This is a genomic window from Stenotrophomonas sp. NPDC077461 (assembly GCF_049545475.1).
Taxonomy (GTDB): Bacteria; Pseudomonadota; Gammaproteobacteria; order Xanthomonadales; family Xanthomonadaceae; genus Stenotrophomonas; species Stenotrophomonas nematodicola.
The window spans coordinates 1-57,310 of record NZ_JBMWDO010000010.1 but is presented as its reverse complement, the minus strand read 5'-3'; the positions used below and the strand labels follow the sequence as shown (position 1 = coordinate 57,310).

At 67.9% G+C, this 57,310-nt stretch carries 48 protein-coding genes; 18 read left to right on the top strand and 30 right to left on the bottom strand.

The window, feature by feature from the left end; all coding sequences use genetic code 11:
• The first annotated feature begins 52 nt into the window (after positions 1–52).
• Both ACPEH8_RS16200 and ACPEH8_RS16195 read left to right on the top strand, forming a co-directional pair.
• Complete coding sequence (locus tag ACPEH8_RS16200) at positions 53–634, top strand: FMN-dependent NADH-azoreductase (RefSeq protein ID WP_026071002.1); 582 nt, start codon at positions 53–55, stop codon at positions 632–634.
• A gap of 224 nt (positions 635–858) precedes the next feature.
• A complete protein-coding gene (locus ACPEH8_RS16195) occupies positions 859–1,212 on the top strand; it encodes an SH3 domain-containing protein (protein WP_136005458.1) in 354 nt (117 codons plus the stop codon).
• A gap of 34 nt (positions 1,213–1,246) precedes the next feature.
• On the opposite strand, the gene serS is transcribed toward ACPEH8_RS16195, so the two are convergent.
• Complete coding sequence (gene serS, locus ACPEH8_RS16190; RefSeq protein WP_287255722.1) at positions 1,247–2,527, bottom strand: serine--tRNA ligase; 1,281 nt, start codon at positions 2,525–2,527, stop codon at positions 1,247–1,249.
• 133 nt (positions 2,528–2,660) lie between these two features.
• Between serS and ACPEH8_RS16185 the strand changes: the two genes are divergently transcribed.
• Both ACPEH8_RS16185 and ACPEH8_RS16180 read left to right on the top strand, forming a co-directional pair.
• On the top strand, positions 2,661–3,296 hold the full coding sequence (locus ACPEH8_RS16185; protein ID WP_136005464.1) for an energy transducer TonB: 636 nt from the start codon (positions 2,661–2,663) through the stop codon (positions 3,294–3,296).
• A 136-nt stretch (positions 3,297–3,432) separates the two neighbouring features.
• Positions 3,433–4,008: an energy transducer TonB gene (locus ACPEH8_RS16180; protein ID WP_423667466.1), complete on the top strand. Its 576-nt coding sequence runs from the start codon at positions 3,433–3,435 to the stop codon at positions 4,006–4,008.
• An 84-nt stretch (positions 4,009–4,092) separates the two neighbouring features.
• On the opposite strand, the gene aroA is transcribed toward ACPEH8_RS16180, so the two are convergent.
• The 4 genes from aroA to ACPEH8_RS16160 form a co-directional block, all read right to left on the bottom strand.
• Positions 4,093–5,406: a 3-phosphoshikimate 1-carboxyvinyltransferase gene (aroA, locus tag ACPEH8_RS16175; RefSeq protein ID WP_017357345.1), complete on the bottom strand. Its 1,314-nt coding sequence runs from the start codon at positions 5,404–5,406 to the stop codon at positions 4,093–4,095.
• Positions 5,407–5,524: 118 nt separating this feature from the next.
• Positions 5,525–6,709 (bottom strand): prephenate dehydratase, encoded by a 1,185-nt coding sequence (pheA, locus tag ACPEH8_RS16170; RefSeq protein ID WP_153165317.1) that lies wholly within the window; start codon positions 6,707–6,709, stop codon positions 5,525–5,527.
• 53 nt (positions 6,710–6,762) lie between these two features.
• Positions 6,763–7,848, bottom strand: coding sequence for a 3-phosphoserine/phosphohydroxythreonine transaminase (serC, locus tag ACPEH8_RS16165; RefSeq protein ID WP_017357343.1), 1,086 nt, complete (start codon positions 7,846–7,848; stop codon positions 6,763–6,765).
• 96 nt (positions 7,849–7,944) lie between these two features.
• Complete coding sequence (locus tag ACPEH8_RS16160; protein ID WP_017357342.1) at positions 7,945–8,745, bottom strand: FHA domain-containing protein; 801 nt, start codon at positions 8,743–8,745, stop codon at positions 7,945–7,947.
• Positions 8,746–8,866: 121 nt separating this feature from the next.
• On the opposite strand from ACPEH8_RS16160, the gene ACPEH8_RS16155 reads away from it, so the two are divergent.
• The 3 genes from ACPEH8_RS16155 (at position 8,867) to ACPEH8_RS16145 (ending at position 10,915) form a co-directional block, all read left to right on the top strand.
• Positions 8,867–9,142, top strand: a complete 276-nt coding sequence (locus ACPEH8_RS16155; RefSeq protein WP_017357341.1) for a polyhydroxyalkanoic acid system family protein — start codon at positions 8,867–8,869, stop codon at positions 9,140–9,142.
• A 77-nt stretch (positions 9,143–9,219) separates the two neighbouring features.
• Positions 9,220–9,714, top strand: coding sequence for a phasin family protein (locus ACPEH8_RS16150; protein ID WP_423667463.1), 495 nt, complete (start codon positions 9,220–9,222; stop codon positions 9,712–9,714).
• Positions 9,715–9,913: 199 nt separating this feature from the next.
• On the top strand, positions 9,914–10,915 hold the full coding sequence (locus ACPEH8_RS16145) for a restriction endonuclease (protein WP_262072363.1): 1,002 nt from the start codon (positions 9,914–9,916) through the stop codon (positions 10,913–10,915).
• Positions 10,916–10,954: 39 nt separating this feature from the next.
• On the opposite strand, the gene hutC is transcribed toward ACPEH8_RS16145, so the two are convergent.
• Positions 10,955–11,683 (bottom strand): histidine utilization repressor, encoded by a 729-nt coding sequence (gene hutC / locus ACPEH8_RS16140; RefSeq protein WP_017357338.1) that lies wholly within the window; start codon positions 11,681–11,683, stop codon positions 10,955–10,957.
• 30 nt (positions 11,684–11,713) lie between these two features.
• Positions 11,714–13,093: a formimidoylglutamate deiminase gene (locus ACPEH8_RS16135; RefSeq protein WP_166473164.1), complete on the bottom strand. Its 1,380-nt coding sequence runs from the start codon at positions 13,091–13,093 to the stop codon at positions 11,714–11,716.
• A 63-nt stretch (positions 13,094–13,156) separates the two neighbouring features.
• Here ACPEH8_RS16135 and hutI point away from each other — a divergent pair, with 63 nt between their 5' ends.
• The 6 genes from hutI to ACPEH8_RS16105 all read left to right on the top strand — a co-directional run bounded on the left by hutI (position 13,157) and on the right by ACPEH8_RS16105 (position 21,606).
• Positions 13,157–14,356, top strand: a complete 1,200-nt coding sequence (hutI, locus tag ACPEH8_RS16130) for an imidazolonepropionase (protein WP_026070981.1) — start codon at positions 13,157–13,159, stop codon at positions 14,354–14,356.
• A gap of 23 nt (positions 14,357–14,379) precedes the next feature.
• The gene (gene hutH / locus ACPEH8_RS16125) at positions 14,380–15,921 is read left to right on the top strand and encodes a histidine ammonia-lyase (protein WP_017357336.1); all 1,542 of its coding nucleotides are present in this window, start codon (positions 14,380–14,382) and stop codon (positions 15,919–15,921) included.
• Complete coding sequence (hutG, locus tag ACPEH8_RS16120; RefSeq protein WP_423667460.1) at positions 15,918–16,772, top strand: N-formylglutamate deformylase; 855 nt, start codon at positions 15,918–15,920, stop codon at positions 16,770–16,772. The genes hutH and hutG overlap by 4 nt, the downstream gene beginning before the upstream one ends.
• Positions 16,769–18,433: a urocanate hydratase gene (hutU, locus tag ACPEH8_RS16115; RefSeq protein ID WP_423667457.1), complete on the top strand. Its 1,665-nt coding sequence runs from the start codon at positions 16,769–16,771 to the stop codon at positions 18,431–18,433. The genes hutG and hutU overlap by 4 nt, the downstream gene beginning before the upstream one ends.
• A 140-nt stretch (positions 18,434–18,573) precedes the next feature.
• Entirely contained in the window at positions 18,574–20,682 is a 2,109-nt protein-coding gene (locus tag ACPEH8_RS16110; protein WP_423667454.1) for a TonB-dependent receptor family protein, read from the top strand.
• Between the two features lie 87 nt (positions 20,683–20,769).
• On the top strand, positions 20,770–21,606 hold the full coding sequence (locus ACPEH8_RS16105; protein WP_423667451.1) for a DUF2971 domain-containing protein: 837 nt from the start codon (positions 20,770–20,772) through the stop codon (positions 21,604–21,606).
• 55 nt (positions 21,607–21,661) lie between these two features.
• Here ACPEH8_RS16105 and ACPEH8_RS16100 read toward each other — a convergent pair whose 3' ends face one another.
• The gene (locus tag ACPEH8_RS16100) at positions 21,662–22,045 is read right to left on the bottom strand and encodes a hypothetical protein (protein WP_153165324.1); all 384 of its coding nucleotides are present in this window, start codon (positions 22,043–22,045) and stop codon (positions 21,662–21,664) included.
• A 112-nt stretch (positions 22,046–22,157) separates the two neighbouring features.
• Between ACPEH8_RS16100 and ACPEH8_RS16095 the strand changes: the two genes are divergently transcribed.
• The gene (locus tag ACPEH8_RS16095; protein ID WP_017356593.1) at positions 22,158–23,159 is read left to right on the top strand and encodes a hypothetical protein; all 1,002 of its coding nucleotides are present in this window, start codon (positions 22,158–22,160) and stop codon (positions 23,157–23,159) included.
• A 252-nt stretch (positions 23,160–23,411) separates the two neighbouring features.
• On the opposite strand, the gene ACPEH8_RS16090 is transcribed toward ACPEH8_RS16095, so the two are convergent.
• Positions 23,412–24,215, bottom strand: a complete 804-nt coding sequence (locus ACPEH8_RS16090) for an SGNH/GDSL hydrolase family protein (RefSeq protein ID WP_423667448.1) — start codon at positions 24,213–24,215, stop codon at positions 23,412–23,414.
• Positions 24,216–24,332: 117 nt separating this feature from the next.
• Complete coding sequence (locus tag ACPEH8_RS16085) at positions 24,333–26,807, bottom strand: S9 family peptidase (RefSeq protein ID WP_166473167.1); 2,475 nt, start codon at positions 26,805–26,807, stop codon at positions 24,333–24,335.
• A gap of 177 nt (positions 26,808–26,984) precedes the next feature.
• Here ACPEH8_RS16085 and ACPEH8_RS16080 point away from each other — a divergent pair, with 177 nt between their 5' ends.
• Positions 26,985–27,761 carry a HipA family kinase gene (locus ACPEH8_RS16080; RefSeq protein ID WP_017356596.1) on the top strand — a complete coding sequence of 259 codons (777 nt, stop codon included), beginning with the start codon at positions 26,985–26,987 and terminating at the stop codon, positions 27,759–27,761.
• Entirely contained in the window at positions 27,739–28,131 is a 393-nt protein-coding gene (locus tag ACPEH8_RS16075; protein WP_017356597.1) for a DUF3037 domain-containing protein, read from the top strand. The genes ACPEH8_RS16080 and ACPEH8_RS16075 overlap by 23 nt, the downstream gene beginning before the upstream one ends.
• Positions 28,132–28,429: 298 nt before the next feature.
• On the opposite strand, the gene ACPEH8_RS16070 is transcribed toward ACPEH8_RS16075, so the two are convergent.
• From ACPEH8_RS16070 to ligA, 8 genes are all read right to left on the bottom strand, one after another.
• Positions 28,430–28,882, bottom strand: a complete 453-nt coding sequence (locus ACPEH8_RS16070; protein WP_423667445.1) for an REP-associated tyrosine transposase — start codon at positions 28,880–28,882, stop codon at positions 28,430–28,432.
• A 260-nt stretch (positions 28,883–29,142) separates the two neighbouring features.
• On the bottom strand, positions 29,143–31,638 hold the full coding sequence (locus tag ACPEH8_RS16065) for a membrane-bound PQQ-dependent dehydrogenase, glucose/quinate/shikimate family (protein ID WP_423667442.1): 2,496 nt from the start codon (positions 31,636–31,638) through the stop codon (positions 29,143–29,145).
• A gap of 170 nt (positions 31,639–31,808) precedes the next feature.
• Entirely contained in the window at positions 31,809–34,517 is a 2,709-nt protein-coding gene (gyrA, locus tag ACPEH8_RS16060; protein ID WP_017356951.1) for a DNA gyrase subunit A, read from the bottom strand.
• Positions 34,518–34,667: 150 nt separating this feature from the next.
• Positions 34,668–35,750 (bottom strand): S-methyl-5-thioribose-1-phosphate isomerase, encoded by a 1,083-nt coding sequence (gene mtnA / locus ACPEH8_RS16055; protein ID WP_423667439.1) that lies wholly within the window; start codon positions 35,748–35,750, stop codon positions 34,668–34,670.
• Positions 35,751–35,804: 54 nt separating this feature from the next.
• Positions 35,805–36,521 (bottom strand): DUF3011 domain-containing protein, encoded by a 717-nt coding sequence (locus tag ACPEH8_RS16050; protein ID WP_423667436.1) that lies wholly within the window; start codon positions 36,519–36,521, stop codon positions 35,805–35,807.
• 110 nt (positions 36,522–36,631) lie between these two features.
• Positions 36,632–37,576 carry an EF-P lysine aminoacylase EpmA gene (gene epmA / locus ACPEH8_RS16045; RefSeq protein ID WP_423667433.1) on the bottom strand — a complete coding sequence of 315 codons (945 nt, stop codon included), beginning with the start codon at positions 37,574–37,576 and terminating at the stop codon, positions 36,632–36,634.
• Positions 37,573–38,058: a GNAT family N-acetyltransferase gene (locus ACPEH8_RS16040; protein ID WP_017357436.1), complete on the bottom strand. Its 486-nt coding sequence runs from the start codon at positions 38,056–38,058 to the stop codon at positions 37,573–37,575. Before ACPEH8_RS16040 ends, epmA begins: the two co-directional genes overlap by 4 nt.
• A 17-nt stretch (positions 38,059–38,075) precedes the next feature.
• Positions 38,076–40,538: an NAD-dependent DNA ligase LigA gene (gene ligA, locus ACPEH8_RS16035; RefSeq protein WP_313243412.1), complete on the bottom strand. Its 2,463-nt coding sequence runs from the start codon at positions 40,536–40,538 to the stop codon at positions 38,076–38,078.
• A gap of 109 nt (positions 40,539–40,647) precedes the next feature.
• Between ligA and ACPEH8_RS16030 the strand changes: the two genes are divergently transcribed.
• The gene (locus ACPEH8_RS16030; RefSeq protein WP_423667430.1) at positions 40,648–41,775 is read left to right on the top strand and encodes a pyridoxal phosphate-dependent aminotransferase; all 1,128 of its coding nucleotides are present in this window, start codon (positions 40,648–40,650) and stop codon (positions 41,773–41,775) included.
• Positions 41,776–41,817: 42 nt separating this feature from the next.
• Here ACPEH8_RS16030 and zipA read toward each other — a convergent pair whose 3' ends face one another.
• The 5 genes from zipA to rpsF all read right to left on the bottom strand — a co-directional run bounded on the left by zipA (position 41,818) and on the right by rpsF (position 47,636).
• Positions 41,818–42,552, bottom strand: a complete 735-nt coding sequence (zipA, locus tag ACPEH8_RS16025; RefSeq protein WP_136007144.1) for a cell division protein ZipA — start codon at positions 42,550–42,552, stop codon at positions 41,818–41,820.
• Between the two features lie 47 nt (positions 42,553–42,599).
• The gene (gene smc / locus ACPEH8_RS16020; RefSeq protein WP_136007142.1) at positions 42,600–46,103 is read right to left on the bottom strand and encodes a chromosome segregation protein SMC; all 3,504 of its coding nucleotides are present in this window, start codon (positions 46,101–46,103) and stop codon (positions 42,600–42,602) included.
• A gap of 252 nt (positions 46,104–46,355) precedes the next feature.
• Positions 46,356–46,805, bottom strand: coding sequence for a 50S ribosomal protein L9 (gene rplI / locus ACPEH8_RS16015; protein WP_017355347.1), 450 nt, complete (start codon positions 46,803–46,805; stop codon positions 46,356–46,358).
• A gap of 151 nt (positions 46,806–46,956) precedes the next feature.
• On the bottom strand, positions 46,957–47,187 hold the full coding sequence (rpsR, locus tag ACPEH8_RS16010) for a 30S ribosomal protein S18 (protein ID WP_002804494.1): 231 nt from the start codon (positions 47,185–47,187) through the stop codon (positions 46,957–46,959).
• An 11-nt stretch (positions 47,188–47,198) separates the two neighbouring features.
• A complete protein-coding gene (gene rpsF, locus ACPEH8_RS16005) occupies positions 47,199–47,636 on the bottom strand; it encodes a 30S ribosomal protein S6 (RefSeq protein WP_017355346.1) in 438 nt (145 codons plus the stop codon).
• Positions 47,637–47,882: 246 nt separating this feature from the next.
• Here rpsF and ACPEH8_RS16000 point away from each other — a divergent pair, with 246 nt between their 5' ends.
• Positions 47,883–48,536: a 4'-phosphopantetheinyl transferase family protein gene (locus ACPEH8_RS16000; protein WP_313160727.1), complete on the top strand. Its 654-nt coding sequence runs from the start codon at positions 47,883–47,885 to the stop codon at positions 48,534–48,536.
• Between the two features lie 36 nt (positions 48,537–48,572).
• Here ACPEH8_RS16000 and ACPEH8_RS15995 read toward each other — a convergent pair whose 3' ends face one another.
• The 7 genes from ACPEH8_RS15995 to ACPEH8_RS15965 all read right to left on the bottom strand — a co-directional run.
• The gene (locus tag ACPEH8_RS15995; RefSeq protein ID WP_192813859.1) at positions 48,573–49,892 is read right to left on the bottom strand and encodes a S41 family peptidase; all 1,320 of its coding nucleotides are present in this window, start codon (positions 49,890–49,892) and stop codon (positions 48,573–48,575) included.
• A 155-nt stretch (positions 49,893–50,047) separates the two neighbouring features.
• A complete protein-coding gene (locus tag ACPEH8_RS15990) occupies positions 50,048–52,486 on the bottom strand; it encodes an ABC transporter permease (protein WP_017355343.1) in 2,439 nt (812 codons plus the stop codon).
• A gap of 1 nt (position 52,487) precedes the next feature.
• The gene (locus ACPEH8_RS15985; RefSeq protein ID WP_017355342.1) at positions 52,488–53,213 is read right to left on the bottom strand and encodes an ABC transporter ATP-binding protein; all 726 of its coding nucleotides are present in this window, start codon (positions 53,211–53,213) and stop codon (positions 52,488–52,490) included.
• Between the two features lie 10 nt (positions 53,214–53,223).
• Positions 53,224–54,480, bottom strand: coding sequence for an efflux RND transporter periplasmic adaptor subunit (locus ACPEH8_RS15980; RefSeq protein ID WP_017355341.1), 1,257 nt, complete (start codon positions 54,478–54,480; stop codon positions 53,224–53,226).
• Positions 54,481–54,507: 27 nt separating this feature from the next.
• On the bottom strand, positions 54,508–54,720 hold the full coding sequence (locus ACPEH8_RS15975) for an MbtH family protein (protein WP_017355340.1): 213 nt from the start codon (positions 54,718–54,720) through the stop codon (positions 54,508–54,510).
• 60 nt (positions 54,721–54,780) lie between these two features.
• Positions 54,781–56,130, bottom strand: a complete 1,350-nt coding sequence (locus tag ACPEH8_RS15970) for an MFS transporter (protein ID WP_136007135.1) — start codon at positions 56,128–56,130, stop codon at positions 54,781–54,783.
• A 76-nt stretch (positions 56,131–56,206) separates the two neighbouring features.
• Positions 56,207–57,310: thioesterase domain-containing protein (locus ACPEH8_RS15965; RefSeq protein ID WP_423667428.1), on the bottom strand; the 1,104-nt coding region annotated here is incomplete at its 5' end.

Sequence of the window (57,310 nt, the reverse complement as noted above, 5' to 3'; positions counted from 1 at the left end):
CGTGTTCTCCGTCGGCGGCGTCTACCGCCTCTCCCAGAACAAGGTACATGCCATGAAGCTTCTTCACATCGACGCCAGCGTCCTTGGCGACAACTCCGTCTCCCGCCAGCTGTCGGCCGCCGTGGTCCAGCAGTGGCGCGACCAGGTGCCGGATCTGGAGGTCAGCTACCGCGACCTCGACGCCCAGCCGGTTGCCCACCTGCGCAGCAGCTCGCTGGCCAAAACCGACGCGGCCGAAGCGGCCGATGCCGAACAGGTGCTGGAACAGTTCCTGGCCGCTGACGTGGTGGTCATCGGCTCCCCAATGTACAACTTCAGCGTGGCCTCCACCCTCAAGGCGTGGATCGACCGCCTGGCCGTGGCCGGCCGCACCTTCAAGTACACCGAGAACGGCCCGGTGGGCCTGGCCGGTGGCAAGCGGGTGATCGTGGCCAGCAGCCGCGGTGGCCTGCACACCGGTGCCCCGACCGATTTCCAGGACCCGTACCTGCGCCAGGTGTTCGCGTTCTTCGGCATCGACAACGTGGAGTTCGTGCGCGCCGAAGGCATCGCCTACTCGCCGCAGCACCGCACCGATGCGATCGCCGGTGCGCTGGCCGCGCTGCCGCAGCCGCAGGCGCTCGCCGCGGCCTGAGTCGTTCGACCCATCCCGTCCCCTCCCCCTCGTCGTGACGGTGTGGTGCGCGGCAACCGGTTCTCTCTCCCCTGCCGGTTGCCGCGCCTGATGGCCCCTTTTGGGGCCATCTTTTTTCTGGGAGGTTTTTTTGGTGGCGCGCGATGGTAGAGCAGCCGGGTGGGACCCGGCTCTACGGGTGATTGCGGGTAGGCTTTGTGTTCCTCCGCAATGGATTCCCGTACATGCGCTACACCGTTGTTGCCTCCCACCGCAGCGAGTTTCCCCAGCCGATCACCTTGAGCCGTGGCGACGCGCTGGTGGTTGGCGAACGCTACCAGGGGCCCGAAGGATGGGATGACTGGTATCTGTGCGAGGCAGCAGGCCAGCAACCGGGCTGGGTGCCGGCGCAGGTGATCGGGCGCGATACGCAGCAGCAGGCGTTCGCGCGGGAGGATTACTGCGCACGCGAGCTGGATGTGGATGTCGGCCAGGTGCTGGACGGGGGCCGCATCATGAATGGCTGGGTGTGGAGCGAGACGACCGACGGTCGCGGCTCGGGATGGGTTCCGTTGCGGGTGTTGCGCGAAGGCGCCTGACGAAAAACCCGCCGGTTGGCGGGTTTTTCGTGGATCAGCCGATGGTCTCGATGCCGCCCATGTACGGTTTGAGCGCGTCGGGGACAGTGATGCTGCCGTCGGCGTTCTGATAGTTCTCCATCACCGCGATCATCGCGCGGCCGATCGCCACGCCCGACCCGTTGAGGGTGTGCAGCAGCTCGGGCTTGCCGGTATCCGGATTGCGCCAGCGGGCCTGCATGCGGCGCGCCTGGAAGTCGCCGCAGTTGGAGCAGGACGAAATCTCGCGGTAGGTCTCCTGCGAAGGCAGCCACACTTCCAGGTCGTAGGTCTTCACCGCCGAGAAGCCCATGTCGCCGGTGCACAGCAGCACCTTGCGGTACGGCAGGCCCAGCGTCTCCAGCACCACTTCGGCGCAGCGGGTCATGCGCTGGTGTTCGTCTTCGCTCTGCTCGGGACGGCACGCGGTGACCAGTTCGACCTTCTCGAACTGGTGCTGGCGGATCATGCCGCGCACGTCGCGGCCGCCGCTGCCGGCTTCGGCGCGGAAGCACATCGACTGTGCAGTCATGCGCAGCGGCAACTGGTCGGCATCGACGATCTCGTCGCGGACGATGTTGGTCAGCGGCACTTCCGAGGTCGGGATCAGGTAGCGGGTCGACTCGCCAACGGCGGTCTTGAACAGATCGTCCTCGAATTTCGGCAGCTGGCCGGTGCCACGCAGCGACTCGGCGTTGACCAGCAGCGGCACGTTGGTCTCTTCATAGCCGTGCGTGCCGGTGTGCAGGTCGATCATAAACTGACCCAGGGCGCGGTGCAGACGCGCCAGCGGCCCGCGCAGCACGGTGAAGCGCGCGCCGGACAGCTTGGCGGCGGTTTCCGCGTCCAGCCCTTGATTGCGGGCGCCGAGCTCGACATGGTCGAGCACCGGGAAGTCGAAGCTGCGCGGGGTGCCCCAGCGCTTCTCCTCGACATTGTCCGATTCGTCCTTGCCGGGCGGCACATCGTCGGCAGGCAGGTTGGGCAGGCCCAGCGCGATCGCTTCGATCTTCTCGCGCAGCTCGTCCAGGGCCACTTCGGAGGCCTTCAGCTCATCGGCGAAGGCAGCCACTTCGGCCATGATCGCCGACACATCCTCGCCCCTTGCCTTGGCCTGGCCGATGGCCTTGGAACGGCTGTTGCGAAGGCTCTGCAGCTCCTGGGTGCGCACCTGGATGCGCTTGCGGTCAGCTTCCAGCGACTCCAGCGCGGAGACATCCAGCTCGAAACCGCGCGAGGTGCGCAGGCGTTCGGCAAGGTCGGCGGGCTGTTGGCGGAGCAGGGCTGGATCGAGCATGGCGTGGGAAAGGTCTGCGGGTCTGGAGGGGGATTATCGCCTGTTATGCGGATTTCTGCCGCCCTGCAGGCCCATGACACGCGCCAGTCAGCGGGTCCGTGGCAGAATCGGGGGGTTCACAACGGTATGGCTCATGTCCGCTTCCCGCTCTTCGTCTGGCAAGAACATCACCTTCCACCTGCCCCGTCGCAGTCTGATCATCGCGGGCATCGCCTTTGGCGTCGGCCTGCTGTTGTTCCTGGTGGTATGGCTGAGCAGCCGCAACAACGACTTCTACAAGGCCAGCCCCGCGCAGACCCCGCAGCAGGTGGCCGAGATCGAGCCGCTGCCCGAACCCCTGCCCGCAGCGGCCGGCTCCAGCGACATGCCCGACGCCAAGGCGCCGCCGGCCGGTGAGGATGTGCCGCAGCTGGTGGAAACCGCACCGCCTCCGCCGCCGGCCGCCGCCCCGGCAGCGCCGGCGCCGGAAACAGCCCCGGTGGCGATGGCCGCCGGCGACCGCCCGATGCCGATCGCCGACCAGTCGCCGCCGCCGAGCTATCCGCCGGGCGCGCTGCGCCGGGGCGAGAGTGGCAGCGTCGTGGTGCGCGTGGATGTGGATGCGACCGGCGCGCCGGTGGATGTGACCATCATCCAGCGCAGCGGTTCACGGGACCTTGACCGCGCGGCCACCGACGCCGTGCGCCGTTGGCGCTTCCAACCCGCGCAGAGCAATGGCCAGCCGGTGCCGGGCAGCATTGAAGTGCCGTTCGACTTCAAGCAGGAGTAACACGGCGGCGGTTGCATAACGGCTCAGCAAGCTGAACCCCGTCGGCAATGCAGTCGCCGCGTTGACGTTGCGCTGACACATCCGGAACCGGGCCCGGGCAAGACTGCGGGTGTCGCAACGACACCAGGAGTCCGATATGAGTGTTACCCATCCGGAAATGCATGCTTCGCCGCATCAGCAGCGCGACGTCATCGATGAACCTGGCCGCCGGCGTGCGTCGCCCTGGCTGTGGATGGCCTTGATCGTGGCGATGTTTGCCGCCGCGCTGGTCTGGCTGCGCTATGCCGCGCCGGGCGAACCTACCGCGCCGCCGGTCGGTGAGCGCATGTTGCCTGCCACCGAAACCCCGGTAGCCACGACCGCGCCGGCCCCGCGCCAGGCGGCCCCGGCCAACGCCGCGCAACAGCGCAAGGCCGCCCCGGCGGTACGCAACCGCGATGCGCGCCCGCTGGCCAGCAATGCCAAGCCGGCCTATCCGCGCAGCGCTCTGCGCAGCGGCGTGGAAGGCAGCGTGGTGGCCAGCCTCAACGTGGATACACGTGGCCAGGTGACCAATGCCAGCATCGTGCAGCGCAGCGGCACCCGCGACCGCGATCTGGACCGTGCGGTCCTGGGCACCGTCCGCGACTGGAAGTTCGAGCCGGCGATGCACAACGGCCGTGCTGTGGCCAGCGTGGTGCGTGTGCCGGTGGATTTCCGCACCGAGCGCTGATGCATGCGGTGGTGCGTAACGAAAAGGGAGGCCGTTGGCCTCCCTTTTTCGTGGGACGGATGCCACCGCGTGTACGCGGTCGTATCAGCCCTGGCGCAGCCCGAAACCTGCGCCGGCAGCCAGGCCGTCGAAGTCGGGGAAGGACGTGGCGACGTTGGCGATGTCGTTGACGCGCACTTCCCCAACGCTGAGCTGGCCGGCGATGGCGAAGGCCATCGCGATGCGGTGGTCACCGTGGCTTTCGATGGTGCCGCTGCCCAGCACGGCACCGCCGTGAATGGTGGCACCGTCGTCGGTTTCGTCCACCTGCACGCCCAACGTGCGCAGTCCGGTGGCCATCGCGGCCAGGCGATCGGACTCTTTCACCCGCAGTTCGGCGGCACCGCGCACGACGGTATTGCCCTGCGCGGCGGCCGCGGCCACGAACAGCGCCGGGAACTCGTCGATCATGTCCGGCACCAGCGCTTCGGGGATCTCCGCGCCATGCAGCGGGGCATGGCGCACGACCAGATCGGCCACCGCTTCCCCGCCATGCTCGGCATGGTTTTCCTCGACGATATCCGCGCCCATCAGGCGCAGCGCGGCCAGCAGGCCGGTGCGGCGTGGATTCAGGCCAACGGCGCGCAGGCGCAGCATGGAACCGGGAATGATGCTGGCGGCGACCAGGAAGAAGGCGGCCGAGGAGAAGTCGGCCGGCACGGCGATATCGGTCGCGCGCAGGCGCTGGCCGCCGCGCAGGCGGGCCTGGCCCGGCGAGAAGGCGATGTCCACGCCGAACGCGCGCAGCATGCGCTCGGTGTAATCACGGGTCGGGTGCGGTTCGCTGACCGAGGTCTCGCCCTGCGCGTACAGACCGGCCAGCAGCACGGCGGATTTGACCTGTGCGCTGGCCACCGGCGAGGCGAAGTCGATGCCGTGCAGCGTATGGCCGCCCTGCACGCGAAGGGGGGGCGTACCGTCGGCCTCGGTCGCGATCTGCGCGCCCATCTGCGCCAGCGGGCCGGTGACGCGGCGCATCGGGCGGCGTGACAGCGATGCATCGCCGACCATCACCGAGTCGAAGCGCTGCGCGGCCAGTACGCCGGCCAGCAGACGCATGCCGGTGCCGGCATTGCCGCAGTCCAGCGGCGCGGTGGGCGCCTGCAGCCCATCCACACCGACACCGTGCACGATGCGCTGCGACGGCGACGGGGTGTCGATGCGGACGCCCATCTGCGCAAAGATCGCGGCGGTCGCACGGGTGTCTTCGCCTTCCAGGAAACCATCGATGCGCGAGACGCCATCGGCCAGCGCGGCGAACATGACCGCGCGGTGGGACACCGACTTGTCGCCGGGAATGGTCAGGCTGCCCTGCAGGGGCTGGCCCTTGTAGGCGATCCAGTACGGAGAAACGGTCATCGTCGGTCCTGTGTGGCAGCCGCGCGCACGGCGCGCGGCGTGGTTCGGAGGGAGCAGCCACGGCGTCGCGCGACGCCGGGCCGGTGCGTCGCGCGCGGTACGCGGCGACGCGGATCAATCAGGGCACGGCCACCGGGTACGAGCCCAGCACTTTGATCTGCGCCGAGTGCGCTTCCAGCTCGGCCAGCGCGGCCTGCATCGCCGGGTCGTCGATATGGCCGGCCAGGTCGATGAAGAAGCCGTACTCCCACTTGGCATTGTGCGACGGGCGCGATTCGATGCGGTTCATGCTGATGCCGTGCCGCGCGAACGGGCTGAGCACGTCGAACAGGGCGCCAGGCTTGTCGTGGATGAACACCAGCACCGAGGTGCGGTCGTGGCCAGACGTGGGGAAGATGGTGCGGCCCACGACCAGGAAGCGCGTGGTGTTGTCGGCGTCGTTCTGGATCGGCTTGGTGACGACCTTCTTCAGGCCGTACACGTGCCCGGCACTCTCGCCGCCGATGGCGGCGGCATCGTCGGCATTGCGGGCACGGCGGGCGCCTTCGGCATTGCTCGACACCGGAATCCTCTCGGCCTTGGGCAGGTTGGCGCGCAGCCACGAGGAGGTCTGCATGAACGACTGGGGATGGCCGTACACGCGCTCGACATCATCCAGCCGGCCGCTGCGCGACATCAGGTACTGCTGCACGCGCAGTTCCACTTCGCCGCAGATCTTCAGGTTGGAGGTGAGGAACATGTCCAGGGTGATCTGGATGGTGCCCTGCCCCGAGTTCTCGACCGGCACCACGCCGAAATCGGCGTTGCCCGCCTCCACTTCCTGGAACACTTCCTCGATGCTCGCCAACGGCAGGCCCAGCGCCGAGCGGCCGAAATGCTTGAGCACGGCCTGCTGGCTGAACGTGCCTTCCGGACCGAGGTAGCCGATTTTCAGCGGCTCCTGCTGGGCCAGGCAGGCCGACATGATCTCGCGGAACACATGCACCAGCACTTCGTCGCTGAGCGGGCCTTCGTTGCGGTCCACCACCATGCGCAGCACCTGCGCTTCCCGCTCGGGGCGGTAGTAGTCCACCGCGGCGGCAAGCTTGCCCTTGGCCTTGCCGACCTGGTGGGCGAACTGCGCGCGTTCGGCAATCAACGCCTGGATGCTGCGGTCGATATGGTCGATCTTGGCTCGCACGTCCGAGAGCACCGGCGCCGGCAGTGCGCCATCAGGCTTGGACGCGGCCTTGGGCTTGGGCTTGGGCGTGGCCTTGGGCGTGGCGGCAGTCTTGGCGGTGGATTTGGCGGGTTGTTTGGCCATCAGGGATTCCAGGTGCAATGGGGCGGCAGGCGCCCCGGTCGAAACGTGAGAACTCAGCCGTGGCGCTGCTGGAAATCGCGCATGAACGCGGCCAGCGCGCGGGCGCCCTCCACCGGCATGGCGTTGTAGAGCGAGGCGCGGATACCGCCGACCGCCTTGTGCCCCTTCAGCGCCAGCAACCCGGCCGCCTTGGCGTCACTGACGAAACGCGCGTTGAGCGTGTCGTCGGGCAGGAAGAACGGAATGTTCATGCGCGAGCGTGCCGCCGGCACTACGTCGTTGCGGTAGAAACCGCCGGACGCATCAATGGCCCCGTACACCAGCGCCGCCTTGGCGGCATTGCGGCGGGCGAATTCCTCCACGCCACCTTCGGCCAGCATCCACTGGAACACCAGCCCGGCCAGGTACCAGTTCCAGGTCGGCGGCGTGTTGAGCATCGAATCGCGCGCCACGTGCGAGCGGTAGTCGAAGATGTCGGCGCGCGGCTGACCGGTGCGTTCGAGCAGATCGCGGCGCACGATCACCACCGACACACCGACCGGGCCGAGGTTCTTCTGCGCACCGGCGTAGATCAGGCCATAGCGGCTTACGTCCAGCGGCTCGCTGGCAATGGACGAGCTGAAATCAGCGAACAGCGGCACGTCGCCGACGTCCGGCGTATCGCGGAACTCGACGCCGTGGATGGTTTCGTTGGCGGTGATGTGGACGTAGGCCGCGTCATCGGACAAACGCCAGCTGTCGCGCGCCGGGATGTCGTGGAAGCCGTTGGCTTCGCTGCTGGCGGCGACGTTGACGTTGACGTAGGGGGCAACCTGCTTGATGGCGGTCTTGCCCCAGTGCCCGGTAACCACGTAGTCCACGGTTTGCCCGGGGCCGGCGAAATTGAGCGCGAGCAGGGCCTGCTGGGTGGTGGCGCCACCGGCCAGGAACAGCACGGCGTAGTCGTCGGGAATGCCGATCAGGCGGCGCAGATCCGCGTCGGCCTGCGCGGCCACGGCCATGAACTCCGGCCCGCGGTGGCTCATCTCGACGATGGAGGCGCCGGCGCCGTTCCATTCCAACATCTCCGCCTGCGCCTGGCGCAGGACCGATTCCGGCAGGGTTGCGGGGCCGGCACTGAAATTGAACGCGCGCGTCATGTCACACCTATGGGGCAAGACCCCTAGTATGCCGCAGCGCACCAGGCTTTAGGCCTTGCCGCACAAGGCGAATTTGGTTGCAAACGAATCTATCGGTCAGCGCGCGCCGAACCAGAGCAGCCCGCTGATCGCACCGGCCAGCAGCACCGCACTGGCCAGCAGCCACGGCCAGCGCTGCACGCGCGGCCGGGTAGTGGCGACATCGGCATCGGCCGGCGCGTCGAGGGGTTCGTCCTCCTCCGCCTCCACTGCGCGTCGGCGGCCGTCGTGCGGCACTTCCAGCACGAAACGGTGCTGGGCATCGAACACCAGCTGATCGCCGGGCTGCAGCCAGCAGTGCCGCACGGTGATGCCGTTGACCCGGGTGGATTCGCCCGCGCCGAGGTCGCGCAGCAACAGGCGCTCGCCGTGGCGTTCCAGGCGGGCGTGCTGCTCGGCGAAGGCCGGATCGTCAATGACGATGTCAGCCTCGACACTGCTGCCGATCACGCGCGGCCGGTCGAGGGTGAAACTGCGGCCGTGGTGCTGGCCGCCCACGCCACGCAGCAGGCGCGGGTCGTCGCCCCCCTCGTCGCTGCGCGCCGGTGCCTGGGCCAGCGCTTCGCACTCGCCCTGCACCACCATCTCCACGCCGTCGGCATACACCGCATCGCCGGGACGCAGCAATGCCATGCGCCGGACCGGGCGGCCGTTGACGTGGATGCCACGGATACCGGTGGCGACCTGCAGCCACAGGCCACGGTCGTCCAGACAGAACTGGGCCAGCAGCAGCGTGCCCGGGCTGTCGTCGGCCAGCCGGACGGTGCCCGAGGCGTGGCGCACGATGCGATGCACCCCGGGCCGCAGGGGCTGGTCGGGATGTTGGCGATGGGTGAAGTGGACTCGCAGGTTCTGCACGCGGCGAAAGCCTAGCAGGTTGACTGTCAGGGAAGAAGAAGTGTGACGCAGACCTTGGAGTTGGCGCGCAGGATGCGCACAATGCACCCCCTTTCCCTGCCACGGTCCGCCAGGAGCCCCCATGTCCAGCATCGATATCCGCCACGCACATTCCCTTCCCGCCGACGGCGCACGCCAGGCGATCGAGGATGTGGCGGCCAAGCTCTCCGAGCGCTTCGGGCTGCAGTCCAACTGGCTGGGCGATGTGCTGAACTTCTCCGGCTCCGGCGTGGATGGCGCCATCGCGCTGCTGCCCGGCCAGGTGCACGTCACCGCCAAGCTGGGCTTCCTGCTCTCGGCGATGAAGGGCATGGTGGAAAGCGAGATCCAGCGCGTGCTCAAGGAAAAGCTCGGCTGAACCGGCGGCACGCCATCACCCCGCCGCAACGGTCGGGGTGATTACGATCCCAAGGAGTCCACCAACGGGATCGCAGCATGAATGCACACGACGAATTCGACGAGCGCAACCCGGGCGAGAAGCCTTCGTTGCAGGACCAGGCCGAGCGCTTCTCGCGCCGGCTGACCGGGTCGGCCCACCAGGTCTGGCTGGCCGGGCTGGGCGCGTTCGGGCGTGCACAGGCCGAAGGCAGCCGCGTGTTCGACACGCTGGTCAAGGAGGGCAAAACCCTCGAAGCCCGCAACCGTGAACAGGCCGGCGACACGCCGCGCTGGCGCGACAGCGTGGAAGAACACCTGGGCGATGCGCGCGAAAAGGCGGCCGGCACTTGGGACAAGGTCGAGAAGGCCTTCGATGACCGTGTCCAAGGCGTCCTAAAGCGCCTCAACATTCCCACGGCCGAGGATGTGGCCGCGCTCAACGCCCGTATCGAGGCGCTGACCGCACGCGTCAACCGCGCCGAGAGCCGCAACGCCTCGCCCAATGCGGACCCGTCGCCGGGCAGCCACCAGTCGCCGGGATCGCCCCCCTGATCGCCCGCCACTGCGATTGTTGCAAAGCAGCAGGACTTTGTTGACAATCCGGATCGACCCGCCAATCGCTTCTTCGCCGTTTGTTCCCTCCCCTCACGGCTACGGATTGGCGGGTTTTTTGTGCCTTGCATCACACCGCACAGCCGGGTGGGCACATATAAACTGTTGATCGTTCTTCCCTGTTCACATCAAGCATCTAATGTTCTCCTGGATTCTGGCCCTGCTGCTGGCCCTCATTGTGTGGTTCCTGGCGACGGCCTACCTGTGGCTGGTCAAGCGGCGGCAGAAGGAGACCCAGCTCGGGCTGAACGCGCTGGCAGGGATGCATTGGCGGGATTTCTCCGAGATCGTGCGCCGGGCCATGCGCGAGCAGCGCGGCCTGAAGGATGTGCCGGGCGAGGCTGACGACAGCCGTGAGCCACGCAGCGACTTCATGATGGACGACGGCCAGCACCGCTGGCTGGTGTCCTGCAAGCACGGCCGCGCCTACCGGATCGGCACCGCCGCGGTGAACGAGCTGGGCGCCGCCGCGCGCCTGGCCGGTGCCCGTGGCGGCGTCCTGATCACCGAGGGCCGGGTCGAGCGTGATGGCCGCCTGGCCGCCGAGAAGCAGGGTGTGGAAGTGCTCGACGGCCACCTGCTGTGGCCGCTGCTCAAGCCCTACCTGCCCGGCGACATGGAAGCGCGGGTGCAGGCCGGCGCGCGTCGTGAGGCGATCCGCCGGATTTCGATCGCTGCGCTGGGCTCGCTGACCCTGGGCCTGTTGGTGGGCATGGGCTACCTGACCTCGCGCCTGGAGAATGGCGCAGCAGTGGCTCCGCCGGCCGTGGCCCCGGTGCCGGCCCCTGCCGCAATGCCTGCCCCGGCCCCCGCACCTGCGCCGGTCACCGCCGCACCGGCCCCGCCGGGGCCGGCCGCCCCGCCGGCGCCGGCAATGGAGGCCAACCCCGACACCGCCACCCTGGACCGCTACCAGCAGGAACTGTCGCGCGCGCTCGCCGGGCAGCCCGGCGTGGCCAGCGGCATCTGGCTGACGCGGCAGACGCTGGCCATCAACCGCACCGGCGAGATCGACCAGGTGTGGCCGCTGATCTGCGCCGAGGTGACCCGCTATCCGGCACTGCGCACCGTGCGCATCCAGCTCAACCCACGCCCCGGTGTGGACGAGCCGGTCCGCTGGCGCCAGTGCGCCACGCTCTGAAGCACCGCAGCAGGGTCGAGGGCCGCGCCGCGCGCAGCCTCAGCGCGCGCCCGGTGAGAAACGCGCCACCAGGTCCCAGGCATCGCCCAGGAACATCTGCCGCACACAGGTGATCGGCTGCTCACCGCGCCAGGTCAGGCGGTCGATCACCAGGCATGCCGTACCGGGTTTGACCTCGAGCAGCGCGGCAGCGGCGTCGTCGGCGCCCCACGCACTGATGCGGTGCTGGGCGCGCGTCCAGGACACGTTCTGCAGCAGCCAGCTGCCCGGCGCGGTGGTGGCGAAATCCACCTCCAGCACCTCGGGCACGCCGACCGGGCTGATCAGGCGGTGCTCCAACGCGAAGGGCCGCCCATCGGCACGGTGCAGGCAGCGGATCGCCAGCAGCTTCTCGCCGCCGGCCAGCGCCACCTCTTCGTCGGCCTCGGCGCGCGGGGCGCGATAGGCGCGCTCGAGCAGCTGATAGCCGTACGCGTGGCCACGCGCGCCGACCGCCATTGCGATATCGGGAATCTCCAGCGCCACCTGTTCCAGGTGCGGCGGTTGCCGCGCCACGAAGGAGCCGGCGCGGCGGCGGCGTTCGATCATGCCACTCTCGGCCAGCGCGGTGAGCACCTTGTTCACGGTCATCCGCGAACAGCCGTACTGCTCCATGAGCTCGTGCTCATAGGGAATACGGAATCCCGGCGGCCACGTCCCACTGAGGATGCGGCTCTCCAGATCGGCGCGGATGCGCTGGTTGAGGGTCGGTGCTTTCTTGCCCGTCACGCGGGATTCCTGGGAGGGCGCGGCCGGCGGTCAGCCGGCCTGCAGAACAGTACGAAGGGCGTTGGCGAAGCGGGCGGCCACAGCATCGCGCTGCAGATGGCGGCCCTCGCGGACCAGCTGGCGCCCCTGGCGCCACACCGAACGCACCGCGCCATTACGTGCGGCGAACACCCAGCTGTCAAGCAACGCATCGCCCTCGCGCGCGATCAACGCCGGGTGCGCGGCGTCCAGCTCGACCACATCGGCCGGTGCGCCCACCTGCAGCCCCGTGGCCACGCCCAGTGCCTGCCCGGCACCGCGCAGCGACTGCTCGAACAGCCAGCGCCCGCTGGACTGGCCGTCGCCCGGGGCAAGCACGTTGCGCCCGCGGACGTGCAGACGCTGACCGTATTCGAGCAGGCGCAGCTCTTCGGCCGCATCGATCAGCACGTTGGAATCCGAGCCAACGCCGAACCGGCCGCCGGCGCGCACGAAGGCCTGCATCGGGAACAGACCATCGCCCAGGTTGGCCTCGGTGATCGGGCACAGCCCGACGACGGCCTGGCTGGCCACCATCCGCTGCACTTCGTCGGCATCCACATGGGTGGCATGTACCAGGCACCAGCGCGCGTCCACCGGGGCATGCTCGTACAGCCAGCGCACCGGACGCAGGCCGCTCCACGCCACACACGCATCGACCTCGCGGGTCTGCTCGGCAATGTGGATGTGCACCGGGCCGGCGGTAAGCGGCAGCAGCGCGGCCAGTTCGTCGCCGGTGACCGCGCGCAGGCTGTGCGGGGCGATGCCGAGCACGGCATCGTCGCTGCCGCGCAGCGCGTGCGCGCAGCCCTGCAGCAGTTCGGCGAAGCCGTCCACATCGTGGATCAAGCGGCGCTGGGCCGGGTTGGGCGCGACGCCGCCGAAGTCGGCATGCGCGTAGAACACCGGCAGCAGGGTCAGCCCGATGCCGCTGCCCTGTGCGGCCGCCGCGATGCGCGCGGCCATCTCGGCACGGTCCGCGTACGGGGTGCCATCGGCGGCATGGTGCAGGTAGTGGAACTCGCCCACGCGGGTGAAGCCCGATTCGAGCATCTCCACATAGGCCTGTTCGGCGATGGCCTGCACCGCGTCCGGCTGCAGGTGCGCCAGGAAGCGGTACATCAGCTCGCGCCAGCTCCAGAAGCTGTCGCCGCTGTTGCCGCCGATCTCGGTCAGGCCGGCCATGCCGCGCTGGAAGGCGTGGCTGTGCAGGTTGCCCAGCCCCGGCACGGCGATCGCCAGTGCGGTATCACCAGGCTGCGCCGGCACCCCGGCGGTCACCTCGACCAGCGTGCCGCCCTGGCAGGCGATGCGCACATCACGGGCCCAGCCGCTGGGCAGCAGTGCGTGGGCGGCGTGGAAAACGAGCAGCGGAGCGGGGTTGGCTGGCATCACTGGACATCCCGGAAGAGGCGCCTATATTGTATAGACATATACACCGATGTGGTTGCTGCCATGCACTGTGACACCCTCTGGTACAACGCCCACCTCATCACCGTCGACGGCCCCGGCCTGGCGGTGATCGGCAACGGTGTGATCGCCGCCACCGACGGTCGCATCGTGCACGTCGGCCCGGCCGGCTCGGAGGCGCACCTGCAACCGGCCCGGCGCATCGACTGCGGCGGCCGCTGGATCAGCCCGGGGCTGATCGACTGCCATACCCACCTGGTCTACGCCGGCAACCGCGCCGGCGAGTTCGAGCAGCGTCTGCAGGGCGTGAGCTACGCCGACATCGCGCGCGCCGGCGGCGGCATCGTGTCCACCGTACGCGCCACCCGCGCCGCCACCGACGACGCGCTCATCGCCGCGAGTCTGCCCCGGCTGGACGCGATGCTCGCCGAAGGCATCACCACGCTGGAGATCAAATCCGGCTACGGCCTCACCCTCGCCGACGAAAGCAAGCAGCTGCGCGTGGCCCGCACCCTGGGGCAGCGGCGCGCGGTCGAGATCGTGCCGACCTTCCTCGGCGCCCACGCCATTCCGCCGGGAAGCACCGCGCAGGCCTACATCGACGAGGTGTGCGGGACGATGATTCCCGCCATCGCCGCCGAGGGCCTGGCCGAGGCGGTGGATGTGTTCTGCGAGACCATCGCCTTCAGCGCCGAACAGGCCGAACAGGTATTCCTGGCAGCCAAGCGCCACGGGATGGCGATCAAGATCCACGCCGAACAGCTCAGCAACCAGCACGGGGCTGCACTGGCCGCCCGTCATGGCGCGCTGTCGGCCGACCACATCGAACACCTCGACGCCGACGGCATCGCCGCGATGGCCGCCGCCGGCACCGTGGCGGTGCTGCTGCCGGGTGCGTTCTATTTCACCCGCGATACCACCCTGCCCCCGATCGCCGCCCTGCGTGCGGCCGGCGTGCCGCTGGCGCTGGCCACCGATTCCAACCCCGGCACGTCACCGCTCACCAGCCCGCTGCTGGCGATGAACATGGCCGCCACGCTGTTCCGCATGACCGTGGAGGAGTGCATCGTCGGCTTCACCCGGGAGGCCGCGCGCGCCCTTGGGCGCGCCGACCGCATCGGCCGCCTGGCGGTCGGCCTGGACTGCAATCTGGCCCTGTGGGACATCGATGCACCCGCCGACCTGGTGTACCGCATGGGCTTCAACCCGCTGCACGCGCGCGTGATGCGCGGCGTATCCGTCTGACTTCTGTGATGTCTGGAGATTTCATGAGCACTACCCTGACCCTGCACCCCGGCGCCGTGACGCTGGCGCAATGGCGCGCGATCCACGACGGGGCGCGGGTGCGCCTGGACCCGGCTTCGGCCGGGGCCGTGCTGCGCAGCGCCCAGACCGTGGCGGCGATCGTGGCCAAGGGCGAGCCGGTGTACGGCATCAACACCGGCTTCGGCAAGCTGGCCAGCGTGCGCATCGAGCGCGATGACCTGGAAACCCTCCAGCGCAACATCGTGCTCTCGCACGCGGCCGGCGTTGGCGAGCCGATGCCTGCGCCCGTGGTACGCCTGATGATGGCGCTGAAACTGACCAGCCTGGCGCAGGGCGCGTCGGGCATCCGCCCGCAGACCTTGGCCTTGCTGGAAGCGTTCCTCCAGCACGACATCGTGCCGGTGATTCCGTGCCAGGGCTCGGTGGGCGCGTCCGGCGACCTGGCACCGCTGTCGCACCTGGCCAGCGTGATGATCGGCGTCGGCGAAGCCTTTGTCGCCGGCGAGCGCCTGCCCGCCGCCGATGCGCTGGCCCGCTTCGGGCTGGCGCCACTGGTGCTGGGCGCCAAGGAAGGCCTGGCCCTGCTCAACGGCACCCAGTACTCCACGGCCTACGCGCTGGCCGGCCTGTTCGCGATCACCACCGTCTTCCAGGCCGCCCTGGTCACCGGAGCATTGTCGGTGGAAGCGGCCAAGGGCTCGGATACACCGTTCGATCCGCGGATCCATACCCTGCGCGGGCAGCATGGCCAGATTGCCACCGCCGCCGCGCTGCGCACCCTGATGCAGGGTTCGACGATCCGCGAATCGCACCGCGACAACGATGTGCGCGTGCAGGACCCGTACTGCCTGCGTTGCCAGCCGCAGGTGATGGGCGCGGCCTACGACGTAATGCGCCAGGCTGCCACCACCCTGGCGATCGAAGCCAACGGCGTGTCCGACAACCCGCTGGTGTTCACCGACACCGGCGAAGCGCTGTCCGGCGGCAATTTCCACGCCGAGCCGGTGGCCTTCGCCGCCGACATGCTGGCGATGGCGGTCTGCGAGATCGGCTCGATCAGCGAGCGCCGCACCGCGATGCTGGTTGATCCGGCATTGTCCGGCCTGCCCGCTTTCCTGACCCCCAAGCCCGGCCTCAACTCCGGCTTCATGATTCCGCAGGTCACCGCCGCCGCGCTGGTGTCGGAAAACAAGCAGCGTGCCTACCCGGCCAGCGTCGACTCGATTCCCACCTCGGCCAACCAGGAAGACCACGTGTCGATGGCCGCGCACGGCGCCCGGCGCCTGCTGGCGATGGCCGAGAACGCGGCCAACGTGGTGGGCATCGAGCTGCTGGCCGCCGCGCAGGGCTGCGACTTCCACGCCCCGCTGCGTTCCAGCACCGCGCTGGAAGGCGTGCGCGCGCGCCTGCGTGCGCAGGTGCCGACCCTGCAGGACGACCGCTACTTCCACCCGGACATGGTGGCCGCCACCACCCTGGTGCGCAGCGGCGCGCTGGCCGAAGGGCTGGCCGACGTGCTCCCGCAGGTGGAGCCGCTGGCATGAACACCCGGCCCGACTGGCTGCAGGTGCATGAAGGTGACGCACCGCTGATTGTCAGCTTCCCGCACACCGGCAGCGACCTGCCCGAGGACCTGGCCAGCCGCTTCGTCTCGCCGTGGCTGGCCCGCCGCGATGCCGACTGGTGGGTGCACGACCTGTACGAGTTCGCCCGCGGCATGGGCGCCACCACGGTGCGCTCGGCCATCTCGCGCTCGGTGATCGATCTCAACCGCGATCCCAGCGGCGTATCGCTGTACCCGGGGCAGAACACCACCGGACTGTGCCCGCTGACCACCTTCGACAACCAGCCGCTGTATCGCCCGGGCATGGCACCGGACGAGGCGGAGATCGCGCGCCGCTGCGACACCTACTTCGCGCCATACCACGACGCGCTCGCCGCGCAGATCGCACGCCTGCGCCAGCGCCACGGCACCGTCGTGGTGTACGACGCGCATTCGATCCGCTCGCGCATCCCGCACCTGTTCGATGGCGAGCTGCCGCAGTTCAACCTCGGCACCGCCGGCCCCTCCGGCGCACCGGATACGTCCTGCGACAACGCGCTCAGCGACGTCGTGGAGAACCTGTGCCGCATCAGCGGCATGCCGCAGGTGCGCAACGGCCGCTTCAAAGGCGGCTGGATCACCCGCCACTACAGCGACATCCCCGGCGGCGTGCACAGCCTGCAGATGGAACTGGCCTGCCGTGGCTACATGTCCGAGCCGGCCCCGGACCAGCTGGACGAGCACAGCTGGCCCACTCCGCTCGACCCCGACCACGCCGCACACCTGCGCCGCACTCTGGCGCAGGTGCTGACGGCCTGCCTTGACTTCGCGACCAACCGGAGCGCCGCATGACCCGCAACGACCCGTCCCGCACCATCACCGCGCCCACCGGCACCACCCTCACCGCGAAAAGCTGGCTGACCGAAGCGCCGCTGCGCATGCTCATGAACAACCTCCATCCGGACGTGGCCGAGCGCCCGCAGGAACTGGTGGTGTACGGCGGCATCGGCCGTGCCGCGCGCGACTGGGCGAGTTTCGACGCCATCGTCGACACGCTCACGCGCATGGACGACGACCAGACCCTGCTGGTGCAGTCCGGCAAGCCGGTGGGTGTGTTCCGCACCCATGCCGATGCGCCGCGTGTGCTGATCGCCAACTCCAACCTGGTGCCGCGCTGGGCCAACTGGGACCACTTCAACGAGCTCGACAGGAAGGGGCTGGCGATGTACGGCCAGATGACGGCCGGCAGCTGGATCTACATCGGCGCGCAGGGCATCGTGCAGGGCACCTACGAGACGTTCGTGGAAATGGGCCGCCAGCATTACAACGGCAGCCTGGCCGGCAAGTGGCTGTTCACCGGCGGGCTGGGCGGCATGGGCGGCGCGCAGCCCCTCGCCGCGGTAATGGCCGGCGCCTCGTGCCTGGCGGTGGAGTGCCGCAAGAGCAGCATCGACATGCGCCTGCGCACCGGCTACCTGGACACCTGGACCGACAACCTGGACGAAGCGCTGCGCCTGATCGAGGCATCGTGCACCGCGAAGAAGCCGCTGTCGGTCGGGCTGCTCGGCAATGTCGCCGACGTGCTGGACGAACTGCTGGTGCGCGGTGTCAAGCCGGACCTGCTCACTGACCAGACCTCCGCGCACGACCCGGTCAACGGCTACCTGCCGCAGGACTGGACCGTGGAGGAATGGGACGACAAGCGCGTGAGCGCGCCCAAGACCGTGGAAAAGGCCGCACGCGCCTCGATGGCCAACCATATCCGCGCCATGCTCGCGTTCCACGCGCTGGGCGTGCCGACCGTGGATTACGGCAACAACCTGCGCCAGATGGCGCTGGAAGAAGGCGTGGAGAACGCGTTCGACTTCCCCGGTTTCGTTCCCGCCTACATCCGCCCGCTGTTCTGCCGCGGCATCGGCCCGTTCCGCTGGGCCGCGCTGAGCGGCGACCCGGAGGACATCGCCAGGACCGATGCCAAGGTCAAGGAACTGATTCCGGACAATCCGCACCTGCACCGCTGGCTGGACATGGCCGCCGAGAAGATCAGATTCCAGGGCCTGCCGGCGCGCATCTGCTGGGTTGGCCTGGGCGACCGCGACCGGTTGGGCCTGGCCTTCAACGAGATGGTCGCCAACGGCGAGCTGAAGGCCCCGGTGGTGATCGGCCGCGATCATCTGGACAGCGGCAGCGTCGCCTCGCCGAACCGCGAAACCGAAGCGATGCGCGACGGCTCCGACGCGGTCTCCGACTGGCCGTTGCTCAATGCCCTGCTCAACACGGCCAGCGGTGCCACCTGGGTGTCACTGCACCACGGCGGCGGCGTCGGCATGGGCTTCTCGCAGCACGCCGGCATGGTGATCGTCTGCGATGGCAGCGAGGCGGCCGCCAAGCGCATCGCACGGGTGCTGTGGAACGACCCGGCCACGGGCGTGATGCGCCACGCCGATGCCGGGTATGAAATCGCGCTGGACTGCGCGAAGGAGAAGGGGCTGGATCTGCCCGGGATTCTCTGAAAGCGCGTGCGGACCAGCGGTCCGCACCGCCCCGGGGAGATGACGTTTTCCGCCCACCCTGTTAACTTGCGCACCCCATTCGCAGTTGACAGGGTTGCGCGCTCGCGCGCGGCCGGTCGCTACCATCCGATCCCGCACGCATGACTGTTTCCCCCCGCCCCACCCCGTCCCTGCTCGCCACCGCCCTGCTCGTCAGCTTTGCCGCCCACGCCGCCCACGCCGCCCCGCAGGCCACCACGCTGGACGCGGTCAACGTGACCGCCGCCAGCGAGACCGACCAGGCCCGCGCCGCGCTCAAGCGCGTTCCCGGCGCCGGCAACGTCATCGACGTGGCCAACGCCGACCGCCGCCTCGCAAGCAGCGCCGATGTACTGGCCTACCAGCCCGGCATCAGTGCCCAGTCGCCGGGCAACGAAGGCACCCGGGTGTCCATCCGTGGCTCGGGCATCAACCGCGGCCCCGGCGCGCATGCCTCCGGCATCGCCGTCTCGCTCGACGGCCTGCCGCTGACCGGCCCGGGCGGTACCCCGTACGAACTGCTGGAGCCGCTGTGGCTGAGCCGCGTCGACGTACTGCGCGGTGCCAACGGCATCGAACGCGGCGCGCTGGCGCTGGGCGGGGCGATCAACTACGTCAGCCGCAGCGGTCGCGATTCGGCCGGGCTGGACCTGCAGTACGACGCCGGCAGCTGCGGCTACCAGAAACGCAGCGTGGGGTACGGCGGCGTCAGCGGCGCAGTCGACTACTACCTCGCCTACACCGATACCGAATTCGACGGCTACCAGCGCCATGCCCGCGGCGACGGCAAGGGCGCGATGGCCAACCTCGGCTGGCAGATCACCCCAACTCTGGAAACGCGCTTCTTCGTGCGCTACCGCGAGACCAATCACGAAACGCCGGGGCGCCTCACCCGCGACCAGATCCGCAACGATCCGCGCGCGGCCAACCCGGCCAACCTGGCCATCGACGCGCACCGCCCGCAGCCGGGCAGCACCTGGATCGGCAACATGACCACCTGGCAGATCGATGACGCATCGTCGCTGCAGGCCGGGCTGGTGTACCACCACTACCCGATGGACCTGAACGAAAGCCTGTACCGCCAGCAGCTGGACTACACCAACCTCAATGCGACCGTGGACTACCGTCACCGGCATCGCCTGCTCGGCCGCGACAGCGTGACCACGGTGGGCCTGCGCATCGCCCACGATCTGGATGCCGATGTGCGCGAAACGCTGCGCTTTGCCAGCAACGGCTATCCCGCCGGCACCCACATGCGCGACTTCTTCCACCACGGCACCGACAGCACGCTGCACGTGGCCAACGATCTCGTCCTCACCGACACCCTGCGCCTGCAGACCGGGCTGGCCCTGATCCAGACCCGTCGCGACGTGCAGGTGACGTGGCCCTCCACCCCCGGGCGTCTCAACGAGCGCAGCTGGGATTACGCGCCACGCCTGGGCGTCACCTGGCAGCAGACGCCGGCGACGCAGTGGTTCGGCAACCTGAGCCGGTCGGTGGAGCCGGCGCATCCGTGGTCGATGATCTGGGGCTCCAACCAGTACTTCGCGCCGGGCAACGGCGCCTCCAGCGGGCGCCAGCGCGCACCGGTGCCGCTGGACAACCAGACCGCGACGACGCTGGAGCTGGGCGCGCGCGGCGAAAGCGCACTCGGCCGATGGGAGCTCACCGGCTACTACGCGCACGTACTGCACGAACTGCTGAGCGTGGAAGTGCAGCCGGTACCGAACCTGTTCGTGGCCGAGAACAACGCCAGCCCCACCGTGCACCGCGGCATCGAAGCTGCGCTGGACAGCGCGCTGTGGCACGGCAGCGACGGCACGCTGTCGCTGCGCCAGGCCTACACCTTCAGCGATTTCCGCTACCGCCACGACGCCCGCTTCGGCGACAACCGCCTGCCCGGCCTGCCGCGCCACTACTATGAGGCCGAACTGCGCTACGCACACCCCACCGGCTTCTATGCTGCGCTGAACACCGAGTACGCCTCGCGGATGTTCGTGGACTACGCCAACACCTTCAGCGCCGACAGCCATCTGATCTTCGGCAGCCGCGTGGGCTTCGATGCGCCTGGCGGCCGCTGGCAGGCGTGGGCCGAACTGCGCAACCTCACCGACCGCCACTACGCCGCTACCGTCACGCCCGGCTACAACGACGCCGGCAAGGACGTGGCGCGCTCCACGCCTGGCGAGGGGCGCGGCGTGTATGCCGGGCTGCGCTGGCGCTTTGATTGAGCAGCATCGGCCGGTCCGACCAGCGCTTGATCTTGCTCAACCAGGTTCAGCACACTCGCTGGTTTCAGCTGGCAAGGAGTGACTGTCGTGGATAGAGCCTGGGTACAGAAGGTGATTTCCGTGCTTTCGGTGGCGCGGCGTTCTGATCTCACGTTTTACGACGCTATTGAGGCCAGGGGCGCCAATCTACCCAGCAAGCTCTACAAGCTCAGGGGCTGCACCGACTTTTCGTTCGAGAACCTGGCCAACGCGACGATTCACCTGAGCCCGGCCAGCGAGTTCAATGACCCGTATGACACCGCATTCTGCGCGGACCCCGGCTTCCTGAGCCGCAACTCCTTCGTATTCGGCGCGCCTGACAACAACAACGCAGATGACCGTCTTCAGCAGGGTTCGGGGCCTCCGAACAGCCTGTCCGTCCTCGTCGATGAACTGCGGGATTCCTACAAGATCTGCAGCTTCACCGAGCGCCTTGATTCCATCCTCATGTGGAGCCACTACGCCGACAACCATCGCGGGTTCGCGATGGAGTACGACTTCACGACCTGCCACCGGAATGACTACCCGTCACTGTGTCTCTGGCCTGTTGCCTACACGGACTGCCTTCTGGACATCACCGAGGTCCTTGCCGCTGCGATGAACGACAAGGACGACGTCAATCATGCCTTCACGATGGCAGCGTCACTGTGCAAGGCCAGGGATTGGACGTACGAGCAGGAATGGAGAATCGTGTATCCCGACGACCGAACCCGCCGGTGCATGGCACTTCCCGCGCCGTTGAAGGCAGTTCATCTCGGCGCGAGGATATCGGCCGACAACGCATCGCGCATCCGAGATATCTGTGCTGCGAGTGGTATCCCGGTGCATACGATGGCCTTGTCACGGCAGGAGTACCGAATGGAATCCCACCTCCCGGCCGGGTAGAAGATGCCGTTCGCATGCCACAGCCGGTGCGCGGTGACGTGGCAGGGCGCCGGGATCAGATGGCCGCGTTGACCGCCATCATCGGCAGGTACAGGGCAAAGATGGTCACGGGCGCGGCGATGAACACGGTGCAGATGCCGATCAGGCCGATCAGGAGGTGCCAGCCCGGTTTGCGTGGACCGAAGGCCCACATCGCGCCCAGCACCAGCGGGGCGAGCCACACCAGCGGCGCGCCGCTGGCAAACGCCCGCGTGACCAAGGGCGGCACAACGCCGATCGACTGGAACGCGTCGGAAAACGCCGGGTATACCCAGGCGCGGATCACGGTCACAGCGACCGCCGTCACCGTTGCGCTGGCGGTTCCCAGCAGCGCCCAGACCCTGCCAGCCAGGGCGATCGAGGGACGGAAGCGGGGGATCTCGGGCGGTTCAGGGCGCATGCCAGCGGATCTTAGAAGAGCAGCCGCGTGCCAACAAGCACCGCGCCATCTGCGGCGCGCGCGTGGCATGCGACACTCGCCGCTCCGTTCGACATTGCCGGCAAGGACGCACGTGATCGTTCCCGACTACTGGGCCGAAGCCCGCCTGCAGCTCAAGCAGCAGCGCCGCAGCATCACCGTGACCCGCATGGGCTGGTCCGACGACAGCGAGGCCGCCGCGCAGGCGCATGCCGACGTGCGCGCCCGCGAGGCGCTCGCGGCGATCCTGGCCGGCAACGACCTCCCCCGGCAGGAGCGACGCACCCCTTATGGACTGGAAGGCGTACCGATCCGCGAGCAGATCGTGTCGCGCCACGGCGATGTGGTCGTCACGCGCAACAGCTATGGCGCGCTGTGCCTGAACACCCCGGACGTGCTGTTCGGGGATGTGGACTTTGAATCGCCCCCCGGCGGATTCGCACTGGACCTGAAAGGTGCCCTGCTGCTCTGGGCGGGCGTGGCGATGGTCGTGGGCGCCGCGTGGCAGGGCGTGCCCGGCCTCGGACGGGCCATCCCGGCAGTGGTGGTGGCCACGCTGGTGGTGATCGTCGCCAACGCCGTGGTGGCGGCCATCAAGCGCCGCGCGTTCGCCAACGCGGGCGGCGTGGAGGCCCGGGCGATGGCGCGGGTGGAGGCCTTCGCCCGGCAGCACCCGGACTGGCACCTGCGCGTGTATCGCACGCCAGCCGGGCTGCGCGTGCTGGCGATGCACGCCACGTTCCTGCCGGACGACCCGGCGGTTGCCGGGTTCTTCGGCGCGCTGCGCGGCGACCCGCTGTATGCGCGGATGTGTGCGCTGCAGCGCTGCTTCCGTGCACGCCTGACGCCCAAACCGTGGCGGATCGGCATCGCCCGCCATGTGCGTCCGGCGTCGGCGGCGTGGACGCCGGCACAGGCACAGTTGCCCGACCGGCTGGCCTGGATCGCCGAGTACGAACGCCGTGCGGCGGCATTCGCTGCCTGCCGTTACCTGCGCACGCTCGGCGAAGCCAACCGCACCGATGCCCGGGCCGAGGCGGTGCGCGACCTGCACGACCGCCTCACCCGCGCCGAGGCGACGCTGCCGCTGGCCTGAGCGGATACGTGGGGACGGCACCTGCGGCATGGCGCGCACAGACGTCTCCGCCGACCCGTGTGCTGGTCGGCAGCGTGGCATCCACTGCCTCGGCGAGCAGTCACCCGCAGATGTCCTTCGCCCCGGCGGTTGACGTTGAACGGGCCACGCCGGTGCTGGCGGGTGTCGCGGGACAGCGGGGCAGACACGCGGTGACCGGTTTCTGTACGTGGCCGCTGGAAACGCGGCCGCCTGCGGCAACCACGCGCGCCGTTATCGCCCCAGCGCCTCGGCGATGGCCTGCTCGGCCAGCGGCGCCATGCGCGCATACCCGGCAGGCGTGGGGTGCACGCCATCGGTGGCCAGGACAGGATCGAGCCCACCGTCGGCATTGGCCAGCGCGCGGTAGTAATCCAGATACACAACGCCCTGGTCGCGCGCATAGCGCTGCAGGGCGGCGTTGAGCGCCCGCACCTTCGGTGCCGGATGCACGCCGGGCTGCCACGGATACTCGCTGACCGGCAGCACCGAGGCCAGCACGACACCAATGCCATGCGCCTGCGCCAGCTCGCGCATGGCATGCAGGTTGTCTTCGATCATCGCCTGGGTGGCCGGGCCGGTATTGCCGGCGATGTCGTTGGTGCCGGCCAGGATCACCACGACCGCCGGTTGCAGGGCGATCACGTCCTGGCGGAACCGCAGCAGCATCTGCGCGGTGGTCTGCCCGGAAATGCCGCGGTTGACGTAGCCCTTGCCTGGGAAGAACGTGCCGCTGCCGGTGGGCCCCCAGCCCTCGGTGATGGAATCACCGAAGAACACCACACGCGGCTGCCCCGCCTGCGCCACCGGCAGCGCCGCGTTTTCCGCGCGATAACGCTCCAGTTGCGGCCAGTCGCGCAGTTGCTGCTGGAGGTAGCGGACCTGGTCCGGCGTGAGCGCTTCCGCAGGCGTCACGTACAGCGGATTGACCGCCGGCGGGCCGATCGGCGGCGCATCCGCGGCTGCACAGCCGGACAGCGGCGCCCCGAGCAGGGCGAAGGCGGCGGTCAGGGCCACGGTGTGTGCCGACTGCGGCATGGCGGTTGCTCCGGTTCGATGCGAACGGCAAGTCTACCGCCGGTTGCCCCTGCATCGCGCCCAGACGCAGACGGCCGCACCCCGCGGGATGCGGCCGTCGCGTGCGTCAGCGCGCCGTCAGTGCTTGCCGGCCGGTGCGTTTTTCACATAGGTGTCGAACCAGTTGAGCATTTCCGATACCAGTTGCTCGTTGGATTCCAGTGCGGTGTACCAGTGCGGCTCATGCGGCAGCATCACCAGGCGGGTGGTGCCGCCGTTGCCGCGGATCGCCTGGAACAGCTTGCGCGACTGGAACGGCTCGGTGCCCGGATTGGCATCATCCTCACCGTGGACCAGCAGCAGCGGCAGCTTGATCCTGTCCGCGTAGAAGAACGGCGACGCCTTCAGATACACGTCCTGCGCCTGCCACACCGACCGGCGCTCGTTCTGGAAGCCGAACGGCGTGAACGTCTTGTTGTACGAACCGCTGGTCGCCACGCCGGCCTTGAACAGGTCGGTGTGCGCGATCAGGTTGGCGGTCATCAGGCCGCCGTGGCTGTGCCCGGTGACGCCGATCCGGTTGCGGTCCACCACCCCCATGTCCACGGCCTTGTCCACCGCGGCCCTGGCATCGGCTTCCAGCTGTTCCAGGTAGGTGTCGTAGGCGGTCTTCGGATCGCCAACGATCGGGAACGATGCATTGTCGATGATCGCGTAGCCGGCCAGCAGCATCAGGCGGTACGGTGCCAGACGGGTGAAGGTCTGCTGCGAGCCGGACACCTGGCCGGCCTGCGCGGCGTTGGCGAAATCGGCCGGGTACGCGTACAGGATCGCCGGCACGCGCTGGCCTTCCTTGTAACCCGGCGGCGTGTACAGGGTGAACGACAGGTCCACGCCATCGGCGCGCTTGTAGGTCACCAGGCGCTTCTGGATCTTGCGCACCTCCGGCGTCGGATCGGTCAGCTGGGTCAGCGCGGCCGGGGTGGACGCGAACGCCGCCTCGCCCTTGGCAGCGGCTGCATCGCGCTCGCCCAGGGTGCGGATGAACGCGTTCGGCGCGTCGGTCACCGACTGGTGCCAGGTCAGGACGCGGCCGGTGGTGCCGGCAAAACCGAGGACCTGCTCGTAGGCATCGGCAGCGCTGCGGAACAGGCGCTCGCTCTTCAGCGAGCCCAGGTCCAGGCGGTCCAGGAACGGACGGTCGCCCTGCGGCGAGGCGCCCTGCCCGCGCAGGAACACGTGGTTGCCGTCCTGGCGCACCACGCTGGCCCCGTTGGGCAGACGCGTGAACACCAGGTTGCCCGGGTCGCCGTAAAGCTCATCGCTGGACAGATCCCAGAGCAGCCGCCCTTCCTGCCCGGGACGGTCCACATCGACAATGCGGGTCTGGCGCCAATGGCGATTCTCGTCGTTCTCGTACAGGAACGACACGGCCGGGTCCGCGCTCCAGGCGATGCCTTCGAAGCGCTGCGCGGTACGCGCGATCTCCACCGGCGTCCCGGTGAACGGCGCCTTGAGCATCAGTACGCGGTCACGATGGGGCACGCTGACCTTCCAGTCGCCCTTGTCCAGCGCTTCGGCATACACCAGTGTGGCCGGATCGGTGGAGCGCCAGTCGAAGTCGCGCGGGCCTTCCGGCACGCCGTGCACCGGCACGCGATCGGCCAGCGGCAGGCTGGCCACCGGCGTGCTGCGGCCGCTGCCCAGGTCCAGCACGGCCACGTCATTGGCGAAGCGCTGGTAGGTGACCGCGTGCGAGAACGGCGCCTTCAGCGTCTCGGTGAGCACGTGCACGCCATCCGGCGCAGCCGTGACATCGTTGTACAGCGCCGGCGCGCCAATCGGACGCACGCTGCCGGCCTTGGCATCCACCACTGCCAGCTGCGACTGGCCGTAGTAGGCGAACAGCTTTTCGTCATGCACGCTGGTCAGCGTGTCGCGCGATTCGTAAGTGCTGCTCTCACCCTTGGCGCCGAGCGATTCCTGGATGTCCGGGCCGGCCGCGCCATCCTCATTGGACGGCGCTGCCCCCTGGTTGGCCGGCACCAGCTTGACCAGCAGGTTCTGGCTGCCGCCGAGCCACTGCACGGTGTAGCCAAAGATCGGATTGAGCTGTACACCCGGGATCTGCTTGACCTGTCCGGTCGCGGCATCTCCCACCCACAGCTGCACCGAGGTATCCACCGCGTTCTGGAACACGAAGCGCTGGCCGTCGGCCGACCATTGCGCGTTGCCGGCACAGCCTTGTGGCAGCGCCACCGGCGTGTGCCTGCGGCTGTCGATATCCACCAGCGTGAAATCGGCCACGCAGGCCGGGATGCCATAACCGCCCTGGGTGTCGTGGCGGCTGCGGTTCTTCGGCTCCAGGCGCACACCCGCCAGCTTCAGGTACGGCTGCGCGACACGGCTGATCGACGGGTAGGTCTGCGCGGTGGTCAGCAGCAGACGCTGGCCGGTGGGGTCCACGCTGGGCATCGGCGGCGGCGGCGCCTTGAGCACCTTGAGCAGGTGTTCCGGCGGTTTGGCATAGTCGGCGAAGGCCGGGCCGGCGGCCAGCAGGCCGAACGCGGCCGTGGCGACGGCCGCGGCAAGAGCGGTACGACGGATCAGCATCCTTTACCCCTTGTGGTGTTCGGTGCCCGTGCAGGGGCGATATCCCGAATCTAGCACCGCCGCGCGGGCCGGGAATGGGCCGGAAGGGCTAGTCGCCCGATGCGGCAACGCGGTGCGCGTCCGGCCGGCCGCGCACCGTCACGGTAAGATGCGCGCACATTCCCTGCCGATGCCGCCGTGCGCACTGTTCACGCCCTCCGCTACATCACCCCGCTCCGCGAGGGTGGCTCGCTGCCCGCCGTGGTCGAAACCGACGACGACGGCATGGTGGTGCTCAAGTTCCGGGGTGCCGGCCAGGGGCCGAAAGCGTTGATCGCCGAGCTGATCGCCGGTGAGCTGGCCCGCACGTTGCGCCTGCCGATTCCGGAGATCGTGTTCGTCGAGCTGGATCGCGAGTTTGCCCGCACCGAGCCGGACCCGGAGATCCAGGACCTGATCCGAGCCAGCGAAGGCCTGAACCTGGGCAGCGACTATCTGCCCGGCGCGCTCAACTACGACCCGGCAGCGATGGCGGTGGATGCCGACCTCGCCTCGCGCATCGTGTGGTTCGACGCATTCACCAGCAACGTGGACCGCACCGCGCGCAACCCCAATCTGATGGTATGGCACCGGCAGCTGTACCTGATCGACCACGGCGCGGCGATGTACTTCCACCATGACTGGGCCACCGCCGGGGATGCCTGCGTGAAACCCTTCATGCTGATCCGGGACCACGTGCTGCTGCCGTTTGCCACGCAGATCGACGCGATCGACGCCGCGCTGGCCGCGCTGCTGCCCGACGCGGAAATCGAACGCATCGTCGGCCTGGTGCCGGACAGCTGGCTGGTCGACGAACCCGCGTTCGACAGCCCGGCGGCGTATCGCCAGGCGTATATCGATTACCTCACCCATCGCCTGCGCATGCGCGCCGCCTTCGTCCAGGAGGCCGTCCGTGCCCACACTGCACACGTATGACTACGCCGTCATCCGCGTGGTACCGCGGGTGGAGCGCGAGGAGTTCATCAACGTCGGCGTGATCGTGTCTTGCCCCGGTGCGAAGCACCTGGAAGCGGCGATCGAAATCGATGCGGCGCGGATGCAGGCGTTCGCGCCCGGCCTGGACAGGGACGCGCTGCAACCGTGGCTGGACGCCATCGTGGCGATCTGCCGTGGCGACGCCAACGCCGGTCCCATCGCCCGGCTTCCGGCACGCGCGCGCTTCCATTTCCTGACCGCCAAGCGCAGCTCGGTGGTCCAGATGTCCAGCACCCACGTGGGCCGGACCGCGCACCCGGAGAACGTGGTGGAGCACCTGATGACCCGGATGGTGCGGGTACCGCAGTAACGCAACGCGCAAACGCGCGCACCCCGTAGAGCCGGGTTCTACCCGGCTGCCCTGCGTCAGGCACATGCACACCTGACACCCGCCGGGCAGAGCCCGGCGTCACCAAGGCCACGCGCGCGCACCCGTAGAGCCGGGTTCTACCCGGCTGCTCTGCGTCAGGCACATGCACACCTGACACCCGCCGGGCAGAGCCCGGCGCTACCAAGCGCCACGCACGCGCACCCGTAGAGCCGGGTTCTACCCGGCTGCCCTGCGTCAGGCACATGCACACCTGACACCCGCCGGGCAGAGCCCGGCGCTACGGGAGGGGCCATCGGCACCAGGCAAAGGGGTAATCGTTCATGCCCTTGGCCAATCCGGCGCGCAGCGGGTTGGCGAGTATGTAGGTGGCCGCGGCCAACAGATGGCGATCGTCGCGCTGCAGCTGGTCGTAGTAGCCCGGTTGCCAAACGGTGCCCCGGGTGCTGTTGCTCTGGTTGAGGGCCTTGGCCGACCGCGACTTGAAGGTTCGCATCACGATCGACAGTGGTGTGTCGCGCAGGCGGAACATCCAGTGGATATGGTCGGGCATGACCACCCATGTCAGGGAGTCGGTGCGGCCCTGGGCATCCGAGGTGCGCAGCCAGTAGCAGACCTCCTGCGCATTGGCGGTATCGACGAACAGGCGGGTGCGCTGCGCCGTAACCGTGGTGACGACGTAGTAGCTGCCCTCGCAGGAGATGCGTCCGCGTTGTAGAGAAGGACTCGCCATGTCTGCATCGTGGGCGAGGCTGCGCGAACCTTGAAGCAGGGGGCGCTGCGGTGTCGTGTCAGGGGAATACCCGATCTGATGTGATCTTGTCATCGGGTGCGCAGGCACCTTGTAGAGCCGGGCGCTGCCCGGCTTGCATGATCGTGCGTGAGAGCAGCCGGGTAGAACCCGGCTCTACGGGCTTGCATCAGGTTGCTTGGCTTCGTTGAAGAGCAGCCGGGTAGAACCCGGCTCTACGGGGCGTGGGCCAGCGTGCGTCGTCACGTTTTCGGCAGCGCGTAGGCGATCACGTAATCGCCTGCGGGGGTTTCCATGAAATGGTGGCCGCCGGCCATGATGACCACGTACTGCCGCCCGTTCTGCTCGTAGATCATCGGGTTGGCCTGGCCGCCGGCGGGCAGCGGGGCGTGCCACAGCTCCTTGCCGGTCTTCAGGTCGATGGCGCGCAGCAGGTCGTCGGTGGCAGCAGCGATGAAGACCAGGCCGCTGGCGGTGACGACCGAACCGCCGTTGTTGGGCGTGCCGATCTCGATCGGCAGGCCCGAGCGGATGCCGAACGGACCGTTGCCGCGGGCGCTGCCGAACGGGCGGTCCCACAGCGTTTTGCCGCTGCGCAGATCGACGGCGCGGATGCCACCATACGGCGGCTGCTTGCACAGCAGACGGGTGAACGGCAGTCGCCAGCCGGCGTTGACGTCGACGGCGTACGGCGTCCCCACCTGCGGGTCCCCCGCCCCTTCGGCGCCGCCCTTGTCGGCGCGCACCTCCTCGCGCGGCAGCCAGCCCAGTCTGTCCGCCGTGGCGCGCGGCACCAGCCGGTTGTAGTTGGGCATGTCGTTGTAGTTGGCCACGATCACCCCGCGACGTGGATCCACCGCGACACTGCCCCAGTCCGAGCCACCGTTGTAGCCGGGGTACTCGATGGAATGGCGGTCGGGCGTCGGGGGAGTGTAAAAACCCTGGTAGCTCGCCCTGCGGAACTGGATGCGGCAGACGAGCTGGTCGATCGGGGTCATGCCCCACATGTCGCGCTCGGTCAGGTCGGGCTTGCGCAGCGTGTGGTACAGCGAGAACAGCTGCGTGGGCGAGCGCTGCTCCGGCTCCACCCCGCCACCCGGCACCGGGCGCTCCTCGGCGGGAGTGAGCAGCTGCCCGGTGCGGCGATCCAGCACATACATGTCGCCCTGCTTGGTCGGCAGCAGGATGGCCGGCACCTTGCCGGCCGGGGTGGGATAGTCGACAAGCGTCGCCTGCGAGCCCAGGTCGTAGTCCCACACGTCCTTGCGCACCGCCTGGAAGTGCCACGCCGGCTTGCCCGTGTTGACGTCGATGGCGACCAGCGAGGTCGCGTAGCGGTTCTGGGCCTCGGTGCGCGACCCGCTCCAGTAATCACCCGCCGCATTGCCCATCGGCAGGTAGACCAGCCCCAGCGCGTCGTCACCGGTGGCGGTGGTCCACATGTTCGGCGTGCCGCGGGTATAGGTATGGCCGCGCGGCGGTGCACCGCTGCGCTGCGGCTGGTCCATGTCCCAGGCCCAGCGCAGCGCGCCGGTGACTGCGTCGTACGCCTGGATCACGCCGGACGGCGCATCGCGACGCTGGCCGTCCAGCACCTGGTGGCCGGTCACCACCACGCCCTGCACGATGGCCGGCGGCGAGGTGATCGAGACATAGCCCGGCGGGGTCTCGCCCATGCCAAGGGTGATGTCGACCTGGCCGTTGTTGCCGAAACCGGCGCACGGTTTTCCCGTGGCGGCATCGACCGCGATCAGCCGGCCATCCAGCGTGCCCTCGATGATGCGCGCCGCGCAGGCGCCGCGCGGCACCTGGGTAAGCAGCGGTACGCCCACCTGCGGCACGGCCAGGTCGGCGGCAACGTCGGCCAGTGCAGCGTCCTGCGCGGTGGCCGGCACCTCGTAGTAGGCGACGCCCCGGCAGGCGGCGGTGTACGGAATCGAGGCATTCCTGACCTTGGGATCGAAGCGCCAGCGCTCGCGCCCGTCGGCGGCATCGAGGGCGATCAGCTGGTTGCGGGCGGTGCACAGGTATAGGCGGTCGCCGATCTTCAGCGGGGTGGTCTCCGCGCCCCAGCGTTTGTCCGGCAGATCGCCGGTGCGGAATACCCAGGCCTGCTGCAGGGTTCCCACGTTGTCCGGGGTGATCTGCTGCAACGGCGAGAACCGGGTGGCTGCGTTGCTGCGGCCGTACGCGGTCCAGTCACCATCGGCAGGCCGGTCGGCCGGTTGCAGCGCCGCCTCGGTTGTCGGCGCCAGCCCGGCGGCGACCATTGGCTCGGGGAAGGCACCCACGGCTGCGGTGACGCCATGCGGAACGAACGCCAGGCTGAAGGCCGCCACGAACACCAGCGCCAGGACACCGGCCAGACTGCGCGACACAGCGCGGGATACCGGCCGTCGCAGGCGCGGCAGCAACAGGCAGAGCATGAAGGCCAACGCCACCATCAGTCCGAGGCGCGGCACCCACCGCCAATAGTCGCTGCCCGACTCCCACCAGGTCCACAGCACGGTGCCCACCAATACCAGTGCGAAGCACGCCGCACCGCTGACCCGTCCGCGCCACAACTGCACGCCGGCCACCAGCAGGCCGACCCCGGCCAGCACGTAGTACCAGGAACCGCCGAGGCGGGCCAACCAGCCGCCGCCCAGCACCAGCACCGCGCCAAGCACCAGCAGGATCATCGCCAGGACACCCAGCAGCCAATGGCGGGTGTAGCGGGCCTGCGTCGTGGCGGACATCGCGCGCTCCTCCCTTCCCCTGCACCGCCGGCCAGCGTCTGCACCGGTCCTGTGGGTCCTTATCCCACCGGGGTCGTGAACGCGGCGCGTTCTTTCCAGCCGTGCCTGGACCCCCAACGGAAAACGCCGGCAGGCGCCGGCGTTTTCCGTGGTACCGCAACGCAACCGCGTTACGCGTCCGGCGGTGCCACCACCGGCGCGGCAGCGGTCGCGGCCGCCTCGTCGGCGCCCTCTTCGTCGGCGCCGTCATCCAGCGAGGCATCCATGCGCTCGACCGCCTGCAGCTTCTCGTCCTTGGACAGGCGGATCAGGGTGACGCCCTGGGTGTTACGGCCCACGCGCGAGATTTCCGAGCTGCGGGTGCGCACCAGGGTGCCGCCATCGGAGATCAGCAGCACCTCGTCGCGCGGCCCCATCAGCACCGCGCTGACCAGCTTGCCGTTGCGCTCGGTGGTCTGGATGCCGATCACGCCCTGGGTGCCACGCCCCTTGCGCGGGTAATCCGGCAGCGGGGTGCGCTTGCCGTAGCCGTTCTCGGTAGCGGTGAGGATGTACAACGCGTTGTCGTCATCCACCCCGTTCTCGATCACGGCATCGCCATTCTCGCCCACGGTCTCGTCGATGACGGTGTCATCATCGTTGTCGTCCTCGCTGCCGCCGGCACTCTCGGCCACGATCAGGCTGACCACTTCCTCGCCCTTGGCCATCTTGATGCCGCGCACGCCGGTGGCGGTACGGCCCATCGAGCGGACCTTGTCCTCAGCGAAGCGCACGGTCTTGCCGTTGGAGGCGAACAGCAGGATGTCACGCTCGCCATCGGTCAGGCCGACCCCCACCAGCGCATCGCCGTCATCGAGATTGATGGCGATCTTGCCGCGTGCGAGACGGAACGCAAACTCGCTGAGCGGCGTCTTCTTGACCGTGCCGTTGCGGGTGGCGAAGAACACGAACTGACCATCGGCGTATTCACGCACTGGCAGCACGGCCTGCACCTTCTCGCCGGATTCCAGCGGAATCCAGTTGATGATCGGGCGGCCACGGGCATTGGAACCGGCTTCGGGCAGCTGATGCACCGGCAGCCAGAACACCTTGCCCGAGCTGGTGAAGGTGAGCAGCGTGTCGTGTGTGTTGACCAGCCACAACTGCTCGATGAAATCCTCTTCCTTGGTCGACGCCGCGCTGCGGCCACGGCCACCGCGGCGCTGGGCGCGGTAGGCGCTGACCGGCTGGCGCTTGACGTAGCCGGCATGCGACAGGGTGACCACCACGTCTTCCGGCGCGATCAGGTCGAGGATGTCCAGGTCTTCTTCGCTGTGGCGGATCTCGGTGCGGCGCTCGTCGCCGAACTCGGTGCGCACGTTGATCAGCTCTTCGCGGATCACCTGCAGCAGGCGGTCCGGATCTTCCAGGATGTGGATCAGCCCGGCGATCGTTTCCAGCAGTTGCTTGTATTCCTCGGTCAGGCGGTCCTGCTCCAGCCCGGTCAGGCGGTGCAGGCGCATTTCCAGGATCTGGGTGGCCTGGATCTCGGTCAGCTGGTAGCCACCCTCGATCAGGCCCACGCCCTTGGGCAGGTCGTCCGGACGCGAGGTCTCGGCACCGGCGGCACCAAGCATCGACCCCACCAGGCCCGGCTCCCAGAGGCGGGCGAGCATGCGTTCGCGCGCTTCGTTGGGATTGGGCGAGGTCTTGATCAGTTCGATCATCTCGTCGATGTTGGCCAGCGCGACGGTCAGGCCTTCCAGCACGTGCGCACGGGCGCGCGCCTTGCGCAGCTCGAACACGGTGCGGCGGGTGACCACTTCGCGACGATGGCGCACGAAGGCCTCGAGCAGCTGCTTGAGGTTCATCAGCTGCGGGCGGCCATCGACCAGCGCCACCATGTTGATGCCGAACACCGACTCCATCTGGGTCTGCTGGTAGAGGTTGTTCAGGACAACTTCCGCCGACTCGCCGCGCTTGATTTCGATGTAGATGCGCATGCCGTCCTTGTCGGACTCATCGCGCAGCTCGCTGATGCCTTCGAGCTTCTTTTCCTTGACCAGCTCGGCGATCTTCTCGATCAACCGGGCCTTGTTCACCTGGTACGGAATCTCGGTGACGATGATCGATTCGCGGCCGTTGTCGGCCACTTCGATATCGGCCTTGGCGCGGATGCGCACACGGCCACGACCGGTCCGGTAACCGGCGACGATGCCGGCGGTGCCGTTGATGATGCCCGCGGTCGGGAAGTCAGGGCCCGGGATGTACTCCATCAGGCCGTCGACGTCGATCGCCGGATTGTCGATCAGCGCGATGCACGCATTGATCGACTCGGTCAGGTTGTGCGGCGGGATGTTGGTCGCCATGCCCACCGCGATACCGGCCGAACCATTGACCAGCAGGTTCGGGAACCGGGTCGGCATGACCGTCGGCTCCAGTTCCTTTTCGTCGTAGTTGGGCTGGAAATCGACGGTTTCCTTGTCGATGTCCGCCATCAGCTCATGGGTGAGCTTGGACATGCGCGCTTCGGTGTAACGCATCGCCGCGGCGGAGTCGCCGTCGACCGAACCGAAGTTGCCCTGGCCATCGACCAGCATGTAGCGCAGCGAGAACGGCTGCGCCAGACGCACCAGCGTGTCGTACACCGACTGGTCGCCATGCGGGTGGTACTTACCGATGACGTCACCGACGATACGCGCCGACTTGAAGTAAGGCTTGTTGCTGTGCGCGTTCAGCTCACTCATCGCGAACAGCACGCGGCGATGCACCGGCTTGAGGCCATCGCGCGCATCCGGGAGGGCGCGGCCCACGATCACGCTCATCGCGTAATCGAGGTAGCTCTTGCGCATCTCGTCTTCCAGGTTGACCTGGATGATTTCCTTGGCGGTTTCTGCCATTCGGGTTCCGTTGTCTGGTAGCGGTCCAGTCCGTCGCAGCCAGCCCTTTCGGGGCGGCCGCGCCGGAATCTCGATTAACCGTTGAAGTCTACCACAACGGGCCGTTTCCCGCCTCGTTTTACCGGGGTTTTACCGGCAAGAATCAGGAACTTACGGGGCCGTTGCGGGGGCTTCCCCGAAGGCGGCCCGCATATTGGCCGTGGTCGGGTTCAGGATCACCCCGCGCTCGGTCACGATGGCATCGATCAGGGCGCCCGGGGTGACATCGAACACCGGGTTCCAGGCGGCGATGCCCTCGGCCACCGTACGGACCCCGCCCAAGCCGTACAGCTCGCCGGGATCACGCTGCTCGATCTCGATCTGGTCGCCGTCGGCGGTGTCCATGTCCACCGTCGAGGACGGCGCCACCACCATGACCTTCACCCCGTGGTGGCGTGCGGCGATGGCGAGCTGATACGTCCCGATCTTGTTGGCGGTATCACCGTTGGCGCAGATGCGATCCGCACCGACGATCACCCACTGCACCGCGCCGGTCTTCATCAGGTGCGAGGCGGCCGAGTCGGCGATCAGGGTCGCGTCGATGCCATCCTGCTGCAGCTCCCACACGGTCAGGCGGGCGCCCTGCAGCCACGGGCGGGTCTCGCCGGCGAACACGCGGGCGATGCGGTGCTGGGCCATGCCGGCGCGGATCACGCCGAGCGCGGTGCCGAAGCCGGCGGTGGCCAGCGAGCCGGTATTGCAGTGGGTCAGCACGCCGCCGCCGGCCTCGATCAGCCCGGCACCCAGCGCGCCCATGTGGCGGTTGGCGGCCAGGTCTTCATCGGCGATGGCCTGGGCCTCGGCCGCCAGCACGTCGCGCCAGTCGCTGCCGGCCGGCGCCAGGGCGCGGCGCATGCGCGCCAGGGCCCACGCCAGGTTCACTGCGGTCGGCCGTGCGGCATTGAGCCGCTGGAGCGCCGGCTCCAGCTTCAGCAGCGCCTGCGCGCCATCGTCGGCCTGCACGTCGTTGGCGGCCAGCACCGCGCCCCACGCCGCAGCAATGCCGATGGCGGGTGCGCCGCGCACGGTCAGTGCGTGGATCGCCGCGGCGACGGCATCGCTGTCATGGCACGCCACGTGCTCGACCACGAACGGCAGCTTGCGCTGGTCCAGCAGTTGCAGGGCGTCGCCGGTCCACAGGATCGGGCGGATGTGGTCGTAGCGGGCGTAGTCGATGTCGGTGGATGCGTTCATCGCGCCATTGTAGCGGCGCGCCGGCGTCGGGTCAGGCCCGGACGCGCGGCCGTTTCAATTGACCGAGAACTCGGCGCGGCAGCCGTCGTCCACCCACACCCCGCGTGCGTCCCAGCCCCAGCTCCGCCCCTGCTCGCACGGGCTGCCGGACAGCTGCCTGGACAGCGTGGCGCCGTGGTTGATGCTGGCACCGCAGAAGCGACGCTGGCGCGACTTGGATTCGCAGGTCAGCAGTCGCGGCACCATCAGGAAGCCGGACCCGTCGGCGGCCCCCACTTCGAAATCACCCTGGCATCCACGCGTCACCCAGATCTCGTTGCGGCGTACGCCCCAACTGTGGTTCTCGCGGCATGGCAGCGCCGACAACTGGCGCAGCAGGCGCACCGGTGCACCCTGCAGCACCACCGGGCACTTCTGCGGGCGACCATTGGATTCGCAGCGCACCACGCGCCGCGTCAACCGCTCGCCTGCGCGCTTGGCCGTCACCGGCGTGCGGGCGCGGAACTCGGCGCGGCAGCCCAGCGTCACCCAGACCCCCGAGCGATCAGTGCCCCACTCGGAGCCGCGCACACAGGTGTTCTCCGACAGCTGGCGGACCATATCCACGCCACCGTCCACGGGCATGTCGCAATGCACCCATTCCATGTCGCGCGATTCGCAGCGCACCACCTGCCCGGCATAGCCGGACGACTGCGCCACGGCCGGCGATGCCAGCCCTGCCCACAGCAACAACGAACATAGCGGCATGCCTGCGCTGGCCAACACCTTCATCGACACGGTCCCCGCCGCAACTGAACGATCACGCGTTACACCTTCTGACATCGGGTGTGATCAGAGCATCATCATCCACGGTGCGCAAGACGCAATTGGCCGGGAACGGTTCAGGCCCGGGCGAAATCGATGGCCAGGACATCGGCAATCGCCGGTGTACGGTTCATCGCCATCAGCAACCGGTCCACCCCCACCGCCACGCCCGCACAGTCGGGAAGCTGCGGCAATGCGGCCAGCAGCGCCTCGTCCAGGGGCGGCAGCACCGCGCCGCGCATGCGCCGCACCGCAAGATCGCGCTCGAAGCGCGCCCGCTGCTCGGCGGCATCGTTCAGCTCGTGATAGCCGTTGGCCAGCTCCACCGGCCCCAGATACAGCTCGAAGCGCTCGGCCAGTGCCGGCGTCCCGGGCCGTACGCGCGCCAGCGCGGCCTGGCTGGCCGGCCAATCGTGCACGACCGTCATCGTATCGTCACCGAACGCAGGCTGGATGCAGTGGGTCATCAGCAGGTCCAGCCAGTCGTCGCGGGTCAGCCCCTGCGGATCGATGTGGATCTCCGACAGCGGCGCGCGCAGTGCGTCGATGTCCGCTTCGAACGGGTCCACCCCGAGCTGGCGCTGGTACAGACTGCGGTAGTCGATGACCTCCAGGCGCGCCTCGCGCTGCACCAGCGACAGTGCCGCGCGTACCAGCGCCGCCGTTTCCCCGATCAGACGGTGATGGTCCCAGCCCACGCGGTACCACTCGAGCATGGTGAACTCGGGATTGTGGCGGCCGCCAGCTTCGCCGTTGCGGAACACCCTGCCCAGCTCGTAGCAGTCGCCCACACCGGCGGCAAGCAGGCGTTTGAGCGGATACTCCGGGGACGTGCGCAGCCAGCGCTGCGCCTCACCCGCATCGACGTGGCCACTGAAACGGGTGTGGAAGCTGTCAATGTTGGGTTCGGTATTGCCGGCCACCGACAGGATCGGCGTTTCCACTTCGAGCACACCACGTGTGGCGAAGAAGTCACGGATGCACGCATTGAGCGCGGCGCGCTGGCGCAGGGCCGCGATCATGCGCGCGCGTCGCGCAGGCGTTCGGCCAGCGGCAGGGTCAGCAGGTCGCGGGTGTCATCCACGTAGCCGGTGGCCAGGTACAGGCGGCGCGCCAGTTCGTTGTGATGGTTCACTTCCAGGCGCATCCGCGCGACGCCGCGCGCGTTGGCACGCTGCTCAAGGATCGCCAGCGCCTGCTTGCCACGCCCACGGCCGCGCGCGGCGTGCTGCAGGTAGAGCTCATCGAGCAGCGCGAAGTGTCCGCCCTGCTCCAGGCTGAAGCCCATCGCCAGGGCCGCATAGCCCACCACCTCGCCGGTCTCGGACAGCCACAGCAGCACCTCGCCGTTGCGCGGCTCTTCGAGCAGGGCCAACAGCGCGGGACGCACGCGCGCCGGGTCGAAATCGAGCTTGTCTTCGGCGTAGAAGTCGCGCATCAGGCCAATCAGCAGATCGGCGTCGGCCACGGTGGCCAGGCGGAAATCGAGGGGTACGGTATGCATGCGACGTCTCGTAGAAATCAGTGTGCGGCCAGGTAGGCCAGCAGGCGGTCTTCGTCCCAGACCTCCACGCCCAGCTCCTGCGCCTTGGTCAGTTTGGACCCCGCCTCGGTGCCGGCGACGACGAACGCGGTCTTCCTGGACACGCTGCCGGAGACTTTCGCGCCCAGCGCTTCCAGCCGCGCCTTGGCATCGTCGCGGGTCATCTGCGCCAATGTGCCCGTCAGCACCACGGTCTGCCCGTCCAGCGGCCCGGCAATCTGCTCCGCCTGGTCCGGGGCCAGGTCCAGGAGTTCCTGCCGGCAGGCCTCGGCCTTGAGCAGCATGTGGCCATGACCGTCGCGGTCGAGCCAGTCGGCCAGGCCCAGCGCGACATCATTGGGCAGCCCGGCGGCGACGAAACGCACCGGCTCGGCATCCAGCAGCGTGGCAGCGTCAGGCAACGCGGCTACCAGCTTCTCGGCGCGCAGACGGGTAATGCCCGGGATTTCGGCCTCCACCAGCACCTGGGCGAAGTCCAGGCCGTCGCGCAGCTTGGCCGACGGCCTGTGCGTGTCGGTGATGCGCACCTTGCCGATCGTGATCAGAGCATCGATGGCCTTCTGGTTGCCGTCCTGCTCGAAGAAGTGCCCGAGCGATCGCGCCACTTCGCCGCCAATGTCCGGCACACGCTTGAACAGCGGCCACGGCAGCCGGCGGATCAGCGCCAGGTCGCCGAACCAGGCAGCCAGCGCCTTGGCGGTGCTCTCACCCACATGCTCGATGCCCAGCGCGAACAGCAGCCGCTCCAGCGTGGTGTCGCGGCTGGCGTCGATGGCCGCGATCAGGTTGTCCGCCCAGCGGGTGGCAATTTTCTTCGTGTTCCAGACGAACGCTGCCGGCATCGCCAGCGCCTGGGCGCGCCAGGTCTCGTCGCGGCCATCCAGCTGCAGGATCGCGCGCAGGTAGTCGCCACTGGCCTCCGGCGGGAGGTGGGCACCGATCTGGCTGGCCAGTGCCTCGGGCGACCCGGCATCGAGCACCAGCTTCAACTGCAGCAGCTGATCGCGCTGCAGCCGGTACAGATCGGCCACGCCGCGCACGATGCCCGCATCGACCAGGGTGTCGATGTACTTGCCGCCCAAGCCATCAATGTCCATTGCGCGGCGCGAGGCGAAGTGCGCGATGGCCTCCTTGCGCTGCGCCGGGCAGCTCAGCTCACCCGAGCAGCGCCAGGCGGCAGCGCCTTCTTCGCGTACGATCTCCGCGCCGCATACCGGGCAGTGCGTCGGCATCTGCCACGGTGCGGTGCCGGCTGGCCGGCGCTCGGCGATCACGCTCACCACCTCCGGAATCACATCGCCGGCACGGCGTACGATCACGGTGTCGCCCACGCGAACGTCCAGCCGCGCGATCTGATCGGCGTTGTGCAGGGTGGCATTGGACACGATCACCCCGGCCACCGCCACCGGGTCCAGGCGCGCCACGGGCGTGGCCGCACCGGTGCGCCCGATCTGGATCTCGATGGCCTCCACGGTCGTGGTCTGTTCCTGCGCCGGGAACTTGTGCGCGATCGCCCAGCGCGGTGCGCGGGAGACGAAGCCCATCTGTTCCTGCCCGGCGCGGTCATCGAGCTTGTAGACCACGCCGTCGATGTCGAAGGCAAGCCCGTCGCGGCGCTCGCCGATGTCACGGTAGTACGCCAGCAGGCCCTCGCTCCCTTCCACCACCTGGCACAGGTCGCTGACCGGGAAGCCCCACGCGCGCAGCTGCGCCAGCGTGGCCGAGTGCGTGGCCGGCAGCTCGCCGCCCCGCACCTCACCGGTGCCGTAGGCGAAGAAACTCAGCTTGCGCCGCGCGCTCACCTTCGGATCGAGCTGACGCAGCGAACCGGCTGCGGCATTGCGCGGGTTGGCCAGCACCTTGCCGTCGTGCAGACGGGCGTCGGCGTTGTAGGCCTCGAAATCGGCCCGCGCCATGTAGACCTCGCCGCGCACCTCCAGCACGTCGGGCCAGCCCTCGCCCTGCAGGCGATGCGGAATCACACGGATCTGGCGCAGATTGGCAGTGACATCCTCGCCGGTGGCACCATCCCCACGGGTAGCGCCCTGGACGAACTGGCCGTCCTCGTAGCGCAGGCTGATCGCCAGGCCGTCCAGTTTCGGTTCGGCCGAAAAGTACAGCGCGTCGCGGCGCAGCCGCTCACCGATGCGGCGCACGAAATCCTGCACTTCTTCATCGCTGAACGCATTGCCGAGCGACAGCATCGGCACCACATGCCGGACTTCGGCAAAGCGTGAAGAGGCCTTGCCGCCCACGCGCCGGGTCGGCGAATCGGCACGGGCCAGCTCGGGATGTGCCTGCTCCAGCGCCTCCAGCTCACGCACCAGCGCGTCGTAGTCCGCGTCGGGAATCAGCAGCTCGTCGCGCTCGTGGTACGCCTTGCCGGCATCCTCGATCTGGCGGCGCAGGACGTCGGCACGTTCGGCGGGGCTGGGGCTCATGCGGTCGGCAATCCTGAAGGGGCTGCCGATTTTATCGCGGATGGTGAACGCTTGCCGCCTCACGCCAGCAGCGCTAGCGTGCCGGCTTGCCCTCTGCACACGGTGCCCCGTGACACATCCCAGCGCGCCCTCCCGCCGTTCCTTCCTGCACCTGGCCGGCACCGGCCTGGCACTGTCGACGCTGGGGCTGACGCCCGCGCAGGCCGCCCTGCCCCGCTCCGGGCCGGCAGCCCCTGCCGGCGGCCCGGTCCTGCTCAACTTCAACGAGTGCCCCTATGGTCCTGCCCCGGCTGCGCTGGCCGCAGCCCGTGACGTCGCAGGCCGGAGCGGGCGGTATCTGTTCGCGATGGCCGGCGAACTGCGCGACCTGTTCGCCGCACAGGAAGGTCTGGGCAAGGAACAGGTGCGGCTGTTCCCGGGCTCCAGCGAGCCGCTGAACCGGGCGGCCGTGCTGTGGACGGGGGCCGGTGCCGGGCTGGTGGTCGCCGATCCGACCTTCGAGGCGCTCGGCGATCTGGCTGCCGCACGCGGCGCGCCGGTGGTGCGGGTGCCGCTGCGCGCGGACGGCGCGCACGACGTGCGGGCGATGGTCGCGGCCGCCGCGCGCATCGACGCCGGGTTGCTGTATCTGTGCAATCCCAACAACCCGACCGGCTCGATCACACCGGCGGCCGACATCGCCTGGTTGCTGGCGCACAAACCGGCGCGTACCCGCGTACTGGTCGATGAGGCCTATCTGCAGTACAGCGAGCAGCGCTCGGTGATCGGCCAGGTGATGCAGCGCGACGACCTGATCGTGCTGCGCACGTTCTCCAAGCTGTATGGCATGGCCGGGTTGCGCCTGGGCGTGGCAGCCGCGCATCCGGACCGCCTGCGCGAGCTGGCCAGCCTCGGTGACAACCCGTTGCCGGTGACCGCGCTGGCGGCCGGCCTGGCCAGCCTGCGCGACCCGGACCTGATCGTGCGACGCCGGGCGGAGAACGCCCAGGTGCGCCAGGCCACGATCGCGTGGCTGGGCAAACGCGGCTTTTCCTGCGTGCCGTCCGAAGCGAACTGCTTCGTGGTGGATGTGCAGCGCGAGGGTGCCGCGTTCGCTGCGGCGATGGCCGAACGCGGCGTTGTGATCGGACGCAGCTGGGCGATCTGGCCGCAGCGGGTGCGGGTCACCGTGGGCACGGCAGCGGAGATGGAGAGGTTCCAGAGCGCCTTCGCCGCCGCAATCGACCCGCCCCGGTAGCGCCGGGCTCCGCCCGGCTGCTCCACCGCGCTACGCCCGCGGTTACCAGCGCGGCGGCTTGGTCAGCGGCGGGGCCTGGTGCTGGCGGTCGTAGGCGCGCAGTTCGTCACGGATGTGGGCAACGCGCTGGCGGCCGAGCGTGGCGCGGCTGTCGTCGAGCACCACGCCGTCCAGCAGCTCGCCCATGCGCTGCACCGTGGGCAGCATCTTTTCCCATGCATCCAGCGCAGTCAGCGGCGCCGGCAGGGTCAGGAAGAAGGCGATGGCAGGGGTTTCCATCTCGCGGATATTGGCCATGTCGAAGCTGCCCGGCTTCATGATGCTGGCCATCGAGAAGATCGGGCCGCGCTCGGGGTGGCCTTCGACCAGGCGGTGGAACACGTTCATGTGGCCGAAGACCAGACCGGTCTTCTCCGCTGCAACCACGATGTCCTCGCCACGCAGCTGCTCACCGGCACGCGCGGCCACGAACAGCGACACGATCTTGTCGAAGTCCTGGGTGGCACGCTTGCCCACGTCGCTGGCGGCCGGGGCATCGACCTCGGGCAGGCCCAGTTCCGGCTGGGTCACGCCGTCATCGGCGGGCACACCGGCGTCAGCGCCTGCAGGGTCACCTTCGCCCAGCACCGGCTCACGCCGCGCGCCGGCGGCCGTGTCGGTGCCTTCGATGCGGCGGCCCTGGACTTTCTTCTTCGGACGGCCAAACAGGAAGATCGCGGCGATCAACAGCAGGCCGGCGGCCAGGATGCCGATGCGGAGCATTGCCATGTCGGACATTCGAGGGGGTCTCCGGCTAAATCATTCAGGTACGCAAGGATGGCACGTCAGGCCGCGCCCGCCAATCGGGCCGCTTCCTCCAGGTCCACGCTGACCAGTCGGCTGACGCCCGGCTCGCGCATGGTGACACCGGACAACTGGTGCGCCGCCTCCATCGTGGCCTTGTTGTGGCTGACGAACAGGAACTGCACTTTTTCGCTCATCTCCTTGACCATGTTGGCCAGGCGACCGACGTTGGCTTCATCCAGCGGCGCGTCGACCTCGTCCAGCAGGCAGAACGGCGCCGGGTTGAGCTGGAAGATCGCAAATACCAGCGCCACCGCCGTCATCGCCTTCTCGCCGCCGGACAGCAGCGAGATGCTGGACACGCGCTTGCCCGGCGGGCGGGCCATGATCGTCACGCCCGTGTCGAGAAGGTCTTCACCGGTCAGTTCGAGGTAGGCATGCCCGCCACCGAACAGGCGCGGGTACAGCTGCTGCACACCGGCATTGACCCGGTCGAAGGTGTCCTTGAAGCGGCCGCGGGTTTCGCGGTCGATCTTGCGGATCGCCTCTTCCAGGGTTTCCAGTGCGGTGGTCAGATCGGTGTTCTGTGCGTCCAGGTACTCCGAGCGCTGCGATGCCTCGCCGTACTCCTGGATCGCGGCAAGATTGACCGGCTCCAAACGGCGCATGCGGCCATCGATCTGGTGCACGGCCTGCTCCCAGTCGCTGGTGCGCGCCTCCTCGGGCAGGCTGTTGATCACGTCCTGCAGCACGAAGCCGGCCTTCTCGACCGAAGCCGACAACTGCTCGGCGCTCAGCACCAGCGCCTGCTGGTCGAGCTTGCGCTGGGAGATGCGTTCGCGCTGCGCCAGCGCCTGCTCATCGCGCTGATGACGGGTCTGCTCGAAATTGCGCAGCTCCGCATCGATGCCTTCCAGCATCGTACGCGCCTCGCCCAGCACGCGATCGGCACGCACGCGCTCGCCCAGCGCATTCTGGTGCTCGGCCTCCAGCGCCTGCACCGGGGAGTCACCCTCGTCGAGCTGCGAATGCAGTTCACCCAGGCGTGTGTCCAGCTGGCCTCGCTGGCTGCTCATGCGCTCCAGCGCCTGGCTCAGCGAGGTGATCTGGGCGCGCTGGGATTCCAGCGTCAGCGCCAGCGAATGCGCGCTCTCACGGACGTTGCGCGCGGCTTCGCGGGCAAGGTCGCGGGCGTCGGTGAGCTGGCGGCGCTCGCCCTCCAGCGCCGCGCGTACCGATTCCAGATCGCCCATGCTGGTGACCGCGTCGTCGAGCCGGGCACGCGCTTCGCGCACCTGTTCGCGGCTGGCATCCAGGGTCTCAAGCAACTGCGACAGTTCGCCTTCGATGCGGTCGATACGGGTACGTGCCGCCTCCACCTTGCCCTGCTGGCTCTGCAGCTGGCCGCCCAGCTCGGACACGCTGCGATGCGCCTGATACAACTGGCGCTGCGCCTCTTCGCGGTGCTGCTCGCCGGCCAGCAGCTGGTCGCGGAACCCCGCCAGGCGCTGCTCCAGCTCGGCTTCGCGCGCCTGCAGGGTGTCGATCTGCTCGCGCAGGGTCACAATCTCGCGTTCGCGCAGCAGCGCGCCCTGCTTGGCGGCGCCGGAGCGCGAGACCCGCACCCAGCCGTCGCCGAGGCGCTCGCCACTGCGGGTGATCACCGAATCGCCCTCGCCCAGCGTGGCCTGCAGGGCACGTGCCGCCGACAGATCCTCGGCCGCGTGCAGGCGGGCGAGCAGGCGACGGATCGCGGTGGGCCCCTGGACCTTGGCAGCCAGCGAGGTCGGCGCGACCTGCAACGCCTCCTGCGAGGCCGACACCAGGGCAAGACGGCCATCGCCGAGTTCGCCCAGCGCGTCGACGAGCGCTTCGGGGTTCTCGACCAGGACGCCCTCGATCAGCTGGCCAAGCGCGCTCTCCACCGCGTTTTCCCAACCGCTCTCCACGGTGAGGCGTTCGCCCACGCGGGCCGCCGAATCCAGCCGCTGCGCGGTAAGCCACGCGACGGCCGCACCCTGCTCCTGGCCAAGCGCGGCCTGCTGCAGGGTTTCCAGCGATGACAGGCGACCGCGCGCGGCCTGCGCCTGCTTCCGGATCTCGGCCAGTTCGGTCTGCCCGCTGCGCTGGCGGTCCTGCAGGCCGTCAACGACCTGCTTGCGCGCTTCAACCTGCTCAGTGAGGCCGTCGAGCGCCGCCTTCTGGGTCTCGTGCCGGAGCTGCAGGTCCTCGAAGGCCGCGGTCAGCGCGTCCAGGTCGAGGCTGCCGCGTTCGCTGGTCAGGGCTTCGCGGCGGCGGTCGGCCTCAAGGACCTGACGGTCGAGGTAGTCCACCCGCGTGCGTTCCACTTCGCCGGCGCGCGACGCTTCGGAGGTGTTGCGGGTATGCGCTTCCCAGCGCTGCTGCCAGTCGGCCAGACGGGCCTCGGCCTCGCGCAGGGCTTCCTGCTTGATCTCGTTCTCTTCGCGCAGGTGCTCCAGGCGCGGCTCGGCCTCGTCCACGGCCTCGCGCAGCACGAGCAGCTTGGCTTCGTCGCCGCTGATGTGCTGGCCCAGTTCGGCCAGCGCCTGCTGCGCTTCATCGCGCGCCTTGTTCAGCCGCTGCGACAGTTCGCGCTGGTGCTGGATCTGCTGCTCGAGGCGGGCCAGTGTGCTGCCCACCTGGTAGACCTCGGCCTGCGCGGTGCTGAGGGCGTCAGCCGCCTCTTCCCGGCGCACGCGGCTGGTTTCGATGCGGGCCTCCGCATCGCGCTGCTCGGCAATGAACTGCTGCAGCCGCGTTTCTTCTTTGGACAGTGCATCGCGCAGGCTGCCGAGGCGACTCTCCAGGCCACGGTACTCCAGCGCCTTCCACTCGGCATCCTTGACCTTGCGCTCTTCCTGCAGCGCCTGGTACTGCTCGGCCTGGCGGGCCTGGCGTTTGAGGTGCTCGAGCTGCTTGCCGATTTCCTCGCGCAGATCGTTGAGGCGGTCAAGATTCTCGCGGGTGTGGCGGATGCGGGTTTCGGTTTCCTTGCGGCGCTCCTTGTACTTGGAGATGCCGGCGGCTTCTTCCAGGTACACGCGCAGATCTTCGGGCCGGGCTTCGATGATCTGGCTGATCATGCCCTGCTCGATGATCGAGTAGCTGCGCGGGCCCAGGCCGGTGCCGAGGAACAGGTCGGTGATGTCGCGACGGCGGCACTTGGTGCCGTTGAGGTAGTAGTTGCTGCTGCCATCGCGGCTGACGGTGCGCTTGACCGAGATCTCGTTGAACGACGCGTACTCACCGGAGATGGTGTGGTCGGTGTTGTCGAAGATCAGCTCGACGGTGGCCTGCGAGACGGGCTTGCGCGCCGAGGACCCGGAGAAGATCACGTCCGTCAGCGAATCGCCACGCAGGCGGCTGGCCGAGCTTTCGCCCATGACCCAGCGCACGGCGTCGATGATGTTGGATTTGCCACAGCCATTGGGGCCCACCACGCCGGTCATATTGGTCGGCAGGTGCAGCGTGGTCGGATCGACGAAGGACTTGAAGCCGGAGAGCTTGATCGTGGACAGACGCATGGCGTGGTTGGTTTCCGGGCAAGGGGCGGATGCGACCCGTGCCGTGGTGGATGTTGGAGCAGAATCCACCCTCAAGCCATTGATGTTGCAGGGATTCAATGGTCCCGAGGGCGACGCGATAGCCTGAGTATAACGGGGCGGCTGTTCCACGGGCGGGAGGGCCCCTTCTCCCCCGTGACGTGCAGACCCCAAAAACAAAAACGGGCGCCCTTGCGGGCACCCGTTTCAGCGACTCCAGCCTTGCGGCAGGGATCAGGCTTCGGCTTCCACCACCACCTTGACGGTGGTTTCGACGTCGGCGTGCAGGTGAATGGTCACCTCGTACTCGCCCACGTTGCGGAAGGCGCCTTCGCCCAGGATGACTTCGCTCTTTTCCAGCGCCAGGCCGTTCTTGGTGAAGGCTTCGGCGATGTCGCGCGGGCCGACCGAGCCGTACAGCTTGCCTTCGGTCGATGCGTTGGCGGCGATGGTGACGCTTGCGCCTTCCAGCTTGGCCTTGCGGGCTTCGGCGTCGGCGTGGATCGACTGGGCCTTGGCTTCGTAATCAGCGCGCTTGGCTTCGAACTCGGCCACGTTGGCCGGGGTCGCCGGAACGGCCTTGCCGGTCGGGACGAGGAAGTTGCGGCCGTAGCCCGGCTTCACGTCGACCAGATCGCCCAGACCGCCGAGGTTGGTGACCTTCTGGAGAAGAATCAGCTTCATGGTGTAGCTCCAAATATGTATTCGTTAGCGAGGCGTGGCCCCGCAGCGATGGCTGTCCGAATATCCGAACGGTGGACCGGAAACCGCCCGCGGCCTTGCGGCGCGGGCGGAAGGTCCACGAAAGCGGCGACCCGGGGGCCGCCCGCCTTCATCAGACGTCGTGGTTGTCGGTGTACGGGATCAGGGCCAGGAAACGGGCGCGCTTGACGGCCGTTGCCAGCTGGCGCTGGTACTTCGACTTGGTACCGGTGACGCGGCTCGGCACGATCTTGCCGTTCTCGGTCAGGTACTGGCGCAGGGTGTTGAGATCCTTGTAGTCGATCTCCTTGACACCTTCGGCCGTGAACTTGCAGAACTTGCGGCGACGGAAGAACTTGGACATGTCAGTGCTCCTTAAGCGGCCGAAGCGGCGTCTTCGCCGGCTTCGTTGTCAGCGGCGGGGGTGGTTTCACCTTCTTCGTCGTCACGACGACGACGCTCGCCACGCTCGGGCTTGTCGCCCTTCTCGTCCTTGCTCTTCATGATCAGCGACTGCTCGGTGTCAGCTTCGTCACGCTTGATGACGAGGTTGCGCAGCACGGCGTCGTTGAAGCGGAAGCTTTCCACCAGCTCGCTCAGCACGGCCTGGTCGGCTTCGATGTTGAGCATGACGTAGTGGGCCTTCACCAGGTTCTGGATCGGGTAGGCCAGCTGACGACGGCCCCAGTCTTCCAGACGGTGGATGGTGCCGTTGCCGTTCTCGACCAGCGACTTGTAGCGCTCGATCATGGCCGGGACCTGTTCGCTCTGGTCCGGATGGACCAGGAACACGATTTCGTAATGACGACTCATGTTTTTCTACCTTTCGGATGTGGCCCCCGAGGGGCCGGACAGCCCCCCGCGGATGAATGCGGTGGGGCAAGGGTTCCTACGCAGATCGCAGGAAGCCGCCGATTATGCCCGGATGCCCGTTCCCGGGCAAGTTCTACCCGGTTGCCGGGCGTAGTGTCCGGTCGCCCGTTCATGCGCCTGAATGGCCAGGATCGTCTAGAGTTGGGCTTCCGCCGGCCCGACCGGCCTGATGTGTACCGTGACCGGATGCTGCTTCGGCCCCTGCTGCCCGATGGCGTTCTGCTGGCCAGTATGCCGCCCGCGTTGGCCGATCCCGGCCAACTCCTGCCGCCGGAGCGGGCCCAGGTGGCCCATGCCGTGGAGAAGCGCCAGCGCGAGTACGCGGCGGGTCGCCAGCTGTTCCGGCACCTGCTTGCCGACCGTGCCGAAGCCGCCGCACCGCTGGTCAACGACGCGGACCGGGTACCGGTCTGGCCGGACGGCATCGTGGGTGCCATCACCCATTGCGACACCCTCTGCGCGGTCGCGCTGGCCCGCAGCGCCGATACCGTCGGGTTGGGCATCGATGTCGAACCGGCCCGCCCGCTACCTGCGGACATCCACCGTCTTGTGCTGCGTGAGGCCGAATACGCGGCACTGGGCAAGCTGCCGACCGCCTGGCACGCGCTCGGCGCCACCCTGACCTTCTGCGCCAAGGAAGCGCTGTACAAGGCGCTGTACCCGACCACCCGGGAGTTCCTGGATTTCCAGCAGGTGGAGCTGCGCTGGCAAGGGGACCGCTTCAGCGCCCAGGTCGTCCCGGCCACCCACCCTGCCTACACATCGCAGCCGCTGGAAGGCCGCGTCGCCTGCGACGGCAACCATGTCGCCGCCGCAGTGCTGCTGGCGCGGCTACCCTGAGCGGCGGCACGTCGCCCCAGCTCCGCGCCGGCCGCGTCAGCGCCTGGACACCGCCAGCGCCCGCGCCTGCTCCACCATCGCCTCCTGCCCGGCACCGGACGCCGTCAGCAGATGCTCGGGCTGCACGCCGCCCACGCGGCGGTCGCCACTGGGGCGGAACAGCAGCCGGGTCGGCGCGAAGGCCCGGATGCGGGTGTTGGGCAGATCGAAGAAGTAGATCTGGCCGGTCTGGTTGGCAAAACCGGCCGTCGGCTCACCGACCAGCGTACCGACCGCGCAGTCCTGCACTGCCGTCGCCATGACGATGCCGGCCGAGTAGGTGTACGGCCCGATCAGGAGGTAGACCTTGCCGGGGAACCGCTTCGTCTCCTTGGCCGGCGTCACCGTCGAATCGTAATCCACGTTGACCAGCTCGCCGGCCTTGCCCTTGGCGAACCAGCCACCGGCACTGGTGTCGTTGATCTTTTCGGTGATCCCGGACACCAGGCGGCACTCCTGCGCCGACAACCGCGACAGCAGCGTCTCGACGTTGTCGGTGGAGCCGCCCGGATTGTTGCGGATGTCCACCAGCAGATCTTTGACGCCGTCCTTGCGCGCGGTGGCAATGGCGTCATCGATGCTGCTGCGGAAGTCGCCCTGGTCGCCGCCGAAATAGGACACTTCGAGGTAGCCCACGTCCTGCTCGAGGGTCCGATAGGCCACGTTGCTGCCCCCGGCATCCTCCTGTTTCTCCACGCCCGCCTCGAACGCGGTGGCCGACAGTGCGGGGACCTGGGTCTCGACCTCACCGGTGGCCGACTGGTAACGCACGGTTGCCGGACCATCGACGTCGTAGTAGTGCCAGAGCAGCGTCGAGAACTCGCGCGCGGCGATCTGCTCGCGCAGCAGCTGGCTTTCACCGCGCGTATAGCGCGCCATCGTCGCGAGCATCTCCTGCGCCGGAACCCCGTTGATGGCCAGCAGGCGGGTGCCCGCCGCCAGCGGCGTGGTTGGCGAGAAATCGTGTTTGACGTACAGCGCCCCATCGCGGCTGGTCACCGTCATCGGAAATACGGTGCCACCGCCCGCGCTGAAACGGTTGAATTCCGGGTAGGGATAGAACACTCCGGCGTGGCCGTCACGGAAGGCCTCTGTCGCTGTGCCGACCAGCCGCTGGAACGCGCGACGGTCCATGCCCTCGCGCACCTGGCCACGCAACGCAAGGCGCAGCGTCTCGCGCTCGGCCGATGGCAGCCGTGCGTCCAGGTCGGGATGCAGTTCGGCCACGCGCTTGAAAAGGTAATCGACATCCTGCTGCAGCTGCGGTGCGGTGAAGGTCGCATCCATCAACGCGGGGTCGTCCAGATCGGCGTACACCTTCTGATGGTCTCCATGACAGGCCGTGGCAGACAGCATCATCGCGACACTGGCGCATCTCGCAAAACGTTTCAGCATTTCAACACCCCACGTTCGTTGCCGCCCCGGCAACCCGGGCCGGTGGCGGGGCGACCCTGTCGCCCCGCCCCTCTGCATCACTCGTAGCGCAGCGAGTTGACCGGCCGTGCCTTGGCCGCCGCATACGCCTGCGTGAACACGGTCAGCCAGGCCACCGTGAAGGTCACCAGCGCCGCGATGGCGAAGAACACCACATTCATGTCGATGCGGTATTCGAAGCCGTTGAGCCAGTCCCGCATGACCATGTAGGCGATCGGCCAGCCGATCACGTTGGCCAGCAGCACCAGCCAGCTGTACTCCTTGATGAACAGCATCACGATGCTGACATTGCTGGCGCCCAGCACCTTGCGGATACCGATTTCCTTGGTCCGCCGCTCGGTGGAATAGGACACCAGCCCGTACAGACCGAACACCGCGATCACGATGGTCAGGCCCGCCAGCCAGGTGAATACCTTGGCCTGGCGCTTCTCAAGGTGGTACATGGCGTCGAAGCGCACATCGAGGAACTGCGCCTCCATCGGCTCACCGGCAGCGAAGCGGTCCCACACCGTATTGATGTGCTTGAGCGCGCCATCGATGTTGGCTGCATCCACCTTGATGGACACCTTGCGGAAGGTGTCCGGCGAGACCACGAACACCGCCGGGCGGCTCTTCTGGCGCATCGAGGTGAAGTGCATCTCGTTGGCGACGCCGATCACGGTGGTCTTGATCAACGGCCGCTGCGGGTCCTCGCTGAGCTGGATGTCCACGGTCTTGCCGATCGCATCCTCCGGTGACCAGCCCTGCGCCTTGACGAAGGACTCGTTCACCACCAGCTTGGCCTGGGTCACCGGGTTTTCCTCGGTGGGGACGATGATGCGCTCGCCGGACCGCTCGCGGGCGAACGGCCGCCCTGCCGCGAAGGCCACCTCATACGTGGAGAAGAAGTCCTCCTCGACGGACAGGTAGTAGTACATCGCGTACTCGGCCCCGTCGATCTGCAGCGCCATCATGTCGCCGAGGTGCTCGGTCGGGATGCGGCTGGAACCGGCCACCGACCGCACCGACGGGTCGGACAGCAACTGCTGCCGGAACGCGTCGTACTGGCCCGCAACCCGCGCCGGCAGGGTCAGCGTGACCACCTGCTCCTTGTTGTAGCCAAGGCGTTCGGCTTCGGCAAAGCGCATCTGCGCGAGCACCACCACGGTAGCCACCACCAGCACCGCCGACACGCAGAACTGGAAGGTCACCAGCGACTTGCGGAACAGCGCGCCGGCGCGGCCGCGGGTGACATCGCCCTTGAGCACCTTGGCCGGCTCGAAGGCGGACAGGTACAACGCGGGGTAGCTGCCCGACAACAGCGCCACGATCACGGCCACCAGCAGCAGCCCGCCCAGCAGCAGCGGATCGCTGAACAGGGTGAAGTGCAGATCGCGCCCCAGCACACCGCCAAAGGACGGAATCAACACCATCGCCAGCAGCGCCGAGATCACGAAGGCGACCAGGGTCAAGGCCATCGCCTCGATCATGAACTGCGCCACCAGCTGGCCCCGCGTGGCGCCGAGCACCTTGCGGATGCCCACTTCCTTGGCACGGCGGCTGGAACGGGCGGTGGCCAGGTTCATGAAGTTGACCGCCGCCACCAACAGCATGACCAGCGCAATGGCGACATACACGTAGACCGTGTTGATGTCCCCGTTGATCTTCATCTCGTTGTCCGACGGCGGCGCACGCAGATGGATGTCATCCACGCGGACCAGCAGCGGGGTGAGCACCTCATGCACGTCCTGGAAGCGCTTGAACAGCACCTGCAGATCGGACATCACCTGTTCACGGCTGCGCCCTTCCTCGACCCGGATGTACGTGTAGGCCCGTGCATCGGCCAGCGTGTCCAGGATCTTGGCCGTGTACAGCGTCTTCAGCGTATCGATGGAGACCAGCAGGCGATAGTTGAGGTGGGTGGTGGCCGGCAGATTCTCGACGACGGCCGACACGACCACGTCCACCTTGTTGGTGCCTTCCAGGGTCAGGCGCTTGCCCACGGCGTCGGCCGTACCGAAGTACTTCTCGGCCGCTTCACGGGTCAGTACCACCTTGCCGGGCTGATCGAGTGCCGTGGTGGCGCTCCCTTCGATGAACTCGGCCGGGAACATCGAGAACACATTGGGATCGGCGAAGTACACATCGTCCTGGTTGAAGACCGCCTCGTCGCGGATCACCCGGAACTGATTGCCCTGCAGGGAGTACATGCGGACCACCGCCTCGATACCGGCGACGTTGTCCTTCACGTAGGGCGCGGCGGCAGGGGCCAGCTTGGCGGTGGTCACATGGACCCCGTTCTCCAGCACCTGGAAGCCGACGCGGTAGGTGCGCTCGTAGTGCGGAATGCTCCGGTCGTAGCTCAGCTCATGGCGGACGAACGTCGCCACCAGCATGGCGCAGGTCAGCCCCACCACCAGTCCGGCGAGGATGATGCCGGTGTACAGCTTGTTGTGCGTGATGTTGCGCCAGGCGATCAGCAGATAGTTCTTGAACATCTCATGCCTCGCTCGCTTCGGTCTGGCGGACGACCGGCGCTGCCGGGGCAGCTTCGATGCGATGGTCGCTGACCATAGTGCCGTCGACCATCTCGATCATGCGGTTGGCATAGGTGGCGTGCTCGCGCGAGTGGGTCACCATCAGGATGGTGGCGCCGTCGGCGTTGAGCGAACGCAGCAGGTTCATCACCTCTTCGCCGTTCTTGGAGTCCAGGTTGCCGGTCGGTTCGTCGGCCAGCAGCAGCTTGGGGCGGGTCACCACGGCTCGGGCAATGGCCACGCGCTGCTGCTGGCCGCCGGACAGCTGCTGCGGCATGTGGTCCTTGCGCGGCAGGATCGCCATGCGCGTCAGGGCTTCCTCGACACGCTGGCGACGCTCTGCGGCGGCCACCCCCTGGTAGACCAGCGGCAGCTCGACGTTGTCCCACACCGACAGTTCATCGATCAGGTTGAAGCTCTGGAAGATGAACCCGAGATTGGTCTTGCGCAGATTCGCCAGGCGCGCTTCGGTCATCGACATGATGTCCTCGCCCATGAACTCGAACCTGCCCGATGTGGGTCGGTCGAGCATGCCAACCGCGTTGAGCAGGGTCGACTTGCCGCAACCGGACGGCCCCATGACCGCAACGAAATCGCCCGGGGCGATGTTCAGGTCGATGCTGTTCAGCGCAGTGGTTTCGACTTCGCTGGCGATGTACTTCTTGGTTACCTGGTGAAGCTGCAACATCCTGACCCCCTCAATTGTCCGTATTGAATTCGAGCTTGGTTACGTTGACCAGGTGCCCGTAGCTGGACACCACCACCGATTCCTTCTCCTTGAGCCCCTCAAGCACTTCAAAGTGATTCACATTCTTGCGGCCCAGCTTGATCTCGCGACGCTGCGCGGTCTTTCCCGACGGATCCAGCACGAATGCCCAACTGCCGCCGGTGTCCTGGAAGAACCCCCCACGCGCCAGCATCAGGCGCTGGCTCGGCTCGCTCAGCTGCAGGTTGACCTGGAACGTCTGCCCGCGGGTCACATCCGCCGGTGGCGTTGCCTTGAAGCGGAAGTCGATCTTGACCTGCCCATCGACCACCTCGGAGTACACCTTGTCGATGATCAGATCGAACGGCTTTCCACCGATCTGGCAGCTGGCCAGCTGACCGGCCTGCAGGCGGCCGATATAGAACTCATCGACCAGCGCGGTGACCTTGATGGCCGTCAGCACATCGACCTGCCCCAGCCGCTGCCCCTTCGCCTTCGACTCGCCCACCTCGGCGGTCAGCATGGTCAGGTGGCCGGTGACCGGGGCGCGGACGGCAAGGTTCTCCAGGTTCTTGCGCGCCACCGCCAGATTGGCCTGGAGATGCTTGAGGTTGTCCTCAAGCTGGCTCATCTGCGCCTGGCGCATGCGCGTTTCCTGCTTCTGCGATTCCACAATGATTTCGCGCGACAGCGTCTGGTACTGGAACTCCTCCGCCATCCGGCGGTAGTCCTCTTCGGAGATCAGCTTCTGCAGCGACAGCTCGCGCCGTCGTTCCAGCATCGGCTTCATCTCCGCCAGCCGATAATCCGACTGTACGAGCTGCTGCTTGAGCAGCAGGCGATTCTGCTCGAATGCCAACTGGGTATTGCGCAGGTTGTTGAGCTGTTCGCTGATCTGCGCTTCGCGCGTGATCGCATCCAGCTGCAGCTGGTTGTTGGTCAGGGTCAGGATCAGATCCCCGGCCTTGACCGGGTTGCCCTCCTTGATGTGCACGGCATCCACCCGCCCGCCTTCCTCGGTATCGAGGTAGATGGTGTCCACCGGCATCACCTGGCCACGCAGTGGGAGGTACTCGGCGAACGCACCGGTCTTCACCTGGCTGATGGTCAGCTTGCCCCGGTCGACGTTGGCCGAACTGGTGCTGGCGGCCGACAGCACGCCATAGGCGATGGCGACAGCCGCCACGCCCGCCGCCGCGATGGCGATCCGGGTCTTCTTACGATTTGGCGCCTCGATCTTACGGTCCATGTCAACACACTTGTCCGAAGTACGACGTCAGGAAACGGCTTCCATTGCCTTGCGAAGCGAGAGCGGACGCATATCCGTCCAGACTTCCTTGATGTGCTCCAGGCACTCGGCCTTGGTGCCGTGCTTGCCGGCGTCGGTCCAGCCCAGCGGAATATCCTTGTGCTCGGGCCAGATGGAGTACTGCTCTTCGTGGTTCACGACCACGACGTAGGTCAGGCTGTCTTCATACTCTGTGTTCATTGCTTGCTCTCCTAGATCACAACGTCACTGTCACTTCCGGCCTATCCGTGCCGGGGGGGGTCAACCGCCTTCGTTCGCCACCACCTGCGGCTGGGCCGGGGCGGATGGCTGGCGGATGTTCGACTTGGTCAGGTGGCTGAGCTGCTGCACGCCACGATTGCGCATGGCGACCTGGGCGACCACGACGACCACCAGGCCCATCACGATGAACAGCAACGCCATGCCACGCGACGGGCCGGCACCAAGCAGCGGGGCGAGCGTGCGCGACAGTCCGCTGTCGGTGCGCATCAACGGCTCGAACACGTACTCGGCGAGGAACGGCGACAGCACCATGCCCAACGGCATGAAGAGCGTCGAAATCACCTGGCGGAAGGCGAACACCCGCCCCTGCATGTCCTCGGGAATGCTGCGCTGCCAGATCACCTGCGAGCAGGAGGTGATGATCGGCACGCAGAAGGAGAACAGGACTGCAGCCGCGCCGATCAGCCATACCGAGCCTGTCGCGCCGCAGAGGATGATCGCGCAGCCCGCCAGGAACATGAACCGGGTGACGCCGTCGATGTGCCGCTGCGGGCCGCCCCATGTCGCCATCACGATGGCGCCGGTCAATCCACCGATCCCGCCGGCGGTCATCAATAGTCCCAGCGTGGTGGCATCGGACAGGGTCAGCACCAGAGGCCGGAACAGAACCTGGACAAAGCCGATTGAGAAGCTGCTGATCGCGAAGAAGTACAGCAGTGACAGCAGTCCGGGCTGTGCGCGCAGGTAGCCCCACGCATCGACGATCTGGTTACGGATGCCCGCCAGACCCGGCCGCGCGCCAACGCCGGTGCTGGCCGGTATCGACGGGAAGCGCACCAGCAGCAGCGTGACCAGCGCGATGCCGAACGAGGCGAAGTCGATCAGCATGATGTTCTTCAGGCCGATCCACTGCATCAGCAGCGCCGCGCCCAGCGGGACCATCACCGCCGATCCGTGAATGCTCAGCTGCACCAGGCCGTTGGCCATGCCCAGCTTCTCGCGCGGCACGAACTGGACGACACAGGCCGCATACGCAAGCTGCTGGAAGGTGGTCAGCGCGCACGACAGCAGCACCGCGATGTAGATGTGCCACACCTGCAGCTGATCGTTGAGCAGCAGGGTGAACAGCACCAGCGCAACCACCATGTCGCACAGATCGGACACCAGCATCACGGTGCGCCGGTTGAACCGGTCGACGATCACGCCTGCCAGTGGCGACAGCAGCACGCCGGGAACGATCTGCAATGCGATCGAGAGGCCGAACAGCAGCGCCGATCCAGTGCGCTGGAATATCCATACACCCAGCGCGAAACTGCTCAACTGGGTACCAACGACGGAGATGGTCTGCCCCGACCATACGACCAGAAATCTTCTCAATCCTGCCGACATTCGATAGTGCCTCCTCCTGAAGCGCTACTGCGGTCAATACGGGAACTGATCTGAAGCGCTCGACGGGCCCCCAGCGTCATGCGGTTGCAGACGCCGCATCCGCACAGGCCTCTGCAACGGCGGGATGGTCGATGACCGAGAAATGATCGGCGCGGACCTGCATGACACGCGATCCCACGGGATCGACCAAACGCCCAGCCATCGTCGTCTGGAGATCCATGTCCATGGTCTCCGCCGTTCTTTCCGCGATGATGCGTAGATGGAAATCCGGTTGGATGCTTCCGTCCGTACGCTGATCCAGGACCGCCAGCAGATTGGCTGCGGCCAGTGCCCTGAATCTCCCCTTCATGGCGTCCAGAATGCCGTCGTGACTGAAGCCGATGGCTTCATCGAGTACGTCCATTACCCCCTTGTCATCAGTGATCGACTCTAGCACCCATTTCCAGGGCTGTCCATTGATCCAGTTGCTCACAAAATCACGTGTTTTCTGCCCGGCCCAGACCGTGTCGATGGTCACCAGAAGGGACGCTCTTTCCCCTTGTTTTTCCAGCTCCCGGATCATTTCGATGGCGATGAGTCCGCCTAGCGACCAGCCCATCAGACGGTAGGGTCCGTGCGGCTGGATCATGCGCATCTGCCGCACGTATTTCTGCGCCAGTACATCGATCGGAATCAGCTCGACGGGCGCGTCGCCGATATTCTCCGGGCGCTGGATCGCGTGCACGCTCAACCTGCCGTCCAGCGCGTCGGCCAATGTGCGGTAGCGCCCGATGTCGCCGGCCGCGGCGTGGATCGCGAACACCGCCGGAAGCGCCTGGGTGCGATTGAGGGGCACCACCATCGTGGACGACGCAGGGGTCTGCATCGCGCTGGCGAAGCCGCGGATCGTGGGCGCGCGATACACCAGCGACAACGGCAGGCTCACCCCAAACGCCTCGCGCACGCGCGACATCAGCTGCACCGCCAGCAGCGAGTGGCCGCCGCTGTGGAAGAAGTTGGCGGTCACCCCGATCTGCGGCTGCTCCAGCAGCTGTCCCCAGATCGCCTGCAACTGCTGCTCCAGCGGACCGTCGGCAGCGACCACTTCCTCGGCCACCGCCTCCAGCAGCGGCAGCGCCTTGCGGTCCACCTTGCCGTTGGGGGTCAGCGGCAGGGCGTCGAGCACGCACAGCCGGGCCGG

What these genes read in the sequence shown, in the direction of transcription:
- ACPEH8_RS16050 (WP_423667436.1), bottom strand. Translation starts at nt 36,521, where the DNA reads ATGAAGGTGTTGGCCAGCGCAGGCATGCCGCTATGTTCGTTGTTGCTG.
- rpsR (WP_002804494.1), bottom strand. Translation starts at nt 47,187, where the DNA reads ATGTCCAAGTTCTTCCGTCGCCGCAAGTTCTGCAAGTTCACGGCCGAA.
- ACPEH8_RS16100 (WP_153165324.1), bottom strand. Translation starts at nt 22,045, where the DNA reads ATGCGCCCTGAACCGCCCGAGATCCCCCGCTTCCGTCCCTCGATCGCC.
- ACPEH8_RS16070 (WP_423667445.1), bottom strand. Translation starts at nt 28,882, where the DNA reads ATGGCGAGTCCTTCTCTACAACGCGGACGCATCTCCTGCGAGGGCAGC.
- mtnA (WP_423667439.1), bottom strand. Translation starts at nt 35,750, where the DNA reads ATGAACGCATCCACCGACATCGACTACGCCCGCTACGACCACATCCGC.
- ACPEH8_RS16135 (WP_166473164.1), bottom strand. Translation starts at nt 13,093, where the DNA reads ATGCCAGCCAACCCCGCTCCGCTGCTCGTTTTCCACGCCGCCCACGCA.
- rpsF (WP_017355346.1), bottom strand. Translation starts at nt 47,636, where the DNA reads ATGAGTCGTCATTACGAAATCGTGTTCCTGGTCCATCCGGACCAGAGC.
- serC (WP_017357343.1), bottom strand. Translation starts at nt 7,848, where the DNA reads ATGACGCGCGCGTTCAATTTCAGTGCCGGCCCCGCAACCCTGCCGGAA.
- ACPEH8_RS16150 (WP_423667463.1), top strand. Translation starts at nt 9,220, where the DNA reads ATGAATGCACACGACGAATTCGACGAGCGCAACCCGGGCGAGAAGCCT.
- ACPEH8_RS16200 (WP_026071002.1), top strand. Translation starts at nt 53, where the DNA reads ATGAAGCTTCTTCACATCGACGCCAGCGTCCTTGGCGACAACTCCGTC.
- hutI (WP_026070981.1), top strand. Translation starts at nt 13,157, where the DNA reads ATGCACTGTGACACCCTCTGGTACAACGCCCACCTCATCACCGTCGAC.
- gyrA (WP_017356951.1), bottom strand. Translation starts at nt 34,517, where the DNA reads ATGGCAGAAACCGCCAAGGAAATCATCCAGGTCAACCTGGAAGACGAG.
- smc (WP_136007142.1), bottom strand. Translation starts at nt 46,103, where the DNA reads ATGCGTCTGTCCACGATCAAGCTCTCCGGCTTCAAGTCCTTCGTCGAT.
- ACPEH8_RS16000 (WP_313160727.1), top strand. Translation starts at nt 47,883, where the DNA reads ATGCTGCTTCGGCCCCTGCTGCCCGATGGCGTTCTGCTGGCCAGTATG.
- ACPEH8_RS15970 (WP_136007135.1), bottom strand. Translation starts at nt 56,130, where the DNA reads ATGTCGGCAGGATTGAGAAGATTTCTGGTCGTATGGTCGGGGCAGACC.
- ACPEH8_RS16145 (WP_262072363.1), top strand. Translation starts at nt 9,914, where the DNA reads ATGTTCTCCTGGATTCTGGCCCTGCTGCTGGCCCTCATTGTGTGGTTC.
- ACPEH8_RS16090 (WP_423667448.1), bottom strand. Translation starts at nt 24,215, where the DNA reads ATGCCGCAGTCGGCACACACCGTGGCCCTGACCGCCGCCTTCGCCCTG.
- pheA (WP_153165317.1), bottom strand. Translation starts at nt 6,709, where the DNA reads ATGGCCAAACAACCCGCCAAATCCACCGCCAAGACTGCCGCCACGCCC.
- zipA (WP_136007144.1), bottom strand. Translation starts at nt 42,552, where the DNA reads ATGTCCGACATGGCAATGCTCCGCATCGGCATCCTGGCCGCCGGCCTG.
- epmA (WP_423667433.1), bottom strand. Translation starts at nt 37,576, where the DNA reads ATGATCGCGGCCCTGCGCCAGCGCGCCGCGCTCAATGCGTGCATCCGT.
- hutH (WP_017357336.1), top strand. Translation starts at nt 14,380, where the DNA reads ATGAGCACTACCCTGACCCTGCACCCCGGCGCCGTGACGCTGGCGCAA.
- ACPEH8_RS15985 (WP_017355342.1), bottom strand. Translation starts at nt 53,213, where the DNA reads ATGTTGCAGCTTCACCAGGTAACCAAGAAGTACATCGCCAGCGAAGTC.
- ACPEH8_RS16085 (WP_166473167.1), bottom strand. Translation starts at nt 26,807, where the DNA reads ATGCTGATCCGTCGTACCGCTCTTGCCGCGGCCGTCGCCACGGCCGCG.
- hutU (WP_423667457.1), top strand. Translation starts at nt 16,769, where the DNA reads ATGACCCGCAACGACCCGTCCCGCACCATCACCGCGCCCACCGGCACC.
- ACPEH8_RS15980 (WP_017355341.1), bottom strand. Translation starts at nt 54,480, where the DNA reads ATGGACCGTAAGATCGAGGCGCCAAATCGTAAGAAGACCCGGATCGCC.
- ACPEH8_RS16155 (WP_017357341.1), top strand. Translation starts at nt 8,867, where the DNA reads ATGTCCAGCATCGATATCCGCCACGCACATTCCCTTCCCGCCGACGGC.
- ACPEH8_RS15990 (WP_017355343.1), bottom strand. Translation starts at nt 52,486, where the DNA reads ATGTTCAAGAACTATCTGCTGATCGCCTGGCGCAACATCACGCACAAC.
- rplI (WP_017355347.1), bottom strand. Translation starts at nt 46,805, where the DNA reads ATGAAGCTGATTCTTCTCCAGAAGGTCACCAACCTCGGCGGTCTGGGC.
- serS (WP_287255722.1), bottom strand. Translation starts at nt 2,527, where the DNA reads ATGCTCGATCCAGCCCTGCTCCGCCAACAGCCCGCCGACCTTGCCGAA.
- ACPEH8_RS16110 (WP_423667454.1), top strand. Translation starts at nt 18,574, where the DNA reads ATGACTGTTTCCCCCCGCCCCACCCCGTCCCTGCTCGCCACCGCCCTG.
- ACPEH8_RS16195 (WP_136005458.1), top strand. Translation starts at nt 859, where the DNA reads ATGCGCTACACCGTTGTTGCCTCCCACCGCAGCGAGTTTCCCCAGCCG.
- ACPEH8_RS16065 (WP_423667442.1), bottom strand. Translation starts at nt 31,638, where the DNA reads ATGTCCGCCACGACGCAGGCCCGCTACACCCGCCATTGGCTGCTGGGT.
- hutG (WP_423667460.1), top strand. Translation starts at nt 15,918, where the DNA reads ATGAACACCCGGCCCGACTGGCTGCAGGTGCATGAAGGTGACGCACCG.
- ACPEH8_RS16180 (WP_423667466.1), top strand. Translation starts at nt 3,433, where the DNA reads ATGAGTGTTACCCATCCGGAAATGCATGCTTCGCCGCATCAGCAGCGC.
- ACPEH8_RS16040 (WP_017357436.1), bottom strand. Translation starts at nt 38,058, where the DNA reads ATGCATACCGTACCCCTCGATTTCCGCCTGGCCACCGTGGCCGACGCC.
- ligA (WP_313243412.1), bottom strand. Translation starts at nt 40,538, where the DNA reads ATGAGCCCCAGCCCCGCCGAACGTGCCGACGTCCTGCGCCGCCAGATC.
- ACPEH8_RS16185 (WP_136005464.1), top strand. Translation starts at nt 2,661, where the DNA reads ATGTCCGCTTCCCGCTCTTCGTCTGGCAAGAACATCACCTTCCACCTG.
- aroA (WP_017357345.1), bottom strand. Translation starts at nt 5,406, where the DNA reads ATGACCGTTTCTCCGTACTGGATCGCCTACAAGGGCCAGCCCCTGCAG.
- ACPEH8_RS15975 (WP_017355340.1), bottom strand. Translation starts at nt 54,720, where the DNA reads ATGAACACAGAGTATGAAGACAGCCTGACCTACGTCGTGGTCGTGAAC.